Here is a 57,671-nt window from a genome sequence, read left to right as displayed (position 1 = left end):
ATTCTGTTTTCGACACTTTTTTCAAGTTTTGCTGTCTTTTCTGCTTCTTATGGTGGTGGTAAAGCGGGCAATGAGTTTATAGATTTAAAGTTCGTTTTGGTTGAGACTGCTTTCTTGTTGTTTTCCTCCGTCACTTATGGCTTTGCAATGGTACAAGCCCATAAAAATAACATCAGTGGTGTGCGTTTATGGATGGCTATAACCTTTGTATTTGGGTGTTGCTTCATTGCCATGGAACTTTACGAGTTCCATGAATTATTGGGAGAAGTCTTTTATTACGATCCAAATGCTTATGCGGGTATTGATCCTGCAACGGGTTTACAGCTTTTTGGACGGGAAATTCTCTCTGCTTATTGGTCAGCATTTTTTGCTTTGGTTGGCACGCATGGGCTTCACGTAAGTGTCGGTCTTCTTTGGATGGTTGTGATGTTTTTTCACCTTCGACGTAATGGTTTAGATCAGAATAATAAAACACGTTTAGCATGTCTTTCCATTTTTTGGCATTTACTTGATATTGTATGGATTGGTGTTTTCACCATGGTTTATCTATTAGGAGCGTTGTGATGAGCATGCAAAATGAAACACATGGTCCCAGTGTTGGTTCCTATTTGGTCGGTTTTATTCTGGCTGTATTTTTTACCTTAGGTTCTTTTATTCCTGTGATGTATGGAATGATGGAAAGTTGGGCAATTAGTACAAAGGTTATCTATCTTATTGGGATGGCACTTATTCAGATTATAGTACAAATTGTTTTCTTTTTACATTTGAATTCTGGTCCAGATGCCAAGTGGAATTTAAGTGCTTTATGGTTTGCTGCTATTTGCGTTTTTATTGTTATTGGAGGTACGTGGTGGGCTATTTCTCATTTGAATTATAATATGATGGGGGGCTCAGGACGTGTTATTGAACCGGAAATATCAGGCGTAGGTGATTCTTCAGTATCTGAGCAGTTATCAAATAAAGATATATCCGTAAGAAAACAGCCAGAAAAGGTATTGGACTCAGAAATGTCCATGGAGCAAGTTCCAAGTACGCAAACGCCTGTAGATCAAGCACCTGGTTCAGAAGTGCCCCTAGAGCAAGCTCCAAGTATGCAAGCTCCTGTAGGTCAATTACCTGATTCAGAAGTGCCCCTAGAGCAAGCTCCAAGTGTGCAAACTCCTGTAAATCAAATACCTGGTTCAGAAGTGCCCCTAGAGCAAGCTCCAAGTGTGCAAACTCCTGTAAATCAAATACCTGGTTCAGAAGTGCCCCTAGAGCAAGCTCCAAGTGTGCAAACTCCTGTAAATCAAATACCTGGTTCAGAAGTGCCCATAGAGCGAGCTCCAAGTATGCAAACTCCTGTAGATCAGGCTCCTGGTTCAGAAGTGCCAATGGAGCAAGTTCCAAGTATACAAACTCCTGTAGGTCAAGTACCTGGTTCAGAAGTGCCCGTGGAGCAAGTTCCAAATATGCACCCTCCTGTAGAACAGGAGTGAGAAATACCTGTGGAGCTGATGCGGCATGTATCAGCTCCACAGGAGGTGTTGCAGAGATTCGTAGGATATGAAGAGGGGGCTAAGTGTAAGATATCAGTGGAATGAGTATCATAATTTTAAATATGCTTTTATTTTTAACAAGATAGTCCATTGAATATTTAATCAAATTTTTTCAGGCAAATAGCTGTTTGTAGAATCTACAAAGAATGGTTTTTGTACAATTCAGTCCAGAGAAAAAGAGCGTGAAAAACAACTTTTCAGGTTGTGTGTGATAAAGCTACGAAGAGGTAACATTATAGTTTTACAGGATTTTATTAAAGAGAGCATTGAAGTTATTTTTAATAATAATGTGTAGTTGAAATTGGTAATTTAGAGAATAATCAGAAAACTTAATGAAAACCATTGCAATGACAGTTATTGGTGCGGGTTCTTTTGGTACTGCATTAGCGATTGCTCTCGCTCGTAATGGTCATAATGTTTTACTTTGGGGCTATAATTCTCAACATATCAAAAAATTACGAGAACAACGTTGTAATCAAGTATATTTACCCGATATTCGATTTCCTGAAAATTTATTCCTCGAAACTTCGCTTGAAACTGCAATAACAGCAAGTGATAATATATTAATCGCTGTTCCAAGCCATGTATTTCATCAAGTGTTGTGTAATATTCAGCCTTATTTGGATCAACATTCACGCGTTATTTGGGCAACGAAAGGTTTAGAACATGGTACAGGACGTTTCTTACAAGAAGTTGCTCGTGAGATTTTGGGTGGAAAAATCCCTTTAGCTGTTTTGTCTGGACCAACTTTTGCTAAAGAACTCGCTATTGGTTGGCCTACTGCAATGACGATAGCAGCTTCTGATGTTGAATTTGGTAAAGAATTGCAGCAACTGTTTCATTGTGACAAAAGTTTTAGAGTTTATAAAAGCTCAGATATGATTGGTGTTCAATTAGGAGGGGCTGTCAAAAATGTTATTGCTATTGGTGCAGGAATATCAGATGGCATGGGATTTGGAGCAAATGCACGAATAGCTCTTATTACACGAGGATTAGCTGAAATCAGTCGTTTAGGGGGGGCTATGGGTGCTGAGCTTTCCACATTTATGGGAATGACAGGCTTAGGTGATCTGGTTTTGACATGTACTGACAATCAGTCGCGTAATCGCCGTTTTGGAATACTTCTTGGTCAAGGAATAGATATAAAAGAAGCGGAAAAACAAATTGGTCAAGTTGTGGAAGGGTACTTAAATACCAAGGAAGTGTACACGTTAGCACAACGTACTGGGGTGGAAATGCCTATTGTAGAACAAATTTATCAAATTCTCTATTGTGGTAAAAATATAACTGAAGCGGCTAACGCGTTATTAAGCCGTACTCTCAAGGACGAAATATAGTTCGTACCCTGTGTTTTTAAATAATTCCGATCGTAAAAAATAAAAATATCAAATAGATTACGTTGATTATTGTACAAGGCTATTATCGCCTAGCCACTTACAGATTCATATCATTCGATTTTTTTTATGAAGAGAGTTGAAATATAAAAATTTTGGCTCTTTTTAAACATCTCTTTGGAAATAAATTATCGTTTTCACTTAAATATGTTTGTGTAATATAATGAAAGGGATATTTTGATCTTCTCTTCAACACATCTCAAAATGATATTTTCAAGCAGTAAAATAGAAGATTCATTGGGGGAAGCTTCTTATTTAGGCAAGATATTGATTTATAGATGATAATCTATCGTTATTCATATTGAATGAGAGTCCCAAATACCGTAAGATTCTCTTATTTCAAACCTGCTTATCTTGAATCAATCAAAACCACTCCCTTGCACGTCATAAGCGGGATGAGTGTGTGGATAAAATTTGTATAGACAAGGATTAAAAAATGGCTCTTATGAACCGTCTCAGGTTCTAAAAACGATCGCTACATTGAGGGAAGCAAATATAACGATGGTGGTGTTAGCTTTTTATTCATAAGTGGAAAGATTGAGGTATGCAATGGTTTTATAGTTATACTTACGGTTTCTTCCGTTGCGAAGTGAGCTTGGGAGCGAGATGTTTTTTTTTAACACGTGAATTGGCAACCCAAATGCATTGGGTTTAGGCTACTTTGTTTTGCATGAAGGTTATGACTCCAAAAAGACACGTGATAAACAAAGGCATGAGAGAAGGGATAATCTTCATTATTTAAAAGATATTGCTGTAGATGCTTTTGAAAAAGCCGTACATCTGAATTAAAGGATGATGGTAAAGCCGAAAGATGGCTCCTTCCTTTATGCCTTTATATTCTTGCGAAATTAGGGTGTCTCTCCGTTTTAGAGATAAATAAAACAGAGATACCCAACATACCTGCTTCCATTTGGCATAGAGAAGCTGCAACAGTAGAGAAGACACTAAACAGCCTTAATATTTGTTCTAAATATGTTGGGGTTTTGGGATTGGATGTTGATTTAAAAGCCGTGGAAGAGCATGGGCTTTGTTAGGAAAACAACATGATAAAACACAAAACTTTCCAGCAAAATGGATTGGAGAGATAAATCGGTTTTTTATAAATTTTGTAAAACAATAGCAATGACACAATTTGCTTTGTGTTGGCTTATCTTTACGGGGGAATACGCATCCTTTGTATTAATTCATAAAGGTCAGATCGAGAAAAATATATGGATTATCCTTGCCTCGAAAATATGAAAAGAAAGTATAATACTACAGTAAAATCTGGTTTCCCCTTTCATCAAAGGCATTAAAAATCTTAAAACAAACCGTTTGCTATCTCGTAATGATTTCTTTTTTTGTAACCGGTCATCTTCCTCTAGTGAAAGTTGTATATCATCATATAGGCAACAGATTGGACTTGAAGGCTGTTTCCATGAAGCTCAGTCTAATAGAGAAAGCATTCAGTACGAAACTAAAGCAGTCTACAGATGATCGATTTTATTTTGTAAGTCGAATGTTTTTTATCCTTCTTGGGAATCTTCAGTTTTTTTCAGTTCTTCAAGTATAGGCATAGACATGATGTTATAGCCTGAATCAACATAATGGATTTCACCGGTAACGCCTGATGACAAGTCAGAGAGTAGATAAAGAGCGGATTTTCCAATTTCATGAATATCCACGGTACGACGTAATGGGGCATTACGGCGTTGATGTGAAAATATTGCACGTGCAGCTGCAATACCATTACCTGCTAGGGTTCTAACAGGACCGGCAGAAATTGCATTGACGCGGATATTTTGAGGGCCAAAGTCTGCCGCTAAATAACGGACCATAGCTTCTAGAGCAGCTTTAGCGACTCCCATGATATTATAATTAGGAACAACTTGCTGTGAAGCTCCATAAGTAAGGGTTAAAAGTGCTCCTCCATGAGGCATAAGCTTTCCCGCGCGCTGAGCAATTTCAGTAAAGGAATAAGCTGAAATAACCATTGTACGTTGAAAGTTTTCACGTGTTGTCACATCAACGTAACGCCCTTTTAGCTGATTTTTATCTGAAAAACCAATAGCATGGACAATAAAATCAATAGTTTTCCATTCTTTTTCAAGTTTTTCAAAGACGTAGTCAACATTTTCAATTTTCTCAACATCACACTCTAGAATTAATTTGCAGCCAAGCTTATCTGCGAGCGGCTGAACACGTTTTCCGAAAGCCTCTCCTTGATAAGTTAAAGCTAATTCAGCTCCTGCTTGTGCGAGTTGACAGGCAATGCCCCAAGCAATTGAATGGTCATTCGCAATCCCCATAATAAGGCCACGTTTGCCCTCCATCAAACCTTTCATATTATTCTCCGTAAGACCGTACTTTTTTCAATTACTAAGAACTTTCATTTATACATAGCGTTGAAAAATAAGTGTTGCATTGGTACCGCCAAAGCCAAAAGTATTTGACAATACGGTATTCAATTGTTGATGATCACGTCGTTCACGAACGATTGGCATATCAGTAAAAGCTGGATCAAGTTCTTCAATATGGGCACTTTCACAAATAAAATTATGATTCATCATTAACAAAGTGTAGATTGCTTCGTGAACACCTGCGGCTCCTAAGGAATGTCCTGTTAGAGATTTGGTAGCAGAAATGGGTGGACATTGATCACCCGATCCAAAAATACGTCGAATAGCTTCTATTTCAGGAGGATCACCAACAGGTGTTGCTGTTGCATGGGGGTTGATATAATCAATTTTATTATTGACTGTTGCAAGGGCCATGCGCATGCACCGCTCTGCTCCCTCTCCTGATGGAGCGACCATATCATGTCCATCGGATGTCGCACCATATCCAACGATTTCTCCATAGATTTTTGCCCCACGCGCTTTAGCAAGTTCTAGATCTTCAAGGACTAAAACGCCAGCGCCTCCAGCAATGACAAATCCATCACGATTGACATCATAGGCACGTGAAGCTTTATAAGGGATGTCGTTATATCTGCTAGACATAGCGCCCATAGCATCAAATAAAACAGAGAGTGTCCAATCCAAATCTTCGCAGCCACCGGCAAAGATGCGCTTCTGTTTACCATATTGTATCATTTCATAAGCATTCCCGATACAATGATTGGAGGTAGCACAAGCTGAAGAGATTGAATAATTGACTCCTTTTATTTTAAAGAAAGTTGCTAATGTAGCAGATGCTGTAGAACTCATCGCTTTAGGAACAACAAAAGGCCCAACACGTTTTGGACCTTTTTGGCGTGTAACATCAGCCGCTTCTACGATTGATTGCGTTGAAGCACCTCCAGAACCCATAATAATACCTGTATGTTCGTTTGATACTTCGTGAGGCTCTAGACCAGCATCAACAATCGCTTGATCCATGGCAATATGATTCCAAGCTGTTCCACGTCCATGAAAACGTAGAGCACGTCGATCTACGAGTTCTTCTATATTAATATCGGGTTTGCCGTAAACTCTGCTACGAAAGCCTAACTCAGCGTATTGAGGTGCGTAAGAAATTCCGGATTTTGCCTCACGTAAACTGGTTAAAACGGTTTGGGGGTCGTTTCCAATGGCGGAGACAATTCCCATTCCGGTTACAACAACTCGGCGCATTCATACCTCCTTATTCCATACAGAATAGTAAAAAATTCTTCCTGATGAAAATAACATTCAATTTTCTTTGAATAAAGCAACGCGCAAATCATTTGCCTTATAAATAGTTTCTCCATCTGCTTTTAGCCATCCATCAGCTATTCCTAAGACTAAATTTCCACGTCGAATACGCTTAAAATCTATTCCATATTCAAGAAGTTTGGTTTGTGGTGTTACCATACCAGATAACTTTACTTCACCTGTTGATATGGCCCTCCCTTTGCCTGGTTCGCCTAACCAACCAAGAAAAAAACCTGTTAATTGCCACATACCATCCAATCCAAGGCATCCTGGCATGACGGGATCACCTATAAAGTGACAATTAAAGAACCACAGGTCTGGTGTAATGTCAAATTCAGCACGAACCATTCCTTTATCGTATTTACCACCAGTTTCACTAATTTGAGTGATTCGATGAACCATCAACATTGGCGGTGCTGGCAATTGCGCATTACCTTTACCAAACATGTCGCCGCGAGCGCAGCTTAGAAGCTCTTCATAAGTGTAGCGAGACTTTTGTTCAGCCATTGTGACTCCATTTATTTGCATACATTTTTATTTCTGCGCTTTTCCCCGACTTAACTTTTAGAGCAAATTTTAAAGAGAGGGAAATGATTTTATATCATTTTTAATGACAAAGGCTCTTTTTTATGTATTCTACATAGATAATTATTTAAAAATGGAATACAAGATTGCACCGTACTGTTCCCATTTTTTCTATTTTTATCTTATTGAAGCAGGAAGATATTTTGGTTTGTAACATGTCAGAAAGTGCAGATAATTTGGATATGAATGAAGAGCAACAGTTCACAAAAGAGTGTGGAGAAGGTGTGCGATATTATTCCACTTCTATGTTAGAAAAACGTTTGCGTGGAAATGGTTTGCGTCCAACACGTCAGCGGTTAGAACTTGCGCAGATGATTTTTTCTCAAGGCAACCGTCATATTACTGCTGAAGAGCTCTATGAGGAAGCGGTGATGGCAGGTGTTCCTGTATCTTTAGCAACGGTTTATAATACGCTTCATCAATTTACGGAAGCGGGATTGTTACGGATTATTGCCGTAGAAGGCTCAAAAACTTGGTTTGATACCAATACCTCTGATCACTACCATTTTTATATAGAAGGTGAAAATCGTATTTTTGATATTCCATGTGATTTGGAAAAGACTTCCATTATTAGAAATTTGCCTAAGCCACCAGAAGGTATGGAAATTTCACATGTTGATTTGATCGTGCGCTTGAAACCCAAAAATCAATCTCATGATAGGGATTGAGGGCGTTCAATGAGAAATAAAAATTAAACTTAATGCATTTGAGTATTCACCAGCCTTTTATTTTTTCATCAGGATAAATCCCCCATAATTGAGGTTGATAAAGCCATCCATGAACGTTATTGAGAGTGATTTCGCACCATTGTCCATCGCATTGGTGGATATTGCCGATGACATTAGGCTCTACTTCTGCCACGAGTTCTGCGTTGTCGGTGGGTTTTTTTCGTAGCATTAGCCTTTTTGTTTTATCTTTTTGCCATGGAATAGTTATAGCAGTTCGCTTTCCCGATAAAAGCGATTGATACACCCACCCTTCATCACCTTCTGCATCACGAATTTTGCGCCATTGATCATATTCTTGGATGATTTCAATAGGTAATCCCTTCTTTTTGTAAGTAAAAATGATAGAATAGTTACTTCCTGGCCCAACGCGTACATTAACACGAGTAGGTTTAAGCGAAGCAAATCGCGGGAGTGGTAAACCACTGGGACCTAAATTTTGATTAAGTGTTTCTGCGTGCAACAAACGCGGTGAACCCAATACAATGACTTTTGCTATTAAGATACATGATGCGAGCATTAAAACGTGAGACCAACGAGAATTTTGCACACTGAACTCCTTTATTTCATCATATATTGGTCATTTAAAATCTGGAAGATAAGATTGGAGACTAATAAAAATTATGCCATATCGCTCGTTAAAGAGATCTAAACAATGAAAAAATTGTTACGAGAATAGAGAAATAAGGAAAACAAAAGTTTGAATTTCTTAGAACTTATGGTGTTTATAAGGGGATAGCTGTAAATAAATATTGGATTTTTAGCGCGCTGTATGCGTGAGAAAGATATTAAAACAGTAAAGTATATTGTGGTAGGGGCAGTTTTTCTATAGGAGCTCAATGCTAAAATATTGTCTCTTTTTTCCAAGGGGATGTCTCGAAATAAAAGCATAGTTATGCATATTATGAATACGAAAACTGTTCAGTAAACGGATTATAGTGTGGCTTGAGAAGATAGTTTTGAATGGTACAAAATAATACTATGAATGAAGCATTTAAGCGTAAAAAATGAGCAACATTATAGAGTCGATTGATATATGAAGGGCTCATTTCAACAGAATAGTTTTCCGTGATAATTCAATGCATGAAATTTGCTATACTATGCTCTTATGCAATGATAGTGCTCATCCGTGTTAAGATGGTACCATCATCTTATTTCATAGTCCTCAATGTTATGCTTTTCCTATTATTTAGAGCATTCATAAGAAACATTTTTGTTCTAGTTGCGAAAAAAAACCGCTTATGATGTATACAAGCAAAAAATCTTAATTGATTCAATATAAGAATGTGTTGAAATAATTTACTGTTCAGAGTTATTACTTCATATGAAAAACGATTACTTATGATGATAAATCAATAAGTTATCAATTTAAAATCGTTATTAAATTGTAAAAACATTTTCATTAAAAATGATAATATAAGGAACCTATACCCATATTAAAATACAGCGTTTTCTCTGTTTATTTTCAATTTTCTTTTGTTTCAATTCAGTATAAAAAGCTTGATGAAAGAGAAGAGCTTATTCGATACGCTTATAAAGTCAATTACATAAGTGATGAGTAGAAGAAATTCATCAAGAAAAAAGAATCTGTAGTGTAGGGGTTGAAATTCTTCATCTTTTGGAAGGATAGCATCAAGAGATATAAAGAGTTATGAAATTATATCGTTTCATTACATAAGTGAAGGGAAAGAGGATTATGTATTTTCATATCCTCACACACAATCGCATATTGTGATAGCCATTTGCATCTTGTAATCTGATCTAAAATCTTTGCAAGCTTCAGAATATTTAAGGACAAAAAAGAAAATTATCATAAAACCTGCTATAAGAAACAGCTATTTGAGAGATAATAAAGAAGGAGGAAAATCATAAAAAAAGTGATAATAAAACACTTACACTCAATCCACATCCTACATAGGAACAAGTCGCTTATATCTAAAGTGCCATTTGCTATCTATTTTGAAAATTATAAGAGTGAAGTAAACTCTATCCCTATGACAAGAAACTTCATCACTGATAATTAACATGTTAGTTCATATAACTAAAATACGAGGCAAAACCACACGCATAAGCAACCTATTGCAACTGCCTATGAAGATAAAATTCTCTGATAACTTATTCTCTATTGCTTATGCAATTCTATGATGCATCAAAAGTATATCACTTCACCGCAACAGTTCGTCCATTACTCACAAAGCCTTCTCTTTGCGCACGCTTACGAGCAAGCTTACGTGTACGACGAATAGCTTCAGCTTTTTCACGAGCACGCTTCTCAGATGGCTTTTCATAATAACTACGCATTTTCATTTCACGGAAGATACCTTCACGCTGCATCTTCTTTTTCAACGCGCGGAGCGCTTGATCAACATTATTATCACGGACGAGTACTTGCACTATTTATCCTGCTTTTTTCAGTTTCATAAATGATAGGAAAAACTTCCGCCCTTTTAAAGGTAAATTCAAAAGGACAGAGATTTATATCATATAAATAAGATATTTGTCTATATCGCTTTTTTAAAATTCTATTCTTTTTATAATGAAGAGAGAGTTTACGGTTATAAATTTATGAAAGTCCTTGTATTTGATCATTTTCATCAAGATGAATTTTTTCAGCGGCAGGATAATGCGGTAAGCCGGGCATGGTCATAACATCTCCACAAATGACAACGATAAAGCCAGCTCCCGCACAGAGACGAACTTCTCGTACAGGAATTTCAAAATCAACAGGAGCACCATATTGCTTGGGATCAGCAGAAAAAGAATAAGGTGTTTTTGCCATACAGATAGGGTAGGTGCCAAAACCTTCTTTTTCCCAAGATTCAAGTTGTTTAAGAATAGAAGCTGAGATGATGGCGCCACGCCCACCGTATAGCTTTGTTATAATACAATTAATTTTTTGAACGAGGGGAATATCATCTTGATAGAGAACTTTAAAATTGGAATCTTGCTTTTCAATTAAGGCAACGAGTTCTTGTGCAAGTTCTATAGTCCCTTTTCCACCTTGTTCCCAATGCTTACAGATAAGTGCTTTGTGTCCAGTTGTTGCAACTATTTTCTGTAATGTTCTTATTTCAGCATCGCTATCGCTGTCAAAATGATTAATCGCTACAACACAAGGGATACCGTAGAGCTCCATATTTTTGATATGTCGTATAAGATTAGCTGCTCCCTTTTCTAAAGCGGTTATATTTTCTTCTGTCAGGTTATTTTTATCCACACCACCATTCATTTTTAATGCACGAATCGTTGCGACAATCACTGTTGCATTTGGGACAATACCTGTTTGCCGACATTTAATATTGAAAAACTTTTCTGCTCCAAGATCGGCTCCAAATCCTGCTTCTGTGACAACATAATCAGCCAGTTTTAAAGCGGTTTTTGTTGCTATAACTGAGTTGCAACCATGCGCAATATTGGCAAAAGGTCCTCCATGAACGAGAACAGGATTATTTTCAATTGTTTGTACAAGGTTGGGTTGTATGGCATCTTTGAGAAGAACTGCCATTGCGCCTTCTGCATTGAGATCAGCCACTGTTACGGGAGTTTTATCATGACGATAGGCAACAATAATTTTTTTGAGTCTTTGTGTAAGGTTTTCTAAATTTTCAGCAAGACAAAGAAGTGCCATAATTTCTGATGCAACAGTAATATCAAAACCTGTTTGGCGTGGAAAACCATTTGTTATGCCCCCTAATGAAATAACGATATCGCGCAATGCACGGTCATTCATATCAAGAACACGCTTCCAAACAATGCGACGTGGATCAATGTTTAGAGTATTCCCCCAATAGATATGATTATCGATCATTGCGGCAAGAAGATTATGGGCTGCTGTAATAGCATGAAAATCACCGGTAAAATGTAAATTAAGGTCATCCATTGGGACGACTTGCGCATAACCACCACCAGCTGCACCACCTTTGACACCAAAACAAGGGCCTAAAGACGGTTCTCTCAAAGTGGCTATTGTTTTTTTGCCAATGAGATTAAGAGCATCACTCAGTCCAACTGTTGTTGTTGTTTTTCCTTCTCCAGCAGGTGTGGGATTGATAGCCGTAACAAGGATAAGTTTACCATCTGGATTTTTATTGAGTGATTTTATGTATGTAGAAGAAATTTTAGCTTTATCATGACCATAGGGAATGAGATTTTCATGTGAGATACCAATTTTTTGTGCAATTTCAGTAATATGCTTCTTTTTAGCAGTGCGAGCAATTTCAATATCTGTTTTGTGCATGGAAAAATTCTCTAAATTGAGCTTTTATTAATGCTAGGGATCTGTCCTCTATGGATTAATAAGAAGAATCCATAAAGACTAGAAAGTATACGATATCATAGAGATCAATGATATGGCACGCAAGAGATAATGCTAAAGGACTACAAGAGAATTCTTAATCGTTTTTTGGGAAAAAAATCTCTATTTTTTAAGTTTCGGTAAATTTTTAGCTAGTCTGCAATATTACTCTCAATATCAGCTAATGATGAACATCAGAAGCAAGTCTTTGAGTAATTAATTTAAAGATTTTTGATACAGCGATATTGATGTGATTTTTATATCTCATCTTTGTTATTTCGGATCACGTACTGAAAAAGCTTTAGAGAGCGATAAACCACAATTTTGGGGGGCACACCTAAAGTCTCTCTTAAGATAGGGTGGATAAAAATGAAATATTCGAAAATATCCATTAATGGAAAAGAAAAACAAGCACGTAAAAATTATCCAACTGATTAAAAAGTATAATCCAGAAGAGATCAAAAACAAGCGTATAGATTGAGAAAAAGAAAGCATCAACACCCAAACTCACGCGATCGCTACAGTTATCGCTAAAAAACGACTCACAATAAAATGGAATAAAAAACCATAAAAAGATCAGAGATAAGCAAAAAATAAATCACATAAAAAGAATTCAGGGAGTCTAAATATGAGTAAGATATTACTGATAGATGGCGCACCCGAAGAGATTCGAACTCCTGACCCCCAGATTCGTAGTCTGGTGCTCTATCCAGCTGAGCTACGGGTGCACACATTTTGATTTTCTACATTGTCTAAGACACAAGGGTTCCTAATCGTTTCATTAAAGAAATGCAAGTAAAACTTGGATTGTAATAAAAAAAATCTCTTTTTTTTATGAGATATTAAAAAAAGGTTATCATATATTATGGTTTCGGTTAGATTTTTGAGAAGGTCATTTTCTTGTTGTGACCCTGCCACGCAATATGAACGATAGTTAACTTGATGTTTTCATCTATGAACGATAGTCAGCCAGAGATGATATATGTTTTTTGCGGTGGGGGGTAAGATATATACCTGCTGTTTGGTTTTTTTGTAAAACGCCGATATTACCGTTGAAAACCATTTCAGATAAACATGACACAGCAAAGGTGGATGTATGGCGTTATTAAAAAAGATCTTTCCATTGGTGTTTTTAATTGTTGTTTTAACGGTTACTTATTGGGCTGGAAAACAGAGTGCAGAAAAACCCATCTCTACAGTGGATAAAACAAGTATATCATATAAAGATTCAAAGGAAAAAATGGGAAGACCACCGACAAATGTTGTCGTTGATCTAGTAAAAGTTCAAGATTTTTATGAACAGCTTAACGTTTTAGGGAGTGGACAAGCTCTTACTGAAGTAGATTTAACCCCTTTATCATCAGGTGTTATTGATAAGCTTTTTGTGTCTGCTGGTACAAAAGTACAAGTAGGTGATGCGATTGCAAAGCTTGATTCTAAAAAGGAGGAAATAGCGGCCGCAAAAGCAAAAGTACAACGTGATAATAATGCGTTAACGCTTTCACGCATTCTTAAATTACGTGCCAGCAATACAGCAACGGAAGTTCAAGAAATTACAGCGCGTTTAGAGTTGGATAACGCAAATCTAGTTTTGCGTAATGCTGAGGTAGACCTCGATCGGCGAACAATTCGTGCACCGATTTCTGGAGTTGTCGGTATTTTACCCGTTGATACGGGGAATAACGTAACCCTTAATACTGTAATAGGGCGTATTGAGAATAGAGAACGTATTTTGGTCGATATATGGGTCCCTGAACGATATGCATCACAGATCCGTAAGGGAGATGAGGTAACGGCAACATTAACCGCGCAGCCAGATAAATCTTTTATCGGTCATATTTACGCGATTGATAATGTCATTGACCCAGAAAGTCGCACACTTCATGCTCAGGTTGAAATCAATAATGAAAAAGATACACTCATGTCTGGCATGTCCTTTTCTATTGCCTTGCAATTTCATGGTGGTTCTTTCCCTGTCGTTAATCCTCTTGCGGTTCAATGGAACAGTAAAGGATCATTTGTTTGGCGTGTGAGAGAAGGAAAAGTAGAGTCTATTCCCGTATCAATTATTCAACATAAAGCGGATCAAGTTTTCGTAAAAGCTCCCCTAGAAAAGGGTGATCAAGTTGTCATTCAGGGAGTACAAATGCTTTATTCAGGAAGTAAAGTAACGATTGATGATCCAAAGTCTCATCAATAGTAATTATCAGCGGTTTATGGAGCGGATATACAATGAGCCAAGAATTGAGCACAAAACAGCCTATGTCACAGGTGGAGCAAGGTGGTCTCATTGCCTTATTTATTCGCAGACCGGTTTTTACTTTTGTTTTAAATGCTATGATCATCATTGCAGGATTTGCAGCATGGTTGAATGTTGATATAAGAGAATTACCCGATGTTGATACTCCCGTAACAACGATTGTAACGGTGTTTTCTGGTGCTTCGGCAGAAACAATTGATCGTGAAGTTACAAAAATTATAGAAGATGCTGTTTCTCGTGTTTCAGGTGTTAAGACGATTTCTTCAACATCTTCTTTTGGGCGTTCTCGTGTGCAGATTAATTTTAATGTCGGTGTTGATTTGAATGTTGCGGCATCTGATATTCGTGATGCTCTGTCTCGCATTGCTTATTCTTTACCCAAAAATGCAGATTCGCCTTTGATTATTAAAGCAGATTCGAATGCGGCTGCCATGATGTATTTGGTTGTGACGTCACCAACAATGAGTGTTGATGATTTAACAACAGTTGTAGACGATCAGATTGTTGATGCAATTTCTGCTGTTGATGGTGTTGGTGATGTACAGGTCGATAGTGCTCGCACAAAGATTTTTCAGATTGATATAGATCAAGCAAAACTTGCAAGTTATGGATTAACTGTAGCAGATATTTCACGTGTTCTTGCTGATATGACAACGGATGTGCCAGTAGGATCATTACGCAATTCTAAACAAAATTTAGTTGTGCGTGCTACGGCACGTTTAACAACACCAGAATCTTTTGAACAGGTTGTTTTAAAGCCTCATGTACATCTTGGTGATGTTGCACATGTTACTTTATCGCCAGATATAGAAACGGTTATTCTTCGTATCAACGGAAAGGCCGGTATTGGATTAGGGATTGTGCGTAAAGCACAATCCAACACCCTTAATATTTCTGAAGGCGTGAGAGCCGTTGTTGATAATCTTAAAAGTGTCGTTCCTTCTTCTGTACATATAGACGTTATTAGTGACGATGCAATTTTTATTAAAAGCGCCCTTCATGAGGTTGAAGTGGCATTGGTTATTGCTATTTTGAGTGTTATCTTGGTTATTTTTCTTTTTCTCAGAGACATTCGTGTAACGCTGATACCTGCAGTATCTCTTCCTGTTGCTTTGATTGGTACCATTGCAGCTATTTATCTTGTAGGATTTTCATTGAATATTCTCACATTTTTAGGACTTGTTTTAGCAACAGGGCTTGTTGTGGATGATGCTATTGTAGTTCTTGAGAATATTGTTCGGTGGCGCAATATGGGGATAGGGTCTAGAGCCGCAGCAGTGTTGGGTACCCGTGAAGTATTTTTTGCCGTTGTTGCAACAACATTGACGTTAGTGGCTGTATTTGTCCCTATCTCCTTTCTTCCTGGACAAGTGGGAGGACTTTTTAGAGAATTTGGTTTTGTCTTGGCAATTTCTATTTTGCTTTCTTCAATCGTTGCTTTAACGCTTTGTCCTATGTTGGCTTCACGTTTTCTCAAAGAACATATTGAGGAGAAAGAGAAAAAGTCCCATCATTTTGCTTTTTTATATAAATTAGGGACTTTTTTTCATAAGATATATACTTACAGTTTGCATAAGTGTTTAGAAAAGCCTTGGACTGTTGTTTTTACTTCACTTGTTTTTGCTGCTCTTTGCATTGGAGGCTATACGAAGTTGCAACAAGAATTAACGCCAGCAGAAGACAGAGCTCTTATCTTTTTGGTTATTAATGGACCACAAGGTATTTCAACACAATATTTGAACGAGCAGGTAGAGAAAATTGAAGAAAGTCTACAGCCATTACGTGATGCGGGTGAGATTGCTAATAGTTACTCTATCGCGGGTATTAGTGGTTCACCCAATACTGCTTTTTTGGTTTTATTGCTTTCATCTTGGGATAAACGTTTACGCAGTCAGCAAGAAATCGTAAAAGATGTTAATGCAAAGGTTAGACAGTTTCCGGCAGTTTTTGTCTTTGCTGCGCAGGGAAATTCTCTGGGTGTGAGAGGAACTGGGCAAGGATTACAATTTGCAATTCTTGGCAATGATTATGGAACATTACAACCCATTGCTGATAAGTTGGTACGTGCTCTCCAAGCTGATCCGCGTTTTATTCGCCCACGTCTTACTGTTGATGCCACACAACCGCAATTTTTTATTGAAATCAATCGAAAAAAAGCCTCCGATTTAGGGATTGATATCACCAATTTGGGCGATACATTACAAGCAATGTTGGATGGTAAAAAGATTGGTTCTATTAACGTAGATGATCAACTCTTACGATGTTAAACTAATATCGCGTAAAAATTCTATGAAGAGTCCTAGTGATTTAGAAAATATTTTTTTAAAGACCAAAGACAATCGGTATGTTCCTTTATCGGTTATTGCGCGTTTGCATGAAAAAGCTATCGCCCCCCAATTAAAACGGGAAAAACGCATGAGTGCTGTCATTTTAAGCGCAAATCTTGCTCCAGATATCACTTTAGGGAATGCTTATCAAACGGTACAGAAAATTGCATCTCCTTTGTTATCGAAAGGAACCTACGTGGTTCCTTTAGGGGAAGCTGAAACACTTAATGAAACATCTTCCAATTTTATGATTGTTTTTGGTATTGCCTTTTTGATTATTTTGTTGATTTTAGCTGCTCAGTTTGAAAGCTTTATTTCAGGATTCATTATCATGGCCACTGTCCCATTGGGAATAGGTTGTGCTATCATTGCTATGCTACTAAGTGGTGTGAGTCTTAATATTTACAGTCAAATTGGATTAATTTTGTTAATTGGCATCATGGCAAAAAATGGTATTCTCATTGTTGAATTTGCAGATCAATTACGTGATCAGGGAAGAAGCGTGCGTGAAGCTATAGAAGAAGCAGCAAACATTCGCCTTCGTCCAGTTTGTATGACAATGATTTGTGCCATTTTAGGGGGGATTCCTTTGGTTTTAGCCAAAGGTGCTGGTGCGGAAGCGCGTATAGCTTTAGGTTGGGTTATCGTTGGTGGTTTAGGTTTAGCCACTATTTTTACGCTTTACGTTACGCCGGTTGTTTATCTTTTTTGGGGGCGTTTTATAAGATCAAAAGCAGAAGAAGATTTGCGCTTAATAAAAGAACTCAATCAAGCTAAATAATGTATCGAGTAGAAAGGATTTGAAATTTTATTCTTGTAAAAAATATCATTTTCGGATTTTATGTTCTACTTTTATATTCCTTCATTCTTTATATGAGCAGTGAAAAGAGCGAGCAATCAAGAAAACGTTTTCTGCTTTGTTATTGTTTGTGCATAGATTTCATTATCAATAACCGTATAGGATAAGTTTATGGGAGATGGCTTTTCGATTCGAAATGAAAAGGCTTTTGAAGCTGCATTGAGAGCTTTAAACAGGCATGCTGCAAAGGATGGGGTTTATGATATTCGTCAGCATTTTTTAGAGGATGACCAGCGTTTTTCCCATTTTTCTCTTAGGCTTGATGATCTTCTTTTCGATTTTTCAAAATGTGGTGTAACATTTAAAACATTGCAACTTTTAGATGATTTAGCTGTCGCAGCAGATGTATTAGGCCGGCGTGATGCGATGTTTTCTGGTCAGGCGATTAATACAACGGAAAAACGCTCCGTTCTTCATATTGCATTACGTTTACCTGCTGACGAAATTTTCATGTTGGATGGTCATAATCTTATTCCCGATATTCAAGACGTTCTTGAAGATATGGAACGATTTTCTGAAAAGGTACGTGATGGCAGCTATAAGGGAAGCAGTGGCGAGAGAATAAGTGATATTGTCAATATTGGTATTGGGGGCTCTGATCTTGGTCCAGCAATGGTCACATATGCTTTAAAACCTTATCATGATGGTCCACGTTGTCATTTTGTTTCTAACGCTGACAGTGCCCATATTTCTGATACTCTCTCTATTTTGAATCCAGCAACAACGCTTTTTGTCATTGCTTCTAAAACTTTTACAACGACTGAAACAATGGTAAATGCTCAAGTTGCACGTCAGTGGATTTGTTCACATTTAGGGGAAGAAGCTATTGACACGCATTTTGTTGCTGTTTCGAGTGCGCTTGATCAAGTCGTAGAATTTGGCATAGATTCGACCAGAGTTTTTAAATTTTGGAATTGGGTTGGAGGACGTTATTCAATTTGGTCCGCCATTGGGCTTGTTGTTATGTTTGCAATAGGGGGGCGAAATTTTCGCCAATTTCTCAATGGTGCTTTGCAAATGGACCAACATTTTAAAACCATGCCTTTGCATAAAAATATTCCTATTCGATTTGCTCTTTTAGGGTTCTGGCATCGTGTTATTTGTGGTTATTCATCACGTTCTATCATTCCCTATGCACAGCGCTTAATACATTTTCCAGCTTATTTACAACAGCTTGATATGGAATCAAATGGGAAGCAAGTCTCGCTGGATGGAAAACCATTAAATTTTTCAAGTGGCCCGATCGTTTGGGGTGATTCAGGAACAAATAGTCAACATGCTTTTTTTCAGCTTCTGCATCAAGGAACAGATGTTATTCCTGTAGAATTTATTTTATTTATAAAAGGGCATGAGAAAAATTTACATTCTATGTATGAGATATTGCTCGCAAACGGTTTAGCACAATCAAAAGCCTTGATGAAGGGCCGTAGTATTGAAGATGCTCGGCATATCTTGATAAAAAATGGCGTTGATGAACGTGAAGCAGATCATTTAGCACTTCATAGAAGTTTTAAAGGAAACCGTCCAAGCATTACGTTGGTTCAAGATTTATTAACGCCTTTTGCACTCGGTCGTCTCATTGCACTTTATGAGCATCGTATTTTTGTTGAAGGGATTTTAATGAATATTAATTCATTTGATCAATGGGGTGTTGAACTTGGTAAAGAATTAGCAAACGAGTTATTACCAATTCTTCGTGGAGAAAGTAAAGCGGATAATCGCGATAGTTCGACATTAGGGTTGCTCGAACATATTGAGACAAGACGTACAAAAATAAATGTGATTTGATGATAAGTTCTGTACTAATTAAGCAAATATAAAATCAGAGGAAAATATAGATAACCCTTTAATTTTACTATGTTCTTCTTTATTGTTGAATTGAATTTTTGTGATAGAGAATCAAAAAAGGTGCAAAAACTGTAAAAATGAGAATTTATGAGCAACAATGATAAAGGAATTTGAAAGGTTTTGAAGATCTTTTATGAATTCTTTTAAAATATTTTGAAAAATAGATTGGTACAAAACTCAAGCCAAAATACATAAAATCTACGGACAAGCTGCGATTAAAGACATTTTAATAATATTATTTAGTTAAGCTTGGCAGTATATTGACACCCAAAGCAACAAATTTGCGATAGCGCTCTCTATAATCTAATGAAAAAGCCCTTTAAAAACAACTATAAAGCGTTTCTTTGTTGCAATACGCACTGTTGATCAAGTTCCCTTTGCATTGCGGTGAGACCATGAGCAAATAAGTTAGTACAATAGTTCAAAAAGAATCCATACGCCTTTGCTTTCATTGGAAACCGCTACTCACGGTTTAAGTGCTACGTCCACCGCCCGGATTTTGAACAAAAGCCTCCTTCCTTTAACTACAGGATCTTGTGCTACGTCGTATCAAGAGCCTAGTTGTGTCAAGGCCAAGATAATCACCGCATAAAGTACGGCAATTAGACGGTTTATCCGCCGCATAACCGAAATAGCACGCGAAAACTGGCATTTACGCGGCTGGCTTAGCCTGTTTCCAGCTGTCGGCATCTTTGTAGGTGACGGCTCCAAGCTCTGCAAAATGCTGACGCGCACAGTGGATTTTTGCGTTCTCGCTTACGCGGCGTTGCCATTCCTGAACAGACCCCTTAGTTTCAACCACAAGATACAGCTTATCAGCGCCATATTCATTTAAAAGAACAGCCCAGTCTGGATTATAACCACCAAAAGGCGTATCTATTTTGAATTTTTTGGGAAGCTTGAAGAAAAAGCGCACATCAGGATCTTTTTCTAAATCTTGTGCGAAAGCAGACTCAATAGCGCTATCCACTTTGACACGGTCATAAATACTCCGGCTGGTTTCAACGCACTGCTCTAGATAGGCCGTGAGTTCTTCTTTATCAAATAATTCTTGCGCTGCATAAGCCTCACCGTGGATTTTAATATAGCGTATGCCTTGTGACAACATGGCCGCTTTTGTCTGCTTGATTAATAGATGAATTTGCTCAACAAATTTTTCAGGATTATTTAAAAAACCCTGCTCAAATTTGAGTTCTTTTAAAAGCGTCCATAAAGTACGCGCGGTGATTTTATTTTCTTGCCTGAGCATTGTCATCACATCTGGTATGGTCGTGAACGACTGATCTAATTGGAATGAGCGTGTCTGCTGCTGCTCGGCCTCAACGCCTTGCTGGTTTACATCTATATCTGCCGTTATTTCTTCAATCTTGGGCTTTTCTACCGGCGGCAAGGCCTTTAGCCTTTCCTTTATCTCTGCAAGGAATTTCTCTTGATCAAGTTGCACTCGATAACGCGTTTTTTGGCTGATTTTCTCCCATATGGCCAAAAAATCAGCGTCTTCTAAAACCTGCTTTTTAAGCTTAATTTTAACTTCTTTAGAAGCGTCACGAAGAGGTATATGTCTATCTGCCTTGCGAATTTCTGCAATAATTGGATTAGAAATCGGCTGATAGGCCGCGGGCAACATTTCGATCAAACTATCGCTGCGGATTTTTTCTTGAGCGACTTTTGTCAATTTTCCTTTTTTATCCAACACATTTTGCGCGACTAAGGCGGTGAGCAACTTTGCCGCTTGCGCCTGGCCCATTTGTACCTTTGGTTCTGGCCGTACGGATGGTTGAAACTCTGGCAAGACCATTTCACTTTCTTCACCGGCCATAGGCTCATCATGCGCGGCTGAAGCTGGCATGCTAGAATCCTGCTGCCATCTTTCATAATCTGCTTGGATTTCTTGCGGCACATCCACACCTAAAGGCTGAGCTGCAGAAACAGGAATTTCCATCGTTACAAATGTAGAAATATCGATAACCCCAAATTTTATACCGGTTTCACTCTCAATTTCCCTTTGCAATTTATCGGCAAATTCTGCAAAGCTTTCTGTGGCAATAATATGCAAGCGATTAAGCTCTTTATCATAAATCCGCTCGCCCCTTTGATCAACACATAAGCGCAAACCACGGCCAATGCGCTGGCGCGCCGATAAAGTGCTGCTTTGCTCTAACAATGTACAAACCTGAAAGACATTGGGGTTATCCCATCCTTCACGCAAGGCCGAATGAGAAAAAATAAACCGCAAGGGTGTATCCATCGATAAGAGCTTTTCTTTATCCTTCATGATTAAAGCATAAGTGTTTTGATCATCGGCCGTGTCACCGCGCGTATCCTTGAGCTTGCCCTTTTTATCCTTGCTAAAATAACCATCATGGGCGCTCTTTGCTTCAGTAAAATATGGCAAAAACTTTTCTAAGCTCTGATATTTTTGCAATTGAATGAGGTTGTTATATTCTTCTTCAAAGATACGCGCATATTCACCGCACTGCGTTGTGTTTTCACCATAGACGCGATAATTGTCGACGCGGTCTAAAAAGAATAAAGATAAAACCTTTATTCCCCGCGGCAAAAGTTGCAATTCTTTATCAAGGTGGTGCTCAATGGTTTTGCGAATTTGCGCGCGACGAATATCTTTTTCTGACACATCTCCAATCGCTTGCCCAAGCGCTAGCGATCGGGAACCATTGAGTTCTATCTTTTCATAGCCTTCCAAACAATCAATGTCGGTAATCTGCCAATCACGATATTGCTCGCGCTCGCCAGAAACCAAATATAAATCCTCTTTCAGCTTGACAGTTTTGGTGGTACGCGCAATCGTTCCGTCCGATTTTTTAATGTCTAATTCAATGCGCGCCTTGTAGCCATTGCTATGATCAACCTTAACCAACCGAAGATAAGGCTGGTTAAAATTATCTTGTGTCGAGAGAGAGGAAACGCTGATCTGCTTCACCAGCCCTTGCTCATAAGCGTCGATAGGGCTGAGGTTGTAAATCGGGTTGATCTCTTCATGGTGCGTTGCTGAAAAACGCAATTCAAATAATGGATTGAGCCAGCTGATAGCCTCTTTAGCCTTAGCCGTATTGGCCACGCTTTGAGGCTCATCAATAATCACGATAGGGCAAACATTAGCAATCAGATTAATTGGTCGGTCGCCATTCATTCGGTCCATCGGCTGGTTGATGATATTTTCGCTTTTACGAAAAGCATCAATATTGATGATCATCACTTCAATATGGGTGCTATGGGCAAATTCACGCACATCCGATAATTTCGACGAATTATAAACAAACCAGCGAATAGGTTTTTTACCATAATGCGTTTGAAAATGCTCATGGGTTATCTCGAGTGATTTCTTTACCCCCTCACGAATAGCAACAGAAGGCACAACTATGATAAATTTGGTCAAACCATAATGCGCATTAAGCTCATAAATGCTCTTGGTATAAACATAGGTTTTACCAGTACCAGTCTCCATAGTAATGCAAAACTGGCGCTGGGCGATATCCAAGCTGGCGGGGATAGAGTTGCGTTTTTGCACGGTTTGCAGATTTTGTAATATCTGATCCTGATTCACTGAAAGATGATTGACGATTGATGGGCCGGCCAAATCGCCATATTCTTGGCTGTATCGCTGCGCGAGTGACGCTTCACCGGCAAAAAGAGACACGATAGAATCTACGGCTTCTTGTTGGTAAGCAAGCGTATTAAAATGTAGTTTCATGATATCCCTCTCTAAATCCATCTAAATTCAATTTCAGCGTCTTGCAAAATCAGTTCACTATTGGCCAGTGCACTGTCATCTGCAAAACAATGTTGGGCAAAGAGGATGGCCCCCGGTGCATGAACATTGATCAACTGCTCAATCATTTCGACCTTTATATTTTGCTCCAAACAAATAACAACATAGCCATCTTCTCCCACGACATAAAACTGCTTGCCCTCAATTGTCATTGTCGAAAGCTTTTCGGTAAGCGGTAAGCCATATTTGAGCAAAGTTTCATAAATAATATCCAATTCTGAACGGCCGGGGATGAATGACTCTAAAGCATTTTCAGCGCGCTCTAGAAATAAATTCCATTGCTGCTCTTGCGTCATGCCAGAAAAGTCGCTGTTCCACTGCTTTAAGTTAGAACTGTCAAGTTTAAACGAGCGAAAGCCAATGTCTAGATCATAGGCAATTGGCTGGTTTTCGGCTTTGATTTTTTCGCCCGCACGGCGGATACGCTCACGGCCGATATCGGCAATGGTTTTATAACCCGCTCTATAGGCTTCGGAGTCTTCGGCGGTTTTTTCCGGGAGCTGCACCATGATAAAGCGCCGCTTGCCGCCATCTTCAGCGTTTAGTTGCATAACAGCATGGGCCGTGGTCGCTGAGCCTGAAAAAAAGTCTAAGATCAGGTCGTCTGCTTCCGTAAAATTTAACATTCTTCTAATGGTAGACGTCAACTTAGGTGTATCAAATAATTTATGGTTAAATAAATTCATAACTTCTGAAGAATTACCAACCACTAAATCAACCCATGAACTGTTCAATAGAGTATGACTACTTTCTGGGATATAATGCTCAGGTTTTCCACTTTTGGAAAGGCGTAACATATCATAGTTCTCGAGCCCTTTATCTCGAAAAAATAAATCTATTTTTTCTTGAGAAATAGTTTCATTTGTTTCTCCTAGCTCCTGCAGCATATTTTTATAATTTTCAATCGCTTGCAGACTTCTCTCCTTACTCCAACGCCATTGGCCGTTTTCAGGTTTAATGCCAAAAATTTCATAGCGCATAGAGGGACGATCAGTACCTCTCCAATGGTTATTCCACGTCCCCGATCGAGTATCTTCTAACTTTTTTAGCTGCTTTGGGAATCTATATTGACTATTTTTTGTATAAAATAAAATATACTCCAAGTCCTGACCTAGTTTATCCCACGTAGAAAATTGAGCTTGCACTGATTTTGCACCACGCCTAATAGTGATCATATTCCTAAAATTCTCTTCGCCAAAAACCTCATCACAAAGTTTGCGGAGATTATGCACCTCATGATCATCAATGGAGATAAAAATCACCCCGTCGTCCCGAAGAAAGCTTCGCGCAATTAAAAGCCGCGGATACATCATATTCAGCCAATTAGAATGATAACGCCCCGTGGTCTCAGGGTTAGCGCGAAGGGTTTGGCCTGTGAGTTCCTTATAATTTGCGACCGGGTCTTTGAGATCGTCGTGATAAACAAAATCATTACCCGTATTATAAGGCGGGTCGATATAGATCATTTTCACTTGCCGCAAATAGGCTCTTTGCAGTAGTTTCAGAACTTCTAAATTATCACCCTCAAGATAAAGATTTTGCGTCGTCTCCCAATCTTTGCTTTCAGCAAAATCAGGCCGTAATGTCGCACTGGAGCGCTTTTGCGCAAGCTTTAAGCTTTCTTGCTTGCCCTTCCATTCAAAGCGATATTTTTCATTCTCATTGTCAAATTCATCACCTAACAATGTGCGCAAAACATCTTCCTCTAATCTGCCCTCAACTACAGCCTCAGGAAAAAGCCGCTTAAGCTCTTCAATCCGCTCTTCTATATTGTCGTGGGATTTTCCAATAATGTTTTTTTGCGCCACAAAACACCTCTAATCTCTTGATTCTGATTGTTTTATTTAACATAAAAATGTAAACAAAACAAAAGAACGCTGCTTATGATAATGCGTAGCCTTTTGCATTTCTTCTTTATATTTGAGATTTAACAGCTCTATTGCTTGTCTTCCCTTGCATATTTCATCTTTTTGTTTTTTGTCAAGACCGGCGATTTTTTGCTTGAGCTTAAATCGTTCAGCAAAATTTGAAATTTGTTGCGCTGTTGATTTCAGCTCGTTGAGCTGTGTTCTTTCGCTCTCGGGGGCAAGCTTGAGCGTCGCGCATTCTTCCTGCGTTAAATGATGATTAGGCATTGTGCCGCATAAAATGAGTTTATTTTGATAAAATGTTTGCGCCATAATCGTTTCACGCCAAAGCGCTAAACAGCCTCTATCACCTGATTGGAATCCATTGCCGGCTTGAATTTCAAGATGGGCGCACTCTAAATCGCCTTCCAAACAATGCGTCAACACGGCCTTTGCTAAAGGTTACGAGAGGTTATAACGCTGTCCGCGCGGCACTTTACGCCCCATTTGATAGTGCAATTGAGAAAGACGCAGCTTTTTAAAAAAAGGGTCTGTTGGATTTACTGTAATGGAGCATTCATCATTTTTTACGACCGCTTTAACGTGCAAAATATAGTGCGTCATGGCCCATAGATCATCTTCTGCTTTTTGCAGTTCTTCCGCAACTTGCTGGGCATCGCCCTGGTTCTGCGTCGTTGCAAACGCTCGGAAAACGGCATCGTTCCCTCTCGCCTGATGACCCGCTCTCCGCGCCTGGCCGGCTACACCATCGTGGCCATCCTGGCCGCGCCCAATGGGACGCTAACCACTGCCTGCGGCCCATAAAAAAGCGTCATGCTTCCATAAGCGCTGCCCGCGCACTTGAATAATTGGTTTTTGAGAAATCCTTCATTAATAATTCAAATGGAATGTTGAGCTCCGCACCGATATGGCGCAACACATTCTCAACAAATTGCCCATAACCGCTATTTGGGCGACTTGGCGTAAAGGGGGATACTTTGTCACCGGGAAAAACCGGAATAATAGCACCACCTTGCAGACGCACTTTCTATTCATTGCGTTCAGCAAGATAGTCGTCAACGCTGCCGCCAAACATTTCGCCAATTGCCTCACCATCGAGCGGCGTTTCGACAAAAGCAGCAATCATAGCATTCACAACCGCGGCTTGGAGTTCACTCCGTTCATAATGATCAAGCATTTTGAACAGGGGCATAATGCTGGTTAAAAGCGGTTTTCCCCGCCGCTGCGCAATCCGCTCATGCGTGTGAAGGTGTAAAACGCGGCGACGCCTGAAAGCTGTTTCCACTGGTATACGCTGCCAATCTTGCGATGAACACGCCGTGGAAGAAGCCTCTGCCGGGTGATGTTTGCGGATCCAATAGGCTATGGGCGCACCATAAATATCAATTTCAATGCCTCCGCGCAGCGATTGCGAGTCTGGCTTATCGTTTGGATTACTCAGCCGGTCAGGTTCGATCAATTGTAAGGTCGTTGCAAATGGTCGGTCTTTTAACCACAGAGGCAAAGCCAAGGTCTCGCCATTGAGCATAGAGGAACGATAAATTTGTGCCGTTAATCCTGCAAATGTCAGCGATTTCGCAGCATCGCAATCCGTGGTATCCGCCTAGCTTCGCCATAGAGCTTCGACCTGCCGTGCCCACGCATCAGCCCATGTTTTGTCACGACCTAGCGTGCGATAATCGGGCTGTGCAGCCAAACGCAGTCCCGTGCCAACAACATTATCGATGAGGGTTTGGAATGCGCCTGAGGTCACGCCATGATTGCGTACAAGATCTCGTGAGCGTGAGACCAAAGTACTCAGCTCAGGATTTAAGTCGCTATCGGCAGAGCCCGCAGCGGGCAGCCATGAGGCCAGCTCTCTCGTCATCCTTGAAGCCGTGCGATGGGCTGTATCTGCTTGGCCATTAGGACTGCTCATGCTTAAAACTCCACATAAAGAGCTTTGCGACCAAAGCCCTTTTGTTTGCGGTCGATTTTAATTTTCAGCTGCAAGATATATTTTTCTAACTTCGGCTCATCAACATTCTGATAGGTGACGTCGCCATAGCCACCAATATTAACCGAGACTTCTTTGCTACCCGTCATCAACATATGGTAGGCGGCTTCTGCCTCACTCAAACGATTTTTCAAGAGCGACAAATCTGTCATTGCCTTTTCCTATTTCCTGTCATGGCTTGCCCTTTCTCGTCGCTTGTCTTTACAAATACGGATCATCAGCCATCTGAACAGGTCGCTGCTTCAAGCGCTCGTTCAAAACCGTTGGTTCCTTTGTTACTGTTGGTTGGGCTTGAATTTGCGCCGTTGCCACAGGTCTTCCCAAAACTTCTTCTAGCTGCAGCCAATGGCGCTCAGAAAAACGGTCCAAGCCATAAATGCTCGCAGCGGCGCGTGCATAGACGCGACAATCGAGCGCCTCATTATTGCGCATGGGGTCTTTTTCCCACACAGCGCGAGGATAACCGCGATAAACCCGAATAATCTGTCTTTCAGCCGTTAACTGTTTGAAGTATTCTGGCCCATATTGTGGGAAGTGGAAGCTTCCCGCTGGATAAGGCGTGCCGTCTTTCAATTCATTCTGCGATGGCCAATCCAATTTTAGCCAGCGGTAAAGTTCAACCTTGGCAACAGGGCCTGAAACATTCCAAACACGAAGCCCACGTCGACGCCCACCAATATCCGCTTTTGAAACGCTGAGAATGTGCGCTGTATCTCGATCTTGGCCTTTAATCGCTACGGCTGTGCGCGGTTGGTTCGTGCGGGCCCCACCAGCACCCCAAACGGCCTGTGGGTGGGGTTTGACCCATGAATAAACGTCCTGTGTGGCATAACCAGAATCGATTGCCATTACTCGGATGGGCATGGTAAGTCCAGTTTCGTGCGGCCAGTCGCGGCGCAGAACATCTTCTAGTTTTTGCCACACATCACGGCGTGCCGTGTCGCCATCTAGCACGATATAATCAACCGACCAGCTTTGCTTATCACGACCCCAAGCAACCACCTCACATTCAAGCCGGTCTTTTTGCACATCAACGCCTGCGGTTAAAAATAAGCCACCGTCTGGTACAACGCTTTGTTGATAGGTTTCTCGTCGCGCGTAAAGTCGCTCCCAATCCGGTGCTTCGTGCTCTTCTTCAAACGGTTCACCCAACACCGTATTAACGAAGCTTTTCATCAATTCAGAGTGCTCTTTCGCCTGTTCAAACATGAGCGCAGCATCCGACCAGCTAAACCAACCGACAGGGCTATAAAGCGAGGAGAGATGATAACCGACCGTTTAGCCATCTCCTTGGGCCATTGCAACCCATTGGCCTTTGGCAAGCATAGCTGTTTTGTGATGCTCAGCGATCAATTCTTCACAAGCCTCACATTCATAGTGCACATCCCATGGTTTACCTTCAACCCAACGCAGCTGCGAAAATCTCAGCGGTTGTTTATGACTGCAATGGGGACACGGCACATGAAAATAACGTTGATCTGAATGGTCAAATTCTCGAGCAATCCGCGATACGCCTTTTAAGGTTGGTGTACTCACAAGAAAAACCTTTCGTCGCCCCTGAAAGGTTGCGCTGCGGCGCTCTGCTAGTAAAATCGGATCACCTTCACCCTCAACGTCACCCGGATAGCCATCAACCTCATCCATAAACAGATACCGCGTCGGCATCAAGCGCAATCCTACAGCGGAATTGGCGCCTGTCATCATCAGAACCCCGCCTGGAAATTCTTTTGACAATACCGTATTGCCGGAATCGCGTGAGCGTGCAGGCTTTACCCGTGCTTTTAGCTCGACGCAATCTTCCAAGAGCGGGTCAATCCGCTGTTTTGAATTCCGTTTGGCCATCTCCACCGTGGACGCAATGGCCATCATTGGCCCGGGAGCCATATGGATAACATATCCAATCCAAATTATTGCCATCTTCCGTCCCGTCGATTTGCGCACCCTTCATAAAAACAACCCGCTGCGCGCGTTGATGTGGCGAAAGTTGATTCATGATCTCACGTAAATAGGGCGTGCGTTCAGTGCGCCAGCGTCCAGGCTCAGCCGCCGATTTTGGCGATAAAAAGCGATATTGATCCGACCATTGCGAAATGGTCATAAAAGCATCAGGCTTTAACCCTTCAAACCAAGCCTCGATCACTGATTGCGCGCCCTCATACAAATCACTTTATATTCATTTTTTTCAATTTATATTCGGTTCTTCTAAAGATTGTGCTTGGATCTATGCTTGGAACAAAAGCGCTATCTTGCTGCTTTTTAATGCAAAAGGTTGCTTTTTCCCCTTTTTGGGTTATTCTTTCATGCTGAACCAATAAGGAAAACGTCATGTCAATTAGTATTAAACTTTCAGATGAGCTTGTGAGCGAAGCAAAACGCTACGCAACAGTTTATAGTCGCTCACTACCCAAACAAATTGAGTATTGGTCCCGTATAGGTAAAATCGCCGAGGAAAATCCTGATCTTTCCTTTAAATTTATTCAAGCTATTTTGATTGGTCTGCAAGAACATAGCGATGGCAATGTAACGCCATTCGAATTTGGTTAAAGCCATGCAGGTCTTACAAACAAATTCCTTTAAAAAGGCTGTTAAAAAATTGCACGCTAATCAGAAGGAAGATCTGGACCAAGCCGTGCGTGATATTATAAGCGACCCAACCCTTGGTGATGCAAAAATAGGCGATCTGGCTGGTATTTTTGTCCATAAGTTTAAAATGGCTAAACAATTAACACTGCTTGCCTATAGTTATGAAGACCAGACTATTACTTTAACCCTTTTGGCGCTTGGCTCCCATGAAAATTTTTATCGTGACCTAAAACAGAATTAAGGGCATAGATTTTACAGAGTTGGTTTTAATTGCCCCAGCTCTTCCAAATGCTCCCGGATATAGCGCTCCAAGGTCACGTGCAGTTGATGGGCATCCATGTCAAGTTCTGCCGCCATCTGGCTTGAAATCCTCTACGGCCAGGTTTGCCATGCATCGCGTTCTTGACGTGCAAGCCTAAACACATGAGCAACTGCTTCATTTCTGTCAATCAACTCACCCTTTAATTGCTTGAGGCGGACCCGATTGGTTTGTGCCTTTAACACCTCATTGGCGGTTGTGGCCTGCATATAGGTCGTGCCGCCTGATGAAAATGGAGTACCGCTTTCTTTTAAGGTTTCTTCAACGGCTTCCACCGTAGCAGTAGGCACTGGTTTGGTCTTTGCCGTCCACTTTGTTTGCGGTTTAACCGTATTGGATGACCATTCGCGATCCGCGCGTTCTACATCAATCGTACCATCAGGATCAGTCGTAATTCGTCCCTGCTTTATGGCTTTTCGCACCGCTGTATTACTCACACCTCGTTGGCGCGCATAAGCGCGGATTGATACGCCCATTGTCTATTCACCTGATGATATAGTTTTATTCACAAAGGACAGGCGTTCATTTGCAACATCTGCAAACATTTATCCTGTGCCAGATAGTGTTGCTTGCAATCCAGTCATATCCTGCCAGCGACGCACAATCACATCTACATATTTAGATCAAGCTCGCTGGAACTCATGCAGATGTAGAGAGCGCCTTTCGTATATTCAAGCATGTTTTTGCAGGCTGAGGTTAAAAATGCTTCAAAATCATCTCCCAGATTATCATTCATAATTTTGCGACCAGCTTTAACTGTACTTTTGGAGCGCAGCTTGTCTTTGGCTGTATCGCCGTAATTCACATTATAGGGTGGATCGGTAAAGACCATGTCGGCCAGTTCCTCTGTCATCAGTTTTTTCATATCAGCCTTGCTTGTGGAGTCGCCGCAGAGCAAACGGTGCTCACCCATAATCCAGACATCGCCGATACGGCTGACAGGGTTTTCCTGTACTTCTGGAATGTTTTCATCAAATGCGGCTGCTTCATCGTCATCCAATGATGTCAACAAATCGTCCAACTCCACATCGTCAAAGCCCAACAGATCAAGATTAAAATCTTCATCTGCTAGATTTTGTAATTCTAAGCGTAGTAACTCTTCATCCCATCCAGCGTTCTCGGCGATTTTGTTATCAGCAATCACCAAAGCGCGGCGCTGATTTTCGGTCAGGTGATCCAACCTGATGCTGGGAACTGTCTTTAGCCTCAGCTTATTGGCCGCCATAACACGACCATGGCCTGCGATGATGATGTTAATCGCCACCAATCAGAATAGGGTTTACAAAGCCAAACTCAGCGATGGAGTCTGCAATTTGCGTGACCTGAGCATCGCTATGGGTGCGAGCATTGCGCGCATAGGGAATGAGCTGCTCGAGCGCAATCTGCTGAACATTTAAATCCATTTTAAACCTTTTTATATATTCATGACGTGCAAACCTACTGCGAACTGCGAACCGCTTTTTCTGCCCTGACGCTAGCGAAATATTGCGCCCAGCCAGCCCGCATAGGATCAAGCCCTAGGGAGGACCCGTGGCTTGGTCTATGAGAGCGGCATTGGTAAATGGTGGTGTGAGGAACAAAAAAGCCGTAATCAGATTGATGGCGGCTCGCTTGAATTCTGGACGGCTGCCTGTGTGTACACTGCTGCGGATTATAGATAGGTCTTATAGTAGCCAAAAATGATGCAAATGTCGAATACTAAAGTGTTGCAACATTTTATTTCTGTTCTGCATTCAAGCAAGCAGCAATTTTTGCCAGCGCAATATTCCATGTGCGCCATGCGGTGCTACGATCACAGCCGAGTTCCCAGCAAATTGTTTCCCATCGCCCGTGAGCAGCGCGATGCCAGATCAAGTGACGCTTCTCAATATCAACCCATGTAATCCAGCATAGTGTTTGCTCCATGCGTGAAATAGCATCAGACGTCGCACGCAAGTGAAGCGGCATGGGTTAAACTCCCGCAATCTCTTCTATGCTACGAACAATCTCGGGCTAGGCATTAAAATAACCTTGTGCTCGCGCAGGCGGCAGCTTTTTCAAAGTTGAAATAGATTCTTCAAATTGACCTGCCACGTCTTTTTCTGTCCAGTTATGCTTCATAGGCGCCTCCGGTGTTATGGATGATTTCGTTTAAAAGTGCGACGTAGCCGGCCACGTCGATAATGCTGTTCTGATGTCAGGGATTGTTGTTCAACCGCGTCAGCTTCAGATCAATCAAGCAGATGATGACTTGTTCAACACGCACATCTACGCCCAACGTCAGTGATCAGCGTCTGGCCACGTTTTCGAATAATGATTGTGGCGATCCATAGCTTTCACCACGATCAGCGAGTATCCTTGTTGCTTCAGTCAAAAGTTGGTTGGCATGTTTCATGATTGGCCTCTCATCATTTGCTCACGGGCAAAATAGAGCAGTGCAAGTGCATCGGCTTCATTGTCATCCTCCGGTTGATGATCAAGGGCTTTGACAGCTGTGATAACCGCTGCCTTGCCAGCATTGCCTTTGCCCGTGATGAACTTTTTAATCGTGCTGACCGGAACACCTTCATAGGGGATGTTGTGCTCTTCACACCATATGGTGAATGAACTCAAAAAGCCGCCATAAGCATGGGCTGCGTCCACACCAAGATGCCTGCGGACTTCTTCGAAATAGACCGCGTTGATCTCGCCCGACACATCACGGGTTTCATTTAGCCAGCGTAAAAAGCGTAGATAAGGCATGCCACCACCTTCAAAGCGATGGGGACGAAAATGCGCTGTGCCGCTCATAATGCGTCCATGTTTGTTGGATAGTGCCCATCTCGTGGCTGTGCCAAGATCGAGACTGAGCAAAATCGGTTGGTCATTTTCAGTTTGTCGGGAATTCCGACGAACTGGAGTTGTCAAGGAATCCTTGATAACTGGATCGAGATTGGTTTTTTCCATGGAGACCTCCTGTTTGATTATTGGGAAAGATGAAATGAGCACCCACAAACCCTTCGACTGGGGAGAGTTGCACCCATAGGGGCACTCTCTCCCGTAGGGAGAGGGAGTCTTTTTCCTAAACACTTCCAAACTGGCTAAGTCTTGAAATAAAAGGCTTTTTCTCCAGTTTGGGCAGTTTTGAACGAAACTGGATGACCAAAACTAGCATTTGGCCTGAAACTGCGCTGAAACCGTTGATATGGCTGGCATTTTCCAGTTTTGGCAGATTTGCGGCAGTTTCAGATTGGGCCGAAACTGCTCCAGTTTGGGAATGCACCAGACCATTTTTCCCGGGTGGGAAAATTGGTTTTTGTGGGTGTTTTGGGGTTGGTTTATCATGCCTGATCTTCCTCGTCATAAATCCACCTACGAGGGTTTTCGATAGGCAAAACAGTGGCTGTCTGACGGCATTTATAATGGGTCGGATAGACCGCTTGCAGCTTGGCGGAGACTTCGCCTGTCTGTGGGTCGCGTATCTCCTCACTAGTGCCAAGATGCATGTCTTCAACACACAAAAAGCCGTATTTTGTGCGAGAGGGACTGCTTAGGCCGTAATTATCTGCGTCTTTAAAGAACTTGACGTAGCCCTTGGTGGAGAGCACATCTAAGCGACCACGAATGGTGTTTTTGCCACCAAGTCCGGCGCGATTTTCAAATGCCTGACAAAACTGGTTCATAGTGTAAACACGGCCGGCGCTGGCTTCCCCGTAGATGATTTCAAGAATGACATCAGGTTTGCGATGGCGCTCTGCATCCAGCTTTTGACCATAGTCACGATTGACCAGACGATCTGATCTGTATTCCATTTCCTGCCAAGCGCCATCGACCTTATCGATCACTTTGGAGCGCAGGCGTGGGCCGTTTCGCAACTCAAAAATCAGCTGGCGATAAGACTGGTTTTCATCCGGCTGAAACATGATCAGCCCGGTGGGGTAATAGCCTCGCAAGCTGCTGGCACTAGAGAGTGCCTGAAACGGATCCTCTTCAAGCTGATTCTTTGGGATTTTGCGTGTGTGATGGGCAAGGATAAGCCCAGCCTCAGGGTTGACGACATTACGTAAGGCATCGAGCCGTTGCTGCAGGAAAAACAGCATAGCGGCATTGTCATTTTTACCGCATCACCTTCACCACCATCAAAAACGTTTCTAAGCGGATCGACGACAATAATATCAACGTCTAACGCGCCAAAGTGGTGACGAATAGCCTCACACGTCGCTGCAACGCCGTAGTCATTGAGCAACATTTTAAATTGCGGTATAACGACCAGATTTTTGCGAACCAGCGGCAGCAGGTTTTTATCAAATGTCATATTTTGTAGGCGTTCACGCAAATAATGGTATCCGATCTCTGCTTGCAGATAAAATATCCGCAACGGACGCGGTGCTTCATGTCAAGGAAGGGAATGCCTGCTGCCATATGGGCCAGCAGCGAGAGCAGAAAATTACTCTTGCCGACTTTGGGTGCACCACCAAAGACCATCAGCTCACCTGGCGTTAACACACGCGGTAGGATCAAATCTTCCGGCATGGGCGATGTGTCATCTAAAAAATGCCCAACCGTGAAGGTAGGCACAGCAGTGACAGCGGCTTTTTCGGTTTTGATGCACTCAGCAATAAAGGTGCGAATATCTAGGCTCTCAGCTACAGCATCAGCTGCGTCCCATTTCTTGGGCTTGTCGCTCGGTACATCCAAAACGGTGAGTGAGGACGCAATCCCTTGTGCACCTAGATATGTAGTGACGGCCTCGGCATAGTCACGGCCAGCCGCATCATGATCGGTCCAGATCAGCATATGCTTGCCTTTGAGTGGTGAACAGTCTGTTTTTTCTGGTGGAGCCTTGGCGCCATTCATCGCGGTTGTGGCAGCAATGCCATGAGCCATCAAAGCCTCGGCAGCTTTTTCCCCTTTAACCAGCACAATATGTTGGTTTTCCTTGAGACCCGGTTGATTAAAAAGCGGCCTTGGTGTCGGGGCGCGATGTTTTTTTGCCTGCACATCCCATGGCCTGAATTGCTTACCAGAGGCTGTGTCATAGCGATAGACGCAAGCAATCAGCTTGCCATAACCATCCAAATAATTCCATTTGGCTGTGTATGGGCCAAGTTCATCCTCGCAGATATGTTTTGTTGGTTTGCTTTGAGGAACAGACAACGGTACAGGTGCAGACAGTCCCAGCCATTGGCTGGCCGAGCTGACCACTCGCGGAAATTGATATTTGGTATCCAAATTGTGGCAAGCGGCACATAGATCAAAGATGTCGCCGCCTTCTCCTGTGGCAAAATCATGCCTCATGCCAGCCTTGTCGCTGTTAAGCTCAATCTTAAAAGGCTATCACCCTTATTGCCCTGAATATCGCCGATTTTATACACGCTGCGTTTGATGCGGCCTGCAGGCAGCAAATAAGACAAAACTTGATCCAGCCGTCCGATCAATTGCTGACGGATATCATCCGTAGGAACAGGAGCCTCTTTGAATTCCAGATATTGGCTTGGCGCATCGTTGAAGTCGAACCAGCTTGCTGTCATGCTGGCACCTCCCAACAACGGTTGCGGTAGGCACAGACACGACATTCAAAATGTTCATGATCAGTGGTGTGGCGCGGCAATAATTCATCCGCTTCGGTTGCTTTTAAGATGGTAACCGCCCGATCACTGAAATTTTGAGCAAGGCTGGCATCAAAGGGTACAAGCTCAAAATGCAGCTCTGCCGTATCTTTATTAATGGCTGTGAATAGCGCCGGGTTTTTACTGATGTTTGGCACACTGCCTTCCATATAGGTTTGGTAGGTGGCCATCTGCGCGGCATAGACAGGTTTTGATTTAACAACGCTGCGTTTGACAGTGTCTTTCCATGATTTGGCATTGAGTGACTTGCACTCCCATAGCATTGGGAATGTCAACCCCAGTGCCTCCGGTGCGCCATTGATAATGCCGTCAACGTGATCATGAATACGCCCATCGGCGACCGAAAATCCAAACTGGCCGCCCCTTGATTTTTCGGTAAAAAATGCAAAACTGGCAAGGCGCAACCAGCGAATGGCTAAATCTTCAAACAAATGGCCTGCCGCAAATATCCGTAAAGTTCGCCCGGAAAAATCTTCATCTTTGGGCGCATTGGTATATTGATATTGCAATTTACGGCTGCAGTTCTCGCCGAGACGGGAAGCCCCTAAATAATCTCGCTCGGACAGGGCCTTATGTTCCGCGCAAAGTGCCTGATCAATCAACTCAGACACACGCTCAGTAAAATTGGGCCTGTGATTAAAATCAAGCATCTAAAATGGAATCTCCTCCGAGCCCTTAGAAAGCTCGTCCATGTAAGCCGCCACAACGACTTCAATCAGCTTCAGGACTTGCTCACGGGTCAAATCTTTAAAGTCTTTGCCAATACCAATCTCAGCGACATATTCACCAAGGGGCAGCAGAGCCTTACTCATGCAATCACGTTCAAAATCTGATGCGGAAATCATACGGCGATTCTCCCGTTTTCAATGACCTGACGGATCGCCCTATGATTAAATTGCATGGTCATCAACGCTGAAGCCTTGTAACGCGTTAGGCTAAAGTCATTGCGATATTGGGACGGCAAAAAGTTAAGTTGCTTTTCTGTAGCTAGCTGGTACAGCCAACCTTTTGTTTTATGGGCTGCGCTTTCGGTTTCAAATGTGTTGATCCAATCATCCGCTGCAGCAAAACACACTTGACGTTCACCAAGTGCTAAAAGTTGTACGGCGTGATTTTTACGTCCACCAACAGCATACCAAATATAATCACGATAAAAGACACCGCCCCAAGCGTCAAAGCCCGTTGCAATGAAATACTGATCATCACCGCGCAAATCACACCAAAGAAAGCTGGAGGAGTGTTTGAGGATGTCGATCTCCGTCATGTAGAAATCAGCGGTCTGCGTGGTGTCAGCCTGGGTCTGTCCTTCCCAGATATAGCCGCAAAGTGGGCACTCCTTACTGGCCAGTGGAACATCAGCGCCGCATTCCCGGCAGTCTTTATATGGCGCATCGCCTTTAATAAACTCATCGTCCAGCTGGATTTCCTGTTCCAGTGAGCCATGCATCAGTGTTGATGTACCAAAGTCGAGTACAACACAGTCTTTTTTGATGATGCCGGGAAACTCAGCCGGGTCAACTGTTCTCAAACCACGCCCGATCATCTGGATCATTGTGGATTTGTAAGAACTTGGTCGCAGTAAAACAATGCAGGATGTTGGTGGATGATCCCAACCTTCGGTCAGTACCGCAACATTGACGATCACTCTTAGATCGCCTTTGCCGTAAGCAGCCAAGCTATTCAATCGATCCGTTTCGCTCATATCGCCCCAGATCATGCCTGTGGCGATACCCGCGCTGATAAAGCTGGTCATGACATCCCGTGCATGCTCTACGGTTGAGCAAAATACAACCGTTTGACGATCTTCGGCTTTTTCTTTCCAGTGCTGAACAACCGCCTCATTAATCGGGCGTGTATTAAGGATATCGGCCACCGCCCCCATATCATAATCAAGAGCGGTTTTACGGACTTTGCTTAACTCTTCCTGAACGCCAACATTCATGACAAATGTACGCGGCGGCACAAGATGGCCAGAAGCAATCAACTCTTTAACCGTGATTTGATCCGATACATTAGAGAATAGCGGGCGCAAACCTTTTTTATCACCACGGTTAGGCGTAGCGGTCATGCCAAGCAGTTTCATGTTTGGATTGATGTTTTGCGCATGCTCAATCACCCGCATATAGCTGTCAGCGCGGGCGTGATGAGCTTCATCAATGACCAATGCATCAAGCGGTGGCAATGATTGCAGGTTGCTTTCCCGCGAGAGGGTTTGCACCATGGCAAAGGCCACTTGGCCATCCCAGCTTTTCTCGCTCGCATTGAAAATACTGGTGGAAAGTGATGGATTTACGCGTTTAAATTTGCCTTCATTTTGAAAGGTCAGCTCATCACGGTGAGCAAGTACACATGCACGTTTAATATCGCGGTCAAACATGCGCCCCAGCACTGCTGATAGCATAATCATCTTGCCTGCACCTGTCGGTGCGACCGCAAGCGTATTGCCATGGGTATAAAGCGCATCAACTGTCTTGGAGACGAGTTCTTTTTGTCTTGGTCTCAGTAACATACCGCCCCCCGATCATTGTGTCCATGATGGTAAGTTATTGGCAGAACTCGTGAACTGATTTGTGCTGGACTGGAGCGTAGAAGTTGCACCAGTGATAGCGCCCATCAGGGAAGGGTATTCCTTATTGTCTGGTGTAACAGCCAATTTGATGATATTTTTGTCGTGCTCATTTGGATCTTTCTCAACATCAATACGGGCTACAAACTCGACACCGTCCAAATCACCAAGGCTATTGATCCGGCGAGCAGTCTGGGCCACTGGCGAATTGTCCTTGTTGAACACGTCGCGAGAGGAGTTCAAAATCCCCTTGATAAAGGCGCGACCAATATTGGCCCAGTCCGGTCCTTTGGTACTGTAAAGCCCGATCAGGCTCCAGATTTTGCGGCGAGCATATTTGCCTTCCAGCACCACAAACTCACAGTTCAAATAGACGGCACCTGTGGTGTTGCTACGCGTTGCCCAGCCACCCGTCCAGCCTTGTGATGCATCATCATGGCCACCGGGCTTGATGGTCATACGGACCTTAGCCAGCGTTCCTTTGGGGATGACATCAAATTCACGTTGATCATCTGCACTATTAAAATCATTCCAACTCATTCTTGTCCTCTTTGTGTTTCAAAGTTTCTGGGAAATTGAGGAGCTGTTGTCAGGCACGCTCTGTTCAATGGAGAAAGTGAGCCGTTCAGCAGCAGGCTTGGCTTTGCCCGAAATTTTCTGCATGAGACGCCCGAGATGGGGCTCTTCCATCAAATCAAGTCGACCAGAGCTATCTTTGGCCGGATATCCAGAACTATTAATGGTGTGGCAGATAAAGGAGCGGAATGACTTATTTTCCGGGCTTGTCATCTCGGCCATGGTAATGACCTGATCGACAATGCCTGGAAGCTCTAATGCGGTCTTGCTGCCTTCAATTTTCGGCTGGAAGAAACGGCGATTAAAATCGTCGATCTTTTCGTCTAAGATACCAACAAACCAGATATTCTTGCCGCTTGTGTGCTGTAGATGCGTCAGCCATGCGATCATTTCATGACCATGCAGGCCGTAAGCGCCGCGCGTATCAGCTTTGCCAGTCTTGTCTGAAAATGCTTGTGGCTGGCCCTTGCACCAATTAAAACACAAGCGCCCGGCCACGGTAATACTGTCGATGAAGATCGTGTCGTATTTGTCAAGTGCACTGTTATTTGGATTATTGGTATCACCGTATTTGGCTGTGACGGCATCATAATGCGCCTGGCTGTAAGGTTGGTCATCACGCAAGGCCGGGTTAGAGCCGCCAATGAAGACAGCAATGTCCCGGCAATCTTGCCATGTGCGCGGACGAATAGTATCGCCTTGCCATCCTTCAATGGTCAGATCACCAGCTTCAAAATCAAAGAACAGGGTCTTTTCAGCGAGAAGCGTCCAAAGGAGCGAGGTTTTACCGATACCGCTTTTGCCGAATATGCACCCTTTAATGCCCTTGGTTTCTTTCAAACGTTCATCAGCTGAGATGATAGGGAGGCTCATTGGGTACCTCCTTTACGGGAGAGTGCATCGACAATATTTTCAGCGCCTAATGCTCCTTTGGAGCGTGCTTCTGTGTAAAGCTCTCGGATGGCAGACAGGCGTTTATAAATGGCGCTTTGCTCTTTATCCAAAGCCTGTGCGGCAAAGACCAAATCATCTAGAGTGGCCTCAGAGATAGGTTTGATTGTGTCTTCTTCTATGGTACCAAGCGCCAGGATTTGAATAAATGCCGGGACATATTTGGCGTAGTGTCTGTATTGAATCAGCTTTTGAAATGATGGCTTAAACATGGAATCTCCTTGGTATCAACTGTAAAATTTGCTCTTTGGTCGTATCGGCTCTAGCTGTCGGGTTCTGACGCCGCCCAAAGAGCAAAGCGGTCCCGGTATTTCCTGCTCAGGTCTTGTATTTCCGTGAAAACCCGACATGTTTTTGCCTTCAAAGAGTTATTTACCGAGAAGGCTCAAAAACTGTCGGCAGTTCAGTGCAGATATTCGGCAAAATCACCTTTTTCCAGCGATGCGCGAAGTTTGGATAGCGTCCCGTAGAGCGTTGAGCGTGGGGTTTTGGTTTTGCGTGATATTTCACTGATGCTGAGCGTTCGCAGATCAACCAGCAGCAACACGAAATGCGGCGGCATCTGCTGAACAGCTCGTTCAAGATCGATTTGAAGGTCATGGCTTGTCAGGTCTTCAGTTGCAGGATCAGGCAAAGCGTTGTCTTCGCCGTCTCCATCCTCAAGCCATGTGTCGAGTGAAAACTCAGCAAGGCCGGTCCCACGCTTTTGGGCGCAGGCTGTTTCAATCAAGCAGGCACATTTGTGGTTGAAGATACGGTCAATAAAGGTCGACCATTTTGCTTTTTCGGGATTATAAGCCTGCTTGCGGGATAAATAATCCAGCATCAGTTCTTGCTCGAGATCCTCGACTTCTACGCCATGAATAGCAGAGTGTCGTATTAGTCTGTGTGCGTGATAGCGGACTTGTTTTACGATATAAGGGTGGATACCTGCATAATTATTTTTACTCATTGTTTTCATCCCAGTTGAGGTTAACCGCCCGCGAAGCGTTCATTGGGGCGGGTCAACTGGGATTGGTGAAAACTCACTGGAGGTCCTGAAAATCGGTGCGTTACTCAAGGCGCAAAAACAAAAAGCCCCGCAAATGCAGGGCTTTGGTGGGTGCATATTTTTTGAAAAAAATTCAGGGCGTTTGATGAAATTTCACCGAGGCAAGATTAAGTAAATCCAAAATGCTTTAATTATTCGTCCCAAAGATCGGGAAATGGGGTTTGCATGTCTTGCAAGCCCAACTGGCGTGGCTGAGTGCCATCTAAAATCTCTTTTTTGATCTGTGGCGCGAGTTGATTGAGGCGCAGTATCCACGACATATAAGAGGCATTGATTTTGCGCTGTTTCGACATGTCATCAATAGATTTATAACGTCCAGTATGAAGTAAATTTTGCCAGTAATAGGCTTTGGCCAAAGTTGTTATGAGCGCCTCATCGGGCTTAGATGTTTCTTGATGCTAGATCATCTGATGACCTTTAGACAAAATGATCATTTTTTTGCCGCCATATTTTTTTGATCTGCATGGGTACACGGATTGAAATAATATTATTAGGCATCCTCTTTACGCATTTATCCATGCCTTCCCCTCCAGTTTTGGGGATGCAATTCCCTCTAATCGCTTGTCTTGTCCAGCTAATTCCCAAGCTAAATTATCGATAGCGGCAGTCCTAATGCGAATGTCGACAAACTCATAATTGACGATGATTTTTTCAATTATCAACTCAAGAATACGTTGTTTTTCAGCTGGATATAGTTCTCGCCAGAGCGGGATAAGATCATGCAAATGGCTATAAACCTCACGCTCGGTTATCGTCTTGCTATCTTTTTGTGCCTCTCTCCATGTCTCCATGATCATCTCTGGTGAGCTAAAAACGATTTGAAGTTGCGACAAAATCAAGGCTTCTATTTCATTGGCACTAACATTGCGAATTTCACAATTAGGATTGACTCCCTTGCGGTAATGCTCACAGCTGTAATAGCGATAAAGCCGGCCGACTTTTTTACGCGTATGGCTAGGCACAAGAGAGCATCCACATTCGCCGCATTTTAAAAGCCCCATTAAAATTGCCTTGCTTTTTTGTCTGATGATCGCGCCTCGATTGATGGTGTTTTCTTTCATGATAGCGCGGACTTTATTCCAGGTATCGATATCGATAATGGCTGGATGGCGATCTTCGTAGATTTGTCTTTATGCTTGATCTTGCCGATATAGATAGGGTTTTGCAAAATCTTATGGAGGGCACCTTTATCCAATGCTGTGCCACCTATGATGCGGCTATTTTTAGCCGTACGCTGCTTGCTCAATACGCCCATGTCTGGTAGCATCTTCACCATTTGCGTCGGTGATTTTGTCATCAAAAACAGGTTGAATATTTTACGTATACCTTCAGCCTCATTCGGCTCAATAACCAGCTCGCGGTTTTTTACCACATAGCCCATGAGCGTAACGCCTCCCATCCAAATACCTTTGCGTTTAGAAGCCGCCAATTTATCGCGAATACGCTCACCAATCACTTCGCGTTCAAATTGGGCAAAGCTAAGTAGAATATTCAGCGTTAATCGGCCCATTGATGTGGTGGTGTTGAATTGCTGGGTAACAGAAACAAAGGATACTTTGTGCTCGTCAAAAAGATCAATCAATTTGGCAAAATCAGCCAAGGAGCGCGATAAACGATCAACCTTATACACAACAACCGTATCAATCAGGCCGCTTTTAATGTCATTCATCAGACGTTTTAAAGCTGGGCGATCCATATTCCCATCCGTAAAGCCACCATCGTCATAGTAATCTTGAAGCTGGACCCCACCTTCATGCTTTTGTGAGGCTATATAGGACTCACAAGCCTCACGTTGGGCATCAAGACTATTGAATTCCATGTTCAAGCCTTCTTCTGTGGATTTGCGCGTATAAATCGCGCAGCGTTTTTTCGGCATAGTTGTGCTCAATGTTTACCTCCTTGGGCTTTGTTGTTTAATCCAAAGAAGGCAGGCCCTGACCAGTTGCTGCCTGTGATGGCCAGCGCAACTTTTGACAGGTTTTTGTATAGGCAGCCTGCATATTCATAGCCTTCGTCTAAAATAGTGACCTGATATTCGATACCCTTATATTCCCGAACCAGTTTACTACCAGGGATAGGGCGTTGATATTGTACCTTTTGTTTTTGCTTGGTTTTTTTACCTGATCCAAATAAATCATTGGCGTGTTGTTCAATCTGCTTCTCAATCTGCTGGTCAATACCGTAAGCAAGTTCTTGCAGGCGATAAGCTAGCTTGCGGACGATGTGGTTTTTATTGCCGCTGGGTGGTTCATCATTATACACCTGCCTCCACAATGTTTTTAGATCTGCTAGCGGCATATTAGGAAGTGCTGCTACACGCGCCAGAAGTGTTTTATCCATCTGTTTCTCCTTGTTTTTCGTCCTGAGCATGAACGCTTCGAAAATCCCTGAAGTCCAGTGAATTAGAGAGGTTTGCTGGTTCAAATTGACTTTTCAGGCGTAGCTTGTGGCGCAAGATGCCAAGTGCTAGCAAACGTGCCACTTTGCTGCGGCGATCTTGTTCATTTATTAGGCTTGGGGAAAGTGAAGACATGGCGAACTTCCTTGAGAATTATTGCATCGTTTAAGGAGTTACTTACTGAAATGACTTGAAAACTGTCGGCTTAGTCCATGCTATTGTATTGGATTAAATTAGGTTTGTGAAAAGAATAAGGCTAATTTATATTAGGTTATGAATCAAAATTGAAAGTACACTTATGGAGCAACTGACAAACGCACAGAATACGCTGTTACAGGCCATTGAGCGCCTGAAACATGCCATGGGGATGTCGCCCACGGTACAAGAGCTTGCTGCGGAATTGAGTATGAAAGCACCCAGTGTGTTTGAAGGGCTGAAACGGCTGGAAGACAAAGGCTATATTCGCAGACAGGCAAGAAAGGCGCGCTTCATCAAAATCCTTCACACACAAACATCCTCTAAACTGAACATGAGGGCTATTCCTGTTTTGGGGATGGTCGCGGCCAGCCAACCCATTCTTGCTCTTGAAAACCAGATTGGGCAATTCATGGTGTCTGTTCATATTCTGCGCGTAAAATGCTTTGTGCTCAAAGTACAAGGCGACAGCATGATTGACGTTGATATTTTCGAAGGAGATTACGTGGTCGTGCGCCAGCAACCGATTGCCGAAAACAAAGATATTGTGGTGGCTATGATCGGTGAAGGTCACTGTAAAGCGGCTGAGCATTGAAGGAGAGCATATTGAGCTGCGCCCTGAAAATAAGAAACTAAAACCCATCATTATTGGACAACAAGATGAACTTACAATAATTGGGAAGGTCTTATACGTCTGCTCGGATGCTGATACCGAGACCCTCCTAGATGACCCCCAAGAAGGAGAACCAAATGAGTAGCTATAAGTTACGACGTTTTGCCCAAGCTGATGTTTTGAAAAAGATTCAACAAGATAATCTGCTTACTTTTCTTAAGCGATATGAAACCTACCTAACTGGGCGCGGATTCAGCTTTGAACTGAATGAGGATAATGAGCTGAATTTTGAAACACTTTGCCAAGTTCTGATGAATCCATCTGAGGAGATGAATATTGAGTTCGTGGAGGCCTTATTCTTCATTGAGGAAATGTCCGATGATGATCATTTTGAAGAGCTGAGCGAACAGGCTGAAGCCAATCATATTGACACGCATGAAAATTCAACTGCAGCCGATTTGGCATTGGCGCTATGGCTACATGATCCTGAACTTTTAAAGCGCCCTCATGCGGAAGCGATGATCCTAAAACCAAAGTCATTCATGTATTTCCAGTCAGAACACAAATCCCCGAACACGTTTACTCTTCCAAAACCTGAAACTATACGAAGGCTAGAAGCGGATATGGATGCATGGTTTTTGAAAAATAAACGCGGCACTGGCTGTCGTATTTTGCCTGTCAGCGCACAGGACGAAGACAAGACATATTTCCTAATCCGTCATGGCATGCCGTTTAAACGTGAGGGTAAGATTGAATCCGGAAAATCCAAGATGATTTTTTATCGACCAGAGTTTCATGATGTGATCGTCTATGACCGCGCTAACAATGAGTTGGCGGTTTTTAATAAGTCTGGTTCTAAGAAAGAGCGTACTATGTATTTGGATTTGTTCAGCCAGCATCTCTTCAATCAAGCTGGATATTTCTCCGGTGTAGAAAAATATACATTGCAGCCACTGATCGATAATGGCGTTGATGCTTTGACTTGTGCCGATATTGATGGACTAGAAGATGTAAAATTGGTGGAAACTCAGCACCAGTTTATGGGACCTTATAATGATAGGAAAACACTGCGTTCAAACGATATTTTTGCCTCTTTAGCCTCAAGAGATCGTGAGTTTCCAAATTCGGGGCGGCTTGTCTCTGCTACTTTTTTGTTGAAATTTGAAAATGCTAAGCGTCCGCGCATGGTCAAGGTACGAACACCCAATGTGGCTAATTTTGATCGTAAGGAAGATTCTCACCTGATTGAAACTTGGCTGCGCAAGCGTGGCTTTGTGAATGAGCAGAAAGAAGAAAGATATAGCATGCAGCCGTAACGCAGCAGGAGAACTATGATGTCGGATCAAGCGCAGCCATGGCATAAACTTACAGAGCTTTCTGGGGGAAAGGGTGTAAAATCTGAATGGTTAGGTTTTCCAGAAGAATTTCTTGCACTCACCAGTAGCCAAGCCTCTGCTGTTCCTTGTGGTAAACAGTACGGCTGTTACATGAATGTCGTGTGGCATGGGCCAAGCGATATTGTCGGCATCTGCACATCAGATACCAAGCAATGCAACCGCCGCACGCTCAAAAAATCAGAACTGGCGATTTATCGCATTGATCATAAAAAACTGGCGACCAAGATTGCCGCCGCCATTGGCTTTGCTGAGCAAGTTGAGCAGATTAAAGACCAGAGAGGCCTTTGGAAATTTGGCGTGCTGAATCCTCAAGCTGAATACAGATTTCCCGTTTATTGTTTCTTAGGGAAAACAGCTTCACAGCTTGATAAAGTTATCAATCAACTTTGCATGGGCGAGTCGCGATTCTTACTCATTGCAGCGACCGATACTCTCATCAGCGACGCCAGCGCTCAGGCAAGTAGCAGACATAAATCCAAGCTCATCAGCATAGATGATGTGCTTGCCATTGATGCTGCAGGCAAAGTCACGGCGAAAGATAGTGCTCAAACTATCCTATCCATTTGGCTGGAAACGGTGTTGCCAAAATCTGCCAAGCCGGGTTCGGAGTATCAATTCCCAACACCCGCAGGCCTAACGTGGGAACAGTTTGTATTCGAATTTACTGCAACAGAAATGTTATTAGTATCATGCGGACAGATTCAAAAACGACTGGAACCTGAGCATCTGAAGATGAAAGATCAACGGTCTGGGAAAAGGACGAACCAGTGGACGATATTATTGATTCTCGCAAAAACCGGGGGGAGTCTCTCGTGGCAGGATAAAGATGCAGACGATAAGCTAAAAAAGCATAAGCAGGAGTTGGCGAACAAGCTAAAACAAACCTTTGGCCTTTCCGAAGACCCGCTTCCATGGTCGCGCAAAGAGAATTGCTATAAAGCCCGCTTCACCATTCGTGCAGATGATAATGTACTACGCCAGCTCACTGGTTGACAATAACAGCCATAAACTTAAACAAACCGGTCAATTGCTAGTTCCTTGATTTCTCATGACTATGTAGTTTGACAGTATGTTTTGCATTAAGTGGGAAGAGGTGGGATTAGTTAGGAATAGGTGATAATTTGTTGTTTTTATGCATAAAATTTAGCATTAAATGCGCGTTTTGTCAAAATAGATTTTGACACCTAAAATGATCAAAGAATGCGAAAAATGGTAAAAAGCGCGTTTTCATGGTAAAAGTGAGAGAAAGCTTTGAAAGGTCTTTGAAAATCCTTTGAAGATTTTTAAAAAGTCTGTGAAAGCCCAGAAAACCGCCTTTGAAGACCCTTTGAAAAAAATCAATCCAAAAGTTCAATCGACTCCAAAATCAACCCAAAATGACCTAAAAAGCAAAAAAGATTTTCACCTATTGATGATTATCTATTTTTAGAGGCAATATATAATTGTAAATCAAATAGTTATGTAATTTTTCTAATGTAAAAAGATTTTCATATCGATTTTTCATATTTAAAGGGGCATTAAGCCGTATCTTGTGTAGTTTCTAGATGTGCACTTTCAGCCTCGATTTGACGCTTTAAATGCAATTTTAAAAGAGGCAAAGTAAGTTCTACTTCTTCTGGGTCGTTGATGTTTTGAACAAGCTCTTGTAACTTTTTATAAAGCTCTGCCGCTAATTCCGCTATATCTTCAGGGGGGAGTTTTATATTTGCATCGCGATAGGTTGTATAAGCTATGCGACCGAGTTTTTTCATCAATCCAGTAGGAATGGTAGGCGCTTTAAAACCAGCAGCTTTCGCTTTTGCCATGTCACTAAACATCTCACCTTCACCCGTAACGAGCCAATCTAAGGATATTCCACAACGATTTTTATATATTCGCATTATAGATGCAGGGGGTTCTTGCAAACCCGTTTCATAATTACGCATAGTCGTTTCGGGAATATCAAAATGTTTAGCAAATTGCTTACGCTCTGCAAAACCAAGGGTGTGCCGTATTTCACGTAATCGTTTTGCTAGTTCTGTTTTAGGTTCTTTTTCAGGGCGTGCCAAAAAAAATCACTCCAAATGCTTTTTCGGTATTTATAAAAGCCGAATTTGGCATTATATCTCATATTACCGCCCGATATTGAGGGCAGATATTCTACAATTAATCCCACAAAAAACGGATGGTTTGAGCATCCGTTTAAAGCAGGAGCGAAACTTATGACAACCACCCAAAAATGGGATCGCCATAGTATTTTAGCCGAGCTACGCCGCCGTAACATGACCTTGGCGGAGCTTGCGAAAGCGTATCAACTCTCCTCATCCAGCGTTCAACATATCTGGACACGGTCTAACGAGAAAGCCGAGCGTGCTATTGCCGACTTTATCGGTTTGCCCGTCGAGCAAGTTTTCTCCGACCGCTACCCCAAAAGTCGCCGTCGTATTTTTAAAGCAGCAAAACACGCTCATACGGATTCGATAAAGCATTCCACATTGCGTGGTAACGCTGCTTAAAAATTGTGTTGGCTTTGCGTGTGTCATACGCATTTGCCATGAATTTATTACCATAAGATGAAAAGGTTTATCAATGTCTAAAGATCAATACGAAATAGGCAAGATAAATTGCATAGCGTTGTGTCATGGGGCAGCCGTTATAGGTGGTGATCAGATTAGCTTTATCGGGGGTGGTTATGGTTGCTGCTTATAATTTATGGACGCCCGAGGCAAAAAGAGAAATTCTTAATCCTTATTCAGAAGCTGAACGTTTGGAAGCCATGCTTGCCTGTTCTTTTAGAGCGGTGAATGGTGGCTTTAGGCATCTGCCGATCCGCTTTATTATAGATCCGCCGCATGGCTTATTTGATGCGATGTTGGCGCGGCAAATTGCCATTCATATTTTGCATTATCAGTTTGGAGTGCTGCGGCGGCGTATTGTTGCCATACAAGCACGGCAGCGGACTTCTATATCTTTGTCTCTCCAAGCGGTTAATCGACGTTTAATGGAACCAGTTTTTGCTAAAACCTATTACAAGTGGGCAAAGCGTGCGCAGGATCTCTTTTTAAGAGAGATCAGAAAGGCGGGGGCGTGATGGCACAGTTTCAAGAGATTGCTTTAGATTTGATTGTTGTGCCGGAGCGTATACGCCCTGTGGATGATGAGCATGCCAAGGCACTTGCACAATCGATGGCGCGGGAGGGATTGATGAATCCGAGTACGGTGCGCCATACCCCCAATGCTAAGGAAGGCAATTACACGCTGATTGCTGGTGCGCATCGGCTTCGTGCTGCGGAGCTTTTAGGCTATAGCGAAATTGATGCGGTTGTGGTGCAAGCGGATAAGGATAATGCTGCGCTTTTAGAGGTTGCGGAAAACCTCTTTCGCAATGAATTGTCAGTAATTGATCGCGCTTTGTTTGTCCAGACCTACCGTGAATTGTGGGAAAAGAAGTATGGGGAAATTAAACGTGGTGGGGATCACGGTAATCAATATACAAAGGACAAAGTGGCAAAGGTGCAACTTGCACCTTTGCCAAAAGATGGTTCTTCAGAGCACAATGAAACTGGGTGTGAAGGGGACAAAGTGGCAAAGGGTAAAGTTTACCCTTTGCCAAATGAAGGTGACTTGAATGGCAAAATGCAAAATTTGCACTTTGCCAAACATGTAGCAGATCGCATTGGTTTCTCTCAAGATGTCGTGAAACGTCTCAACTGTATTTCCAAGTATTTACAGCCGGAGTTGCGGGCGGTTTTGCGTGGGACGGCATTGGCAGATAATCAAGCGCAATTGTTGAAGCTTGCGAAGATGGAGCCGGTTTCGCAACGGCGGGTGGCGATTGCTTTGCAACAGGTTGAGGGGGATTTACGGCGGGCTGTTGATTTGGTCAAAGGGGTTAATACGCCACCGCAAATCAATGAACAGGAACGGATTTTTGCCCAATTGTTGGGGGTATGGCAGAGAGCGGATGCGCAAACACGGGCGCGGTTTTGTGCGTATTTGGAAAAGCAACCGGTGGAGGAGCAAGCATGAAGACGCGTGGTTCTCAACAGCTTGATTTTTTTCAAAAGCCGGTTTTTCCTTGTCGTGAACCGGTTGCGCGGATTGATTTGGTGCGGTTTCGCTCACGCATTAAGCGTGCGATGGCACGGGCTTTGAGAGAATGCCGGCATGAGCGCAGTGTGATAGCGGAGCGTATGGCGCATTATTTAGGGATTGCTTGTTTAAGTAAGGCGAGTTTGGATGCGTATGTGGCAGAAAGTAAGCAGGTTGATATTTCTCTGCCGCGTTTTAAAGCCTTTGTGCGGGCAACAGAAGCCTATTGGCTTTGGGATGAGGTTGTGAGTGAAGATGGATTGTTGCTGTTGCAAGGGGATGAGGCGCGTTTAGCAGAGATTGCGCGTCTCCAGCAGGAACAGCGTGAGATTGCAGCGCGCTTGAAAGCCATGCGTGCAACACCAGTGCAAATTAAACGGGGGCAGCCATGAAGGAATGGTTTACTATTGCTGAATTGGCAGAGGCGGCTTTGCCAAGGTTGCCGTCGACCTATAAAAGTCTTGAAAACCATGGACGGGCATATTGGAGAAAAAATGCTGAGCTTTCAAGGAAAGTGGGAGGCAAAACGAAGCCGGTTTGGGAGTATCACATTTCCTTATTACCGGAAGTTGCACGGACGGCATTGATAGTGCGCTGTGGTGGGGTGTGTGTTGCGCAACAAAGTCAAGGTGAGAAAAAAGCTGAGCAAAGTGATCAAAAGACAAGTGTTTGGGTGCGTTATGAAGGGCTTTCAAAGGCGCATAAAAGACGTTGTGAAGAGCGTTTGAAGGCACTTTGTTCTCTGGATGATTTGCTCCAAGCTGGTATGGGTGTGCATGATGCGGCAAGTTTGTGCGCGGTGCAATTTGGCGTGAGTTACAGATCACTTTTTCATTGGCGGCAGATGGTGGAAGGGTATGAGCGCACTGATTGGTTGGCGGCTTTAGCACCTTGTTATGGTGAGGAGCGTTTGTCCCAATGGGCTGAGTGTCATGAGGGGGCATGGGAGGTTTTGTGTTCGGATTACTTGCGTTCGTCCCGCCCTGCTTTTTCGGCCTGTTATCGACGCATGGTGATGGTGGCACGTGAGAAAGGGTGGGAGCCCATTCCTTCAGAGCGGGCTTTGCGGCGCCGTTTTAAAGCGCAAATTTCCAAAGCAGTTGTGGTGTTGGCGCGTGAGGGTGAGGAAAAGGCAAAGAAGCTTTATCCGGCACAACGGCGTGATCGCAGTGCACTGCATGCTTTGCAAGCGGTGAATATGGACGGGCATAAGCTGGATGTTTTTGTGAGCGTTCCGTGGAGCTCAAAGCCCGTGCGGCTTTATTTGATAGCGATACAAGATCTTTATTCGGGCAAGATTTTATCGTGGCGCTTGTCGGATGCGGAGAGTTGGGAAATCGTACGTTTGGTGATTGGTGATATGGTGGAGGCTTATGGGATACCGGAGCGCATGACCTTGGATAATGGGCGTGCTTTTACCAGCAAGTGGATTTCTGGGGGTGTGCAAAACCGCTTTCGCTTTAAAATTAAGCCGGATGATCCGCAGGGGCTTTTGACGAGTTTGGGTGTGCAATTGCAATGGACGACCCCTTATAGTGGACAGTCAAAACCGATTGAGCGAGCATGGCGTGATTTGGCAGAGGCGATTTCGAAGCATCCTTTTTGTGCGGGGGCTTATACGGGCAATAAACCGGATGCTAAACCTGAAGACTATGGAAAACGTGCGATAGAATTTAAAGCGTTTAAAGCCCATGTTGGCGCGCAGATTGTGGCGCATAATGGGCAAGCAGGGCGCAAGGCGCTGACATGTGCGGGGCGTAGTTTTGATGAGACTTTTGCAGAAAGTTTGACCGCAGAGGGGACGATTATTCGGCAAGCAACGCCGGCACAGCGTGCTTTATGGCTTTTAACCTCCGAGGCATTGCGTACACAAAAGGGCACGGGGGAGATTCATTTTTATGGCAATCGTTATTGGGCGCGGGCGTTAAATGAGTATGCGGGGAAGAAGGTGATTGTGCGCTTTGATCCAGATCATTTGCACCAAGATTTACGGGTTTATGATTTGAACAATCGGTTGCTTTGCATAGCACCCTGTCTTGCGGATGTGGGCTTTTATGACCAGCAGGCAGCGCGTTTGAATGGGCGTTTGCGTAAAGAATATGTGAAGGCAGTTAAAGCCGAAAAACAGTTGGCAGCAAAGCTTGCGCCTGATCACTTGGCTGATGTTTATGGACGCCTTGAGAAAAAGGATGATGGTTCAACATCTAAGTCTGTTGTCAAGCCAAAGGTTAGCCGCTTGATGCCAAACCATGTGGGGAATTTAGCTTTGAAAGCCAAGAGTTGTGAAAATTTAGGGGATGAAGAAGCTTTGGACGCTCGAGAATTTAGTCAACATTTGCACAAAGCTTTAAGACGGCTTTCTGCCTCTGATGAGGGGCGTGAAGTGATAAAGTTTCCTAAACGATAGGAAAGGAAAGGGGGGGATTTGCAAGAATTCCCAATCTTGCGCGAGAACTTGGGCAAACTTGACCAAGCACTTTTGGTTGTTGAGGAAAAGATAGACGAAAAGGCGCCTTTACACCACACGCATACCATAAGCGAAATCACAGATCTAGAAAGCACTCTCAATGGCAAAATGGCAGCGGATAAAACCTTCACTTTTGCTGATTTAAACGATATCGAGGGGGCAAAAGATGCCGCCAACAATTATGTTCTCTATAAATCAAGTAACAATAATTTTACTTTTGGCAGTGCTGTCTCACTGTTAGGCGCGCACCAACATAAAACCGAAGATATCGTGGGGCTTGATGACTTTAGAGCTAAGATCAATGAAGATCTGACCAGCTATGGGCGCCTCACAAGCCCAAATGAATGGAAAAATTACAATAAATTTACCAGCAAAGTCACGATGAGTGGTGGCTTAGAACTTTTGGGTAATTCTCCGTTTAGCCTCATTCATAATGGTGAAACGGTGACAAGTTTAAGCGCAAATGGAAGCACGTTGAAAGGACCGCTTAAAGTGGAGGGTGATCTTGTTTATACGAAAACGCAAGTAGATGAAGCCATCTTGGCAGAAATAAAGAGGCTTAAAAAGGATTTGACCGATAAAATCACGAATTGGCCTGCACTTGCTGATGCTGAATTGCTCTATACGCAGGATGGGAAAGTTCAATGGCCCGATTGGGTAACAGATAACACAAAAGTTGAAATCCAAGCTTGGGGTGGTGGCGGCGGTGGCGGTTGCAGCGTGTGGTATGGCTATAAAGCCAGTTTAAATGGTCATGAGGATATCATCGTTGGTAAAGGGGGAGCTTCTGTTGCCTCGCGCCGTGCAACAGGTAATTCTGGAGGAACAACAACCGTTGGAAAGAATTTTATTACCGCTACAGGAGGAGATGGTGGTAGTGGTGGCTATAACTATACCCCAAGGGGTGGTTATACTTCCTTCTATTCAGGCTCTGGTGGTACTGGAGGTACAGGTGGAAACTTTGGCTTGGCAACAGATGAAAATCTAGGGCTTTCTAAAGGCGGAAATGGTTATGCTGGAACAAGCGGAATTACGAGCAAGACAAGCGGTAATGGGGGTGATGCTGGGGGCGATACATCAAGGGGTGGCTCTGGAGGAATAGGACAAGGTTCCTATAGTTCAGGAAAAGCAGGGCGTGGTTTTGGTGGTGGAGGAGCTGGTGCTCACTCTGATTCTTCTCCAAGTGGTGCTGGAGCGGATGGTGCTGTCCTTATAAGATTGTGGAAAGAATGAATATCTTATGCAGGTATAAAAAACAATGATACACTTTAAACGGACAATTGTTGTGAAATACTTAAGTTTATAATAGGCTTTTTTAAAAGATCTTTTAAAACCTTTTTCAAAGCCCTTTTAAAGGGCTTTTTTGACTGACAGTGTCAGGCTTATGAGAGGGCGCTCTTGTTGTTATTGTTTCTTCATTGATTTGGAGAGCAAAATGGCAATAGAATTTAATCATGGTATCCGCCTTGTTGAGGACGGTCAAGCATCTCGACCTTTAGAGATGTTTAGCCAAACCGCCCTTGGGGCGGTTGTTACAGCCCCTGATGCGGATGCAGGAACCTATCCCCTTAACGAGCCCGTGTTGGTCTTCACCCATGAGGCAGACAAAATCCAAAAGCTTGGGACACGAGGCACAGCCCTTGATGTTATCAATGCAGTGCGCGCGCAAGGGATCGAGGCACAAGTGATCCTTGTGCGGGTGGAAGAAAAGTCAACCATTGCTGAGACACAAGCTGAAATGGTGGGATCCAATACGGCGTTGACTGGTGTGCATGCCTTGGCTCATGCGCGGGGGCATTTGGGTGTGGAACCTGGAATTCTCTTAGCACCGGCTTATAGTGTGGGGCGGATTGATAATGGCAAAAACCCTGTGGCAGATGCTTTGGAACAGGTGGCAGAAAAGCTAAAAGCTATTGCTGTGTTTGATACGGGGGGTAAAAATACGCAAGAAAGCCTTGCCTATCGTGCAGATTTTTCCTCACGCTTTTGTTATCTGATTGATCCCTTTGTACGGGTAGCAAATGGTGATGGGGGTGTGAGTATAAAACCCGCAAGTCATTTTGTGGCAGCTATGTTTATCAAACGTGACAAGCAAAGGGGTGGTGTTTTCTGGTCTCCCTCCAACCAAGATGTGCATGGCATTTTAGGCACCGCACGCCCCATTAGCTACTTTGATGGGGAAATTGATCATGAGGCTAACCGTCTCAATAAAGCCGATATTGCCACCTTTATTCCCGCCCGCCTTAGCCAAAATGGGCATGGTACAATGGCTGCCAATGGACGTATTTTATGGGGCAATCATACCACCTCCAGTGATCCACTCTGGCGTTTTGTCAATGTGGTGCGCACCCGTGGGGCACTGGAAAAAACCATCATTAACAATTTACGCCCTTTTGCCAATGATGAGAATCTCACCGGTCAACATGTTATTGCCATTACCCGCTCTTTGACCAGCTTTCTTGATGATATGATTGCGCGCGGTGCGCTGCTTGGTGGGCGGGTTTGGTTTGATCGTGATTTAAATTCAAACAGCAATTTACAACTGGGCAAGTTGCGGGTGGAATTTGATGCAGAAGAAGTGCCCCCTCTCGAAGATTTAAGCTTTGGCAGTCGGCGCAACGGGGCTTACTTTAATCGGCTGGCGCAAGATATCCAAAAGAAAATGACCTATGCCTTTGGTGATACGCTAGAGGGTTATCGCAAAGCAGCAAGGAGTGACATATGACTTTAAGAATTGTTCGCGGGTATACCCTGATTGTTGATGATGATGTCAATCTCCATCTTGATCTTGAAACCCTCAAATTGCCTACGTTAGAAGAAATCACCGAAACCTATCAACCGGGGGGCTCTGATATGCAAATTGATGTGAGCGGTCTTGGTGTCAAAGCCTTAAATTTGCAAATGAAAATCCGCAGCCACACCCCTGAGGTCATCGGTATCTTTGGTGGTCCTCCTGGTTTTCGTCATAAATTTACCGGCAAAAAACATGTGGTGTCTGAAGAAGACGGGCGCGAGCATGAACATTCCATTGATGTGACAGGGCGATTGGTCAAGGTGGATAGCGAAGGCTTAACGGCTGGAAAGGCCACAGGCTATGATTGCGAGATCAAAAATATTTGGGACTATACGGAATTTTGGGATGGTTCTGTTTTACACCGCTTTTCTTTTAAAACGGGGTGGTTGGCTTGTGCGCAATGGACAAGAGATCGGTGAACGGCGCCGCTCTATTCTCAATTTATAGGAATTGATCATGACAAGTTTACAAACAAGTGTTGAGGTGGAATTGCAGGTTCCCCTTGTTTATCAAGACAAGGATGGCAAAGAATTGACACGGCACAAATTGACCTTTTATCGCCCAAACTTCAAGCAAGCACGCCAATTAGCCGTGTTGATTGGACCGCAGTTGGCAAAGCTTGTTCTGCCTGGCTTAGAAGAGGATAAAACAACATTGAGCAATGATGTGCTCATTCTTAAAGTTTGTGAGGCATTGCTTCCCCATGAGGCGATGGAAGGAATAGCTGTGCTTTTAGCCGATATGTCTCATGAATCTGTTGAACTCATTAATCGTCTTGATGTTATCGATATTGTTGCGGTGTTGAAGGCTTTTTTTGCTTTTTTTCCCACACGCCAATCCTCTCTGCCAGACAATTTGGAGCAGAACTAGCCCTTTATTATCACTGGGCGCCTTCAGAGATTAACCAGATGGATTGGCTTGATGTGATTGCTTATCGAGAAGAACTCGCGCGCCTTAAAGCTCAAGAATATGAAAGCCAAATGTTAGGATAAGATGCAATCATGGATGTTTCCCTTGTTGTGCGTTTTGTTAATCATCTGCAAGAGGGGATCGCTTCTGCTAAGCGAGATCTAAAAGCCTTTAGTAGCGATGTGGCGCATTTCCAACAACAAACACGAAAGCATTTTAAAGGGTGGTTTGACCCTGAGCATTTGAGCGAAGCAACAGTCCATGCAGAAAATGCTTTTCACCATGCGCGTGGGCGTATGGTGGGGGCGATTGCGCAAACCGCAACCTTAATTGCCCCTCTTTATAAAGCCATGCAATTTGATCAATCAATGAAAGGCTTGGAAAAGGTTCTGGATGCCCCCCTTGATCGTTTAAAAGAATTGCGCCGTTTTGCTTTGGAAACCTCTACAAAAATCCCTTTGGCAGCCCGTGAAGTTTTAGAATTGATGACCAGTGCCAGCCAAGCAGGCATTGGTGAACAAGATCTCGAGGCTTTTAGCATTTATGCTGCCAAAGCAGCTGTTGCTTTTGATATGACGGGTGATCAGATTGGGGAACGCTTTGCCAAATTGCGCAATGTCTTTAAGCTTAATCAGGAAGGTATTGAAGATCTAGGGGATGCGATCAATCATCTCTCCAACCACATGGCAGCAAAGGCAAGTGAGGTGTCTGATTTTACCAATCGTGCCACCGGTGCTGCCACCATGTTTAAGCTGACAGCGCGTGAAACCGCAGCCTTTGGTACAGCGATGATTTCTGCTGGGATTGTACCAGAGAGTGCGGCGCGTGGTTTTAATACGATGAGTGCCCGTATTCAAGCAGGGGGTAAACATATTGAAGATGCTTTTACCAATATTGGGCTTTCCCGTCAGAAATTTATAGAAGATTTGGAGAAGGATGCCACCGGTACCTTGGTGCGCTTTTTTAATGTGTTGGGCAAATCCAAACAAGGGATGCGCTCATTGATTGCCATTGCAGGGCGGGAGTTTACCGGCGATTTTGCCAAATTGGTGGGTAACCCCCAATTGTTAGGGCAAGCTTTAAATTATATCAAAGATCCACAAGTCTTTAAAGGCTCTGTGGAACAAGAGGCAGACAAACAAGCAACCGGTGCCATGCGGCAATTTGAACTGTTGCAAAATCGCATTGTGGCTTTGGGGATCACCATTGGTGAAGTCTTGTTGCCCCATGTGAACAGTCTCATGGCGAGTGTTGGGGGATTTGTTAATGGACTTATGGCATGGGCGAATGCTCATCCTGTTTTAACCGGTGTGATCATCAAAACCATTGCCGCCCTTATGGCTTTTAATATTGCTTTGCGGGTTGTACGTTTTACCATGGCGGGAACCCGCCTTGGGCTTCTTCAATTGATGGCTTCTTTTATCAAGATGGGGTCTGTTAGCCGCACGCTAAAAGCAAGTTGGCGAGGATTAGTCGCTTCAGGGCGCTTATTTCCTCTGTTGTGGGGGGGATTTTTACCCCGATTGGGGCGGTCATTGCTGCTGTTGTGGCTGTCATTCTTGCTGCTGGTTTTGTTTTGTGGAAATATTGGGATCGTTTTTCTTCTTTTGTCAAAGGCTTTGCACGGGGGATCATACAGGCTTTTGGGCGTGCCTTTGAAGCCGTCATGCGTTTTTTTGGTGCTGATACCACTACCATCACCCGATGGAAAAACATCATTGCTGCTGCTTTTGATCTCTCTTCCCATTGGCAAAAGTTCAAACAAGGACTTTCCTCTGTTGCCCAAAGCTTTTCCAACTTTTGGCAATGGTTGAAGCGTTTTTTTACCCGCGAAAAGCTCACAGAGAGTGCCAAGGCTGGTATGGAACAAGCCGGCGAAGATCTGGCTAATCGGATTGTCGATGGCTTTATGTCGTCCATCTCACAATTGATGAATTATTGTAAATCGTTGCCTCACCGCATTAAGGGGTGGATTGGTTCCATTGATGTCAGAGAGTTTTTGCCAAGTTTTTTAGGAGGAAAAACAGCAATTCAGCCCATAGCACAATTTGCGGGG

At 43.0% G+C, this 57,671-nt stretch carries 52 protein-coding genes, 1 tRNA gene and 7 pseudogenes (1 of these 60 running past the window's edge); 23 read left to right on the top strand and 37 right to left on the bottom strand.

Features of this window, described 5'->3' with window-relative positions; translation table 11 throughout:
- The 3 genes from B5V81_RS01550 to gpsA all read left to right on the top strand — a co-directional run.
- Positions 1 to 564, top strand: partial view of a cytochrome (ubi)quinol oxidase subunit III gene (locus B5V81_RS01550; protein ID WP_212111536.1) — the 3' portion only. It extends 105 nt beyond the left edge of the window; 564 of the gene's 669 nt are visible here — the last part of the coding sequence; its start codon lies off the left edge, out of view; its stop codon occupies positions 562 to 564.
- A 5-nt stretch (positions 565 to 569) separates the two neighbouring features.
- Positions 570 to 1,478, top strand: coding sequence for a cytochrome o ubiquinol oxidase subunit IV (gene cyoD, locus B5V81_RS01545; RefSeq protein WP_244979335.1), 909 nt, complete (start codon positions 570 to 572; stop codon positions 1,476 to 1,478).
- Positions 1,479 to 1,870: 392 nt separating this feature from the next.
- Positions 1,871 to 2,875, top strand: coding sequence for an NAD(P)H-dependent glycerol-3-phosphate dehydrogenase (gene gpsA / locus B5V81_RS01540; protein WP_212111532.1), 1,005 nt, complete (start codon positions 1,871 to 1,873; stop codon positions 2,873 to 2,875).
- 1,562 nt (positions 2,876 to 4,437) lie between these two features.
- Here the strand turns inward: gpsA and fabI are convergent.
- The 3 genes from fabI to fabA are packed head-to-tail and all read right to left on the bottom strand — an operon-like array spanning position 4,438 to position 7,092.
- A complete protein-coding gene (gene fabI / locus B5V81_RS01535; protein WP_212111530.1) occupies positions 4,438 to 5,256 on the bottom strand; it encodes an enoyl-ACP reductase FabI in 819 nt (272 codons plus the stop codon).
- Positions 5,257 to 5,304: 48 nt separating this feature from the next.
- Entirely contained in the window at positions 5,305 to 6,525 is a 1,221-nt protein-coding gene (gene fabB / locus B5V81_RS01530; protein ID WP_212111528.1) for a beta-ketoacyl-ACP synthase I, read from the bottom strand.
- 57 nt (positions 6,526 to 6,582) lie between these two features.
- On the bottom strand, positions 6,583 to 7,092 hold the full coding sequence (fabA, locus tag B5V81_RS01525; protein ID WP_212111527.1) for a 3-hydroxyacyl-[acyl-carrier-protein] dehydratase FabA: 510 nt from the start codon (positions 7,090 to 7,092) through the stop codon (positions 6,583 to 6,585).
- Between the two features lie 233 nt (positions 7,093 to 7,325).
- Here fabA and irrA point away from each other — a divergent pair, with 233 nt between their 5' ends.
- Entirely contained in the window at positions 7,326 to 7,838 is a 513-nt protein-coding gene (gene irrA, locus B5V81_RS01520) for an iron response transcriptional regulator IrrA (protein WP_280527997.1), read from the top strand.
- Between the two features lie 46 nt (positions 7,839 to 7,884).
- Here the strand turns inward: irrA and B5V81_RS01515 are convergent, their stop codons facing one another.
- From B5V81_RS01515 to B5V81_RS01500, 4 genes are all read right to left on the bottom strand, one after another.
- Entirely contained in the window at positions 7,885 to 8,445 is a 561-nt protein-coding gene (locus tag B5V81_RS01515; protein ID WP_212111526.1) for an SH3 domain-containing protein, read from the bottom strand.
- Between the two features lie 1,610 nt (positions 8,446 to 10,055).
- Complete coding sequence (gene rpsU / locus B5V81_RS01510) at positions 10,056 to 10,289, bottom strand: 30S ribosomal protein S21 (RefSeq protein WP_012754552.1); 234 nt, start codon at positions 10,287 to 10,289, stop codon at positions 10,056 to 10,058.
- Between the two features lie 169 nt (positions 10,290 to 10,458).
- Positions 10,459 to 12,132 (bottom strand): formate--tetrahydrofolate ligase, encoded by a 1,674-nt coding sequence (locus B5V81_RS01505; protein ID WP_212111525.1) that lies wholly within the window; start codon positions 12,130 to 12,132, stop codon positions 10,459 to 10,461.
- Positions 12,133 to 12,840: 708 nt separating this feature from the next.
- A tRNA-Arg gene (locus tag B5V81_RS01500) sits at positions 12,841 to 12,917 on the bottom strand.
- 368 nt (positions 12,918 to 13,285) lie between these two features.
- On the opposite strand from B5V81_RS01500, the gene B5V81_RS01495 reads away from it, so the two are divergent.
- The 3 genes and pseudogenes from B5V81_RS01495 to pgi all read left to right on the top strand — a co-directional run bounded on the left by B5V81_RS01495 (position 13,286) and on the right by pgi (position 19,423).
- Positions 13,286 to 14,389, top strand: a complete 1,104-nt coding sequence (locus tag B5V81_RS01495; protein ID WP_212111524.1) for an efflux RND transporter periplasmic adaptor subunit — start codon at positions 13,286 to 13,288, stop codon at positions 14,387 to 14,389.
- Between the two features lie 32 nt (positions 14,390 to 14,421).
- A pseudogene (locus B5V81_RS01490) lies at positions 14,422 to 17,557 on the top strand (efflux RND transporter permease subunit).
- Positions 17,558 to 17,746: 189 nt separating this feature from the next.
- A complete protein-coding gene (pgi, locus tag B5V81_RS01485; RefSeq protein ID WP_212111523.1) occupies positions 17,747 to 19,423 on the top strand; it encodes a glucose-6-phosphate isomerase in 1,677 nt (558 codons plus the stop codon).
- 712 nt (positions 19,424 to 20,135) lie between these two features.
- Here pgi and B5V81_RS01480 read toward each other — a convergent pair.
- From B5V81_RS01480 to B5V81_RS09075, 8 genes and pseudogenes are all read right to left on the bottom strand, one after another.
- Positions 20,136 to 23,195 carry a restriction endonuclease gene (locus tag B5V81_RS01480; protein WP_212111522.1) on the bottom strand — a complete coding sequence of 1,020 codons (3,060 nt, stop codon included), beginning with the start codon at positions 23,193 to 23,195 and terminating at the stop codon, positions 20,136 to 20,138.
- An 11-nt stretch (positions 23,196 to 23,206) separates the two neighbouring features.
- Positions 23,207 to 25,081: a site-specific DNA-methyltransferase gene (locus tag B5V81_RS01475; RefSeq protein WP_212111520.1), complete on the bottom strand. Its 1,875-nt coding sequence runs from the start codon at positions 25,079 to 25,081 to the stop codon at positions 23,207 to 23,209.
- Between the two features lie 36 nt (positions 25,082 to 25,117).
- Positions 25,118 to 25,567: a hypothetical protein gene (locus B5V81_RS01470; RefSeq protein ID WP_212111518.1), complete on the bottom strand. Its 450-nt coding sequence runs from the start codon at positions 25,565 to 25,567 to the stop codon at positions 25,118 to 25,120.
- 15 nt (positions 25,568 to 25,582) lie between these two features.
- On the bottom strand, positions 25,583 to 25,744 hold the full coding sequence (locus B5V81_RS01465; RefSeq protein ID WP_212111516.1) for a hypothetical protein: 162 nt from the start codon (positions 25,742 to 25,744) through the stop codon (positions 25,583 to 25,585).
- A gap of 208 nt (positions 25,745 to 25,952) precedes the next feature.
- Positions 25,953 to 27,008: pseudogene (locus tag B5V81_RS08730) on the bottom strand (phage portal protein).
- Positions 27,009 to 27,061: 53 nt separating this feature from the next.
- The gene (gene gpW, locus B5V81_RS01445; protein WP_212111511.1) at positions 27,062 to 27,289 is read right to left on the bottom strand and encodes a gpW family head-tail joining protein; all 228 of its coding nucleotides are present in this window, start codon (positions 27,287 to 27,289) and stop codon (positions 27,062 to 27,064) included.
- Positions 27,290 to 27,338: 49 nt separating this feature from the next.
- A pseudogene (locus B5V81_RS09080) lies at positions 27,339 to 28,355 on the bottom strand (terminase gpA endonuclease subunit); the annotation flags it as partial.
- A gap of 60 nt (positions 28,356 to 28,415) precedes the next feature.
- Positions 28,416 to 29,130 (bottom strand): annotated as a pseudogene (locus B5V81_RS09075) (phage terminase large subunit family protein).
- Positions 29,131 to 29,462: 332 nt separating this feature from the next.
- Between B5V81_RS09075 and B5V81_RS01425 the strand changes: the two are divergent.
- Both B5V81_RS01425 and B5V81_RS01420 read left to right on the top strand, forming a co-directional pair.
- Positions 29,463 to 29,681 carry a TA system antitoxin ParD family protein gene (locus B5V81_RS01425; protein WP_212111500.1) on the top strand — a complete coding sequence of 73 codons (219 nt, stop codon included), beginning with the start codon at positions 29,463 to 29,465 and terminating at the stop codon, positions 29,679 to 29,681.
- A 4-nt stretch (positions 29,682 to 29,685) separates the two neighbouring features.
- Positions 29,686 to 29,961 (top strand): type II toxin-antitoxin system RelE/ParE family toxin, encoded by a 276-nt coding sequence (locus tag B5V81_RS01420; protein WP_212111498.1) that lies wholly within the window; start codon positions 29,686 to 29,688, stop codon positions 29,959 to 29,961.
- Positions 29,962 to 30,092: 131 nt separating this feature from the next.
- Here B5V81_RS01420 and B5V81_RS01415 read toward each other — a convergent pair whose 3' ends face one another.
- The 21 genes from B5V81_RS01415 to B5V81_RS01320 form a co-directional block, all read right to left on the bottom strand.
- Complete coding sequence (locus tag B5V81_RS01415; protein ID WP_244979334.1) at positions 30,093 to 30,515, bottom strand: elements of external origin; 423 nt, start codon at positions 30,513 to 30,515, stop codon at positions 30,093 to 30,095.
- Positions 30,516 to 30,649: 134 nt separating this feature from the next.
- A complete protein-coding gene (locus B5V81_RS01410) occupies positions 30,650 to 31,264 on the bottom strand; it encodes a DNA modification methylase (protein ID WP_212111496.1) in 615 nt (204 codons plus the stop codon).
- Positions 31,265 to 31,292: 28 nt separating this feature from the next.
- Positions 31,293 to 31,553, bottom strand: a complete 261-nt coding sequence (locus B5V81_RS01405; protein WP_212111494.1) for a ParB N-terminal domain-containing protein — start codon at positions 31,551 to 31,553, stop codon at positions 31,293 to 31,295.
- A gap of 202 nt (positions 31,554 to 31,755) precedes the next feature.
- Positions 31,756 to 31,986 carry a DUF6362 family protein gene (locus B5V81_RS01400; protein WP_212111492.1) on the bottom strand — a complete coding sequence of 77 codons (231 nt, stop codon included), beginning with the start codon at positions 31,984 to 31,986 and terminating at the stop codon, positions 31,756 to 31,758.
- Positions 31,987 to 32,409: 423 nt separating this feature from the next.
- Entirely contained in the window at positions 32,410 to 32,964 is a 555-nt protein-coding gene (locus B5V81_RS01395; RefSeq protein WP_244979333.1) for a crossover junction endodeoxyribonuclease RuvC, read from the bottom strand.
- Between the two features lie 115 nt (positions 32,965 to 33,079).
- Positions 33,080 to 33,361, bottom strand: coding sequence for a hypothetical protein (locus B5V81_RS01390; protein ID WP_212111485.1), 282 nt, complete (start codon positions 33,359 to 33,361; stop codon positions 33,080 to 33,082).
- The gene (locus tag B5V81_RS01385) at positions 33,339 to 34,097 is read right to left on the bottom strand and encodes an AAA family ATPase (RefSeq protein WP_212111483.1); all 759 of its coding nucleotides are present in this window, start codon (positions 34,095 to 34,097) and stop codon (positions 33,339 to 33,341) included. Before B5V81_RS01385 ends, B5V81_RS01390 begins: the two co-directional genes overlap by 23 nt.
- Before the next feature lie 211 nt (positions 34,098 to 34,308).
- Positions 34,309 to 35,295: an AAA family ATPase gene (locus tag B5V81_RS01380; RefSeq protein ID WP_212111479.1), complete on the bottom strand. Its 987-nt coding sequence runs from the start codon at positions 35,293 to 35,295 to the stop codon at positions 34,309 to 34,311.
- Positions 35,292 to 35,528, bottom strand: a complete 237-nt coding sequence (locus B5V81_RS01375; protein WP_212111477.1) for a hypothetical protein — start codon at positions 35,526 to 35,528, stop codon at positions 35,292 to 35,294. The genes B5V81_RS01380 and B5V81_RS01375 overlap by 4 nt, the downstream gene beginning before the upstream one ends.
- Complete coding sequence (locus tag B5V81_RS01370; RefSeq protein ID WP_212111476.1) at positions 35,525 to 36,277, bottom strand: hypothetical protein; 753 nt, start codon at positions 36,275 to 36,277, stop codon at positions 35,525 to 35,527. Before B5V81_RS01370 ends, B5V81_RS01375 begins: the two co-directional genes overlap by 4 nt.
- On the bottom strand, positions 36,278 to 36,472 hold the full coding sequence (locus B5V81_RS01365; RefSeq protein ID WP_212111474.1) for a DUF6511 domain-containing protein: 195 nt from the start codon (positions 36,470 to 36,472) through the stop codon (positions 36,278 to 36,280).
- Positions 36,469 to 38,136: a DEAD/DEAH box helicase gene (locus tag B5V81_RS01360; protein WP_212111472.1), complete on the bottom strand. Its 1,668-nt coding sequence runs from the start codon at positions 38,134 to 38,136 to the stop codon at positions 36,469 to 36,471. The genes B5V81_RS01365 and B5V81_RS01360 overlap by 4 nt, the downstream gene beginning before the upstream one ends.
- 12 nt (positions 38,137 to 38,148) lie before the next feature.
- Positions 38,149 to 38,733 carry a hypothetical protein gene (locus B5V81_RS01355; RefSeq protein WP_212111470.1) on the bottom strand — a complete coding sequence of 195 codons (585 nt, stop codon included), beginning with the start codon at positions 38,731 to 38,733 and terminating at the stop codon, positions 38,149 to 38,151.
- Between the two features lie 18 nt (positions 38,734 to 38,751).
- Positions 38,752 to 39,642: an ATP-binding protein gene (locus B5V81_RS01350; protein WP_244979332.1), complete on the bottom strand. Its 891-nt coding sequence runs from the start codon at positions 39,640 to 39,642 to the stop codon at positions 38,752 to 38,754.
- The gene (locus B5V81_RS01345; RefSeq protein ID WP_212111469.1) at positions 39,639 to 39,932 is read right to left on the bottom strand and encodes a hypothetical protein; all 294 of its coding nucleotides are present in this window, start codon (positions 39,930 to 39,932) and stop codon (positions 39,639 to 39,641) included. Before B5V81_RS01345 ends, B5V81_RS01350 begins: the two co-directional genes overlap by 4 nt.
- A 191-nt stretch (positions 39,933 to 40,123) precedes the next feature.
- The gene (locus B5V81_RS01340) at positions 40,124 to 40,672 is read right to left on the bottom strand and encodes a sigma-70 family RNA polymerase sigma factor (protein ID WP_212111467.1); all 549 of its coding nucleotides are present in this window, start codon (positions 40,670 to 40,672) and stop codon (positions 40,124 to 40,126) included.
- Positions 40,673 to 40,902: 230 nt separating this feature from the next.
- Entirely contained in the window at positions 40,903 to 41,127 is a 225-nt protein-coding gene (locus B5V81_RS01335) for a hypothetical protein (protein WP_212111465.1), read from the bottom strand.
- A gap of 147 nt (positions 41,128 to 41,274) precedes the next feature.
- Positions 41,275 to 41,772: a recombinase zinc ribbon domain-containing protein gene (locus B5V81_RS08720; RefSeq protein ID WP_244979331.1), complete on the bottom strand. Its 498-nt coding sequence runs from the start codon at positions 41,770 to 41,772 to the stop codon at positions 41,275 to 41,277.
- 56 nt (positions 41,773 to 41,828) lie between these two features.
- Positions 41,829 to 42,647, bottom strand: a complete 819-nt coding sequence (locus tag B5V81_RS08715; protein WP_244979330.1) for a recombinase family protein — start codon at positions 42,645 to 42,647, stop codon at positions 41,829 to 41,831.
- Positions 42,648 to 42,655: 8 nt separating this feature from the next.
- Positions 42,656 to 43,111, bottom strand: a complete 456-nt coding sequence (locus B5V81_RS01325; RefSeq protein ID WP_212111457.1) for a DUF2924 domain-containing protein — start codon at positions 43,109 to 43,111, stop codon at positions 42,656 to 42,658.
- Positions 43,104 to 43,304 (bottom strand): hypothetical protein, encoded by a 201-nt coding sequence (locus B5V81_RS01320; RefSeq protein ID WP_212111455.1) that lies wholly within the window; start codon positions 43,302 to 43,304, stop codon positions 43,104 to 43,106. Before B5V81_RS01320 ends, B5V81_RS01325 begins: the two co-directional genes overlap by 8 nt.
- 163 nt (positions 43,305 to 43,467) lie before the next feature.
- Between B5V81_RS01320 and lexA the strand changes: the two are divergent.
- The 3 genes and pseudogenes from lexA to B5V81_RS01305 all read left to right on the top strand — a co-directional run bounded on the left by lexA (position 43,468) and on the right by B5V81_RS01305 (position 46,367).
- Positions 43,468 to 44,122: pseudogene (lexA, locus tag B5V81_RS01315) on the top strand (transcriptional repressor LexA).
- The gene (locus B5V81_RS01310) at positions 44,115 to 45,293 is read left to right on the top strand and encodes a hypothetical protein (protein ID WP_212111451.1); all 1,179 of its coding nucleotides are present in this window, start codon (positions 44,115 to 44,117) and stop codon (positions 45,291 to 45,293) included. The pseudogene lexA and the gene B5V81_RS01310 overlap by 8 nt, the downstream one beginning before the upstream one ends.
- A gap of 18 nt (positions 45,294 to 45,311) precedes the next feature.
- Positions 45,312 to 46,367 carry a hypothetical protein gene (locus B5V81_RS01305; RefSeq protein WP_212111449.1) on the top strand — a complete coding sequence of 352 codons (1,056 nt, stop codon included), beginning with the start codon at positions 45,312 to 45,314 and terminating at the stop codon, positions 46,365 to 46,367.
- Between the two features lie 524 nt (positions 46,368 to 46,891).
- Here the strand turns inward: B5V81_RS01305 and B5V81_RS01300 are convergent.
- Positions 46,892 to 47,422, bottom strand: a complete 531-nt coding sequence (locus B5V81_RS01300; protein WP_212111447.1) for a helix-turn-helix domain-containing protein — start codon at positions 47,420 to 47,422, stop codon at positions 46,892 to 46,894.
- 153 nt (positions 47,423 to 47,575) lie between these two features.
- On the opposite strand from B5V81_RS01300, the gene B5V81_RS01295 reads away from it, so the two are divergent.
- The 11 genes and pseudogenes from B5V81_RS01295 to B5V81_RS08710 form a co-directional block, all read left to right on the top strand.
- On the top strand, positions 47,576 to 47,869 hold the full coding sequence (locus tag B5V81_RS01295) for a helix-turn-helix domain-containing protein (protein ID WP_212111443.1): 294 nt from the start codon (positions 47,576 to 47,578) through the stop codon (positions 47,867 to 47,869).
- A gap of 176 nt (positions 47,870 to 48,045) precedes the next feature.
- Positions 48,046 to 48,444 carry a hypothetical protein gene (locus tag B5V81_RS01290; RefSeq protein ID WP_212111897.1) on the top strand — a complete coding sequence of 133 codons (399 nt, stop codon included), beginning with the start codon at positions 48,046 to 48,048 and terminating at the stop codon, positions 48,442 to 48,444.
- Positions 48,444 to 49,382 carry a ParB/RepB/Spo0J family partition protein gene (locus tag B5V81_RS01285; protein WP_212111895.1) on the top strand — a complete coding sequence of 313 codons (939 nt, stop codon included), beginning with the start codon at positions 48,444 to 48,446 and terminating at the stop codon, positions 49,380 to 49,382. The genes B5V81_RS01290 and B5V81_RS01285 overlap by 1 nt, the downstream gene beginning before the upstream one ends.
- Positions 49,379 to 49,837 carry a hypothetical protein gene (locus tag B5V81_RS01280; protein WP_212111441.1) on the top strand — a complete coding sequence of 153 codons (459 nt, stop codon included), beginning with the start codon at positions 49,379 to 49,381 and terminating at the stop codon, positions 49,835 to 49,837. Before B5V81_RS01285 ends, B5V81_RS01280 begins: the two co-directional genes overlap by 4 nt.
- Positions 49,834 to 51,852 (top strand): transposase domain-containing protein, encoded by a 2,019-nt coding sequence (locus B5V81_RS01275; protein ID WP_212111434.1) that lies wholly within the window; start codon positions 49,834 to 49,836, stop codon positions 51,850 to 51,852. Before B5V81_RS01280 ends, B5V81_RS01275 begins: the two co-directional genes overlap by 4 nt.
- 18 nt (positions 51,853 to 51,870) lie before the next feature.
- The gene (locus B5V81_RS01270; protein ID WP_212111432.1) at positions 51,871 to 53,145 is read left to right on the top strand and encodes a Bgr_08870 family protein; all 1,275 of its coding nucleotides are present in this window, start codon (positions 51,871 to 51,873) and stop codon (positions 53,143 to 53,145) included.
- Between the two features lie 202 nt (positions 53,146 to 53,347).
- On the top strand, positions 53,348 to 54,637 hold the full coding sequence (locus B5V81_RS01265) for a phage tail sheath C-terminal domain-containing protein (protein ID WP_212111430.1): 1,290 nt from the start codon (positions 53,348 to 53,350) through the stop codon (positions 54,635 to 54,637).
- A pseudogene (locus B5V81_RS01260) lies at positions 54,634 to 55,153 on the top strand (phage major tail tube protein). Before B5V81_RS01265 ends, B5V81_RS01260 begins: the two are co-directional and overlap by 4 nt.
- 9 nt (positions 55,154 to 55,162) lie before the next feature.
- Positions 55,163 to 55,576, top strand: coding sequence for a hypothetical protein (locus tag B5V81_RS01255; protein WP_212111428.1), 414 nt, complete (start codon positions 55,163 to 55,165; stop codon positions 55,574 to 55,576).
- A gap of 131 nt (positions 55,577 to 55,707) precedes the next feature.
- A complete protein-coding gene (locus B5V81_RS01250) occupies positions 55,708 to 57,429 on the top strand; it encodes a phage tail tape measure protein (RefSeq protein ID WP_244979328.1) in 1,722 nt (573 codons plus the stop codon).
- Positions 57,426 to 57,671: pseudogene (locus B5V81_RS08710) on the top strand (phage tail tape measure protein); the annotation flags it as partial. The gene B5V81_RS01250 and the pseudogene B5V81_RS08710, both read left to right, overlap by 4 nt.

Source organism: Bartonella queenslandensis (assembly GCF_018155095.1).
In the GTDB taxonomy this organism is placed as follows: domain Bacteria; phylum Pseudomonadota; class Alphaproteobacteria; order Rhizobiales; family Rhizobiaceae; genus Bartonella; species Bartonella queenslandensis_B.
The sequence above is the reverse complement of the archived record's forward strand: the minus strand, read 5'-3'. Positions and strand labels throughout refer to the sequence as shown.

Coding starts and splice junctions, on each gene's coding strand:
- cyoD (WP_244979335.1), top strand. CDS start 570: ATGCAAAATGAAACACATGGTCCCAGTGTTGGTTCCTATTTGGTCGGT.
- gpsA (WP_212111532.1), top strand. CDS start 1,871: ATGAAAACCATTGCAATGACAGTTATTGGTGCGGGTTCTTTTGGTACT.
- fabI (WP_212111530.1), bottom strand. CDS start 5,256: ATGAAAGGTTTGATGGAGGGCAAACGTGGCCTTATTATGGGGATTGCG.
- fabB (WP_212111528.1), bottom strand. CDS start 6,525: ATGCGCCGAGTTGTTGTAACCGGAATGGGAATTGTCTCCGCCATTGGA.
- fabA (WP_212111527.1), bottom strand. CDS start 7,092: ATGGCTGAACAAAAGTCTCGCTACACTTATGAAGAGCTTCTAAGCTGC.
- irrA (WP_280527997.1), top strand. CDS start 7,326: ATGTCAGAAAGTGCAGATAATTTGGATATGAATGAAGAGCAACAGTTC.
- B5V81_RS01505 (WP_212111525.1), bottom strand. CDS start 12,132: ATGCACAAAACAGATATTGAAATTGCTCGCACTGCTAAAAAGAAGCAT.
- B5V81_RS01495 (WP_212111524.1), top strand. CDS start 13,286: ATGGCGTTATTAAAAAAGATCTTTCCATTGGTGTTTTTAATTGTTGTT.
- pgi (WP_212111523.1), top strand. CDS start 17,747: ATGGGAGATGGCTTTTCGATTCGAAATGAAAAGGCTTTTGAAGCTGCA.
- B5V81_RS01480 (WP_212111522.1), bottom strand. CDS start 23,195: ATGAAACTACATTTTAATACGCTTGCTTACCAACAAGAAGCCGTAGAT.
- B5V81_RS01465 (WP_212111516.1), bottom strand. CDS start 25,744: ATGACGCACTATATTTTGCACGTTAAAGCGGTCGTAAAAAATGATGAA.
- gpW (WP_212111511.1), bottom strand. CDS start 27,289: ATGACAGATTTGTCGCTCTTGAAAAATCGTTTGAGTGAGGCAGAAGCC.
- B5V81_RS01425 (WP_212111500.1), top strand. CDS start 29,463: ATGTCAATTAGTATTAAACTTTCAGATGAGCTTGTGAGCGAAGCAAAA.
- B5V81_RS01420 (WP_212111498.1), top strand. CDS start 29,686: ATGCAGGTCTTACAAACAAATTCCTTTAAAAAGGCTGTTAAAAAATTG.
- B5V81_RS01415 (WP_244979334.1), bottom strand. CDS start 30,515: ATGGGCGTATCAATCCGCGCTTATGCGCGCCAACGAGGTGTGAGTAAT.
- B5V81_RS01410 (WP_212111496.1), bottom strand. CDS start 31,264: ATGGCGGCCAATAAGCTGAGGCTAAAGACAGTTCCCAGCATCAGGTTG.
- B5V81_RS01400 (WP_212111492.1), bottom strand. CDS start 31,986: ATGCCGCTTCACTTGCGTGCGACGTCTGATGCTATTTCACGCATGGAG.
- B5V81_RS01395 (WP_244979333.1), bottom strand. CDS start 32,964: ATGGAAAAAACCAATCTCGATCCAGTTATCAAGGATTCCTTGACAACT.
- B5V81_RS01390 (WP_212111485.1), bottom strand. CDS start 33,361: ATGACGAGGAAGATCAGGCATGATAAACCAACCCCAAAACACCCACAA.
- B5V81_RS01385 (WP_212111483.1), bottom strand. CDS start 34,097: ATGCTGTTTTTCCTGCAGCAACGGCTCGATGCCTTACGTAATGTCGTC.
- B5V81_RS01380 (WP_212111479.1), bottom strand. CDS start 35,295: ATGAGGCATGATTTTGCCACAGGAGAAGGCGGCGACATCTTTGATCTA.
- B5V81_RS01375 (WP_212111477.1), bottom strand. CDS start 35,528: ATGACAGCAAGCTGGTTCGACTTCAACGATGCGCCAAGCCAATATCTG.
- B5V81_RS01370 (WP_212111476.1), bottom strand. CDS start 36,277: ATGCTTGATTTTAATCACAGGCCCAATTTTACTGAGCGTGTGTCTGAG.
- B5V81_RS01365 (WP_212111474.1), bottom strand. CDS start 36,472: ATGATTTCCGCATCAGATTTTGAACGTGATTGCATGAGTAAGGCTCTG.
- B5V81_RS01360 (WP_212111472.1), bottom strand. CDS start 38,136: ATGTTACTGAGACCAAGACAAAAAGAACTCGTCTCCAAGACAGTTGAT.
- B5V81_RS01355 (WP_212111470.1), bottom strand. CDS start 38,733: ATGAGTTGGAATGATTTTAATAGTGCAGATGATCAACGTGAATTTGAT.
- B5V81_RS01350 (WP_244979332.1), bottom strand. CDS start 39,642: ATGAGCCTCCCTATCATCTCAGCTGATGAACGTTTGAAAGAAACCAAG.
- B5V81_RS01345 (WP_212111469.1), bottom strand. CDS start 39,932: ATGTTTAAGCCATCATTTCAAAAGCTGATTCAATACAGACACTACGCC.
- B5V81_RS01340 (WP_212111467.1), bottom strand. CDS start 40,672: ATGAGTAAAAATAATTATGCAGGTATCCACCCTTATATCGTAAAACAA.
- B5V81_RS08720 (WP_244979331.1), bottom strand. CDS start 41,772: ATGGGGCTTTTAAAATGCGGCGAATGTGGATGCTCTCTTGTGCCTAGC.
- B5V81_RS08715 (WP_244979330.1), bottom strand. CDS start 42,647: ATGCCGAAAAAACGCTGCGCGATTTATACGCGCAAATCCACAGAAGAA.
- B5V81_RS01325 (WP_212111457.1), bottom strand. CDS start 43,111: ATGGATAAAACACTTCTGGCGCGTGTAGCAGCACTTCCTAATATGCCG.
- B5V81_RS01320 (WP_212111455.1), bottom strand. CDS start 43,304: ATGTCTTCACTTTCCCCAAGCCTAATAAATGAACAAGATCGCCGCAGC.
- B5V81_RS01310 (WP_212111451.1), top strand. CDS start 44,115: ATGAGTAGCTATAAGTTACGACGTTTTGCCCAAGCTGATGTTTTGAAA.
- B5V81_RS01305 (WP_212111449.1), top strand. CDS start 45,312: ATGTCGGATCAAGCGCAGCCATGGCATAAACTTACAGAGCTTTCTGGG.
- B5V81_RS01295 (WP_212111443.1), top strand. CDS start 47,576: ATGACAACCACCCAAAAATGGGATCGCCATAGTATTTTAGCCGAGCTA.
- B5V81_RS01290 (WP_212111897.1), top strand. CDS start 48,046: ATGGTTGCTGCTTATAATTTATGGACGCCCGAGGCAAAAAGAGAAATT.
- B5V81_RS01285 (WP_212111895.1), top strand. CDS start 48,444: ATGGCACAGTTTCAAGAGATTGCTTTAGATTTGATTGTTGTGCCGGAG.
- B5V81_RS01280 (WP_212111441.1), top strand. CDS start 49,379: ATGAAGACGCGTGGTTCTCAACAGCTTGATTTTTTTCAAAAGCCGGTT.
- B5V81_RS01275 (WP_212111434.1), top strand. CDS start 49,834: ATGAAGGAATGGTTTACTATTGCTGAATTGGCAGAGGCGGCTTTGCCA.
- B5V81_RS01265 (WP_212111430.1), top strand. CDS start 53,348: ATGGCAATAGAATTTAATCATGGTATCCGCCTTGTTGAGGACGGTCAA.
- B5V81_RS01255 (WP_212111428.1), top strand. CDS start 55,163: ATGACAAGTTTACAAACAAGTGTTGAGGTGGAATTGCAGGTTCCCCTT.
- B5V81_RS01250 (WP_244979328.1), top strand. CDS start 55,708: ATGGATGTTTCCCTTGTTGTGCGTTTTGTTAATCATCTGCAAGAGGGG.